Genomic DNA, 57,671 nt, shown 5'->3' with positions numbered 1-57,671 from the left:
GTTATACCCTAACTTATCGCCTACTTTAGGAAGTGTTTCAGAGATTGTTTCTAGATTATTGATCCATAATAGTCCTTTCCCGCATTGTATTAGGTATCCTTTTTCGGGACTTGTAAGTAACACACGTCCAACCACTCCTTGGATATTAATTGTATTTTCTATTTGAGATTTCCAAATAACAACTTTACTATCTTTAAAATAAGTATATGCTCCTGGATGCGGTGTTGAGCTAGCTTTGATTAGTCTATCCAGATAATCTGCAGAGTTGTTCCAATTAATCCAACCATCTTCCGGACCTCTTTTTCCGTACCAACTAGCTAGTGAATGATCTTGAGGCTCAGGATTCCAATTGCCCTTTTTTAGTTCAGGCAACCAAGCATCAAGTGCTTTGTGAATGTGTATCCCAATTTTTTCTTCTACCCTTCCTGCGTCATCATCTTCTTCTACTTCAAAGAGTGATTGAGAAAATATGGGTCCATCATCTGCGCCTTCGCCCATTAGAAAGAAACTTGCAGATCCCATTTTTTTCTCGAGTGTTATCCAAGCTATTGGAGCTCTTCCTCTACCTTCTGGTAATTTGGTAGGGTGAAACCCAATACAACCTAGCTTAGGCATTTGTAGCCAATCATCTTTAAGTAATTGGGAAAAGCCTACAGCAAAAATAATATCTGGTTTTTTTTCAAGTGCCCACTTGATATGAGTTTCTTCATTTATTCGCTTAAAACCCATATACTCTAAATTATGTTTTGAAGCGATTTCTTTTAGATTTGCCCAGCCAGAAACACGTGCTGTATTTTTAGGTTCATGACCCAATACGCCAGCTATTGAAAATCCATGCTCCACCAATTTTTCAATAGTGATCGCCGTAGTTTGTACCGCTCCAATTACAAGTATATTATACATTTGGTTTTTTTAAGAATTTTTCTTCTCCCATGAAAACAATAAGTACTGTTTTAAATAGGATTTGTATGTCTAATAGAAAGTTTAGGTTTTCTACATACTGCCGATCATATTTCCAACGTTCAGGCCACGTTAAATATATGTTTCCGTTGGTTTGTGCTAAGCCCGTTAATCCAGGTCGTACAAGAAGTCTTTTTTTTCCATCTTCATTAAATTCTTCTTGTAACGACGGCATGCATGGTCTCGGTCCAACAAATGACATATCTCCTTTTAAAATATTAAGGATTTGTGGCAATTCATCAATTTTTAATCGGCGTAATATGGCACCAACTTTTGTAACTTCAGCATTTCCTTTGAGAATTTCTTGTGTAGTTTCTCTCGGTTTGTCTGTCATTGTTCTAATTTTGAATACTTTGAAACATTTTCCTTGTTTTCCCAATCGTTCTTGAAAAAAGAAAAAACTTCCTTTTGAGTCTACTTTTACAGCAATGTAAATAATGATAAAGAGAGGAATTAGCATCAAACAAATAATAGCTGATACTAGAAAATCAAAAAATCTTTTTATAATCGTTTTGTACATATTTAAAGAATTGATTTGATTTTTTCTACGTAGGTTTTTGCTAATTTTTCTCTATCAAAATGCTCTTTAGCATACGAGTAACCACTAGCCCCCATTTTTTCAATTTCTGAAGCGCTTTTGCTCGCTAGCAACTTCACGCCTTCAACAATTGCATCTATATTTTCAGGTTCCACATAAACGCCGCATTGCGCCTCGTTAACTAACTCTCTTGAAACACCATCAATGGCTAACAATATAGGACGCTTGCATGACATATAATCAAACGTTTTGTTAGAGTAAATCGTTTTAAATGTATCTACTTTTTTCAATACAGATGCTCCAGCATCAGAAGCTAGAATATATTTGAATACTTCCTTTTTGGATACTGGATCTCTAAAAATTACATTTGTCAAATTTCTTTTTTGAGCTTCTTCTATAAGTGCCTCTTTACGCATTCCTGCACCAATGAGTTGAAAAACTACGTTGGTATCTGTGAGTTTTTCGGCAGCCTGTACTAATTGAATTAAATGATTGGCTACACCATGTGCACCAACATAAGTAATGACAAATTTATCTTGTAATCCAAGTTCTTTTTTAAAGCCAACTGCATCAAAGTTTGTTTGAATTTTTTCCGCCAAGGAGAAATCAGCAGCATTTGGAATAAAAATTACTTTTTCGGCAGGTACTTTTTTGTCGTTTATAAGTTTATCTCGAAATGCCGGGGTGAGTACATTGATTAGCTTTGCTCTTTTGTATATGAATTTTTCAAACCAATAAGCAAATTTGATCATAATTCCACTTTTCAAAACACCGGTGTCAATTGCTGATTCTGGCCATAAATCTCTGATTTCAAAAACAAATGGTAATCGTTTGAGTTTTGACAAAACATATGCTGTAATTCCAACAAATAATGGTGGAGAGGTTACTACAATAACATCATATTTTCCTTTCGTTTTGAACAATCCTGCGTAGATACTTGAAAAGACAAACGAAAAATATGCCCATAATCGCCCTAAAAAATTCACATTATAGCTCTCTGAAACGTGACATCGAACCACATCAACATTTTCATAGAATTGCTCATCTTTGTATGTAAACTTTCCTTTGTAGCGATCTGCTTTTTTTCCTGTTGCATAGTGCACCATTCCTGCAAGGACTGTTATTTCGTGACCTTGTTTTGCCCAAACTTGTGTCATTTCATTAAAGCGTGATCCGCCTCCATCTCCTTTTTCTAAGAAATATTGATGAATTAATAATATTCTCATCTATTGTTTGATACGTATTGTAGTGTTAAACACATTCTTTTCACTTGCAAATGTAAGTCTTATTGACTTTTCTTTTACACCATAATATCCAGAAAACCACTTTTCTTCAATGAGTGGCGTTATTGGTTGGTTGTTTTCATCCGTTGTTATAATCTCAACATCATGTTTATATTCTGGATGTACATGCCAATATTGATACATGGTGTAATTTCCCTTGTTTTGAATAATGTCGGTTATTTTCCAGTTATTTTCTCCTTGTTGCTTTTGTACTTTTCTTGTATGTTGTATGTTGTCTCCTAACTGTTTGAATGCATGTATAGTCCCTTCAAAGTTATAGGTGTGTGTTTCTTTTTGGAGAATTGCTTTTGCTTTTTTCACCCAATAGTACCATATAAACCGTCCTCCTTTTACCATTTGATCGGTCTTAGAAATACTAACTGTATTATGACCTTCACAACCATTAAAATAGCCTACTTCTTCTTTGGAAGTGTTGTATTTGTATGACCCGCTGTCTCTAAGATAATTGATTCCATTTGCCCAAATATCTAAGTGTAAATTGTCCGATTGAAAAGGCCTGTCTTTATAAGCTCCACATCGAATAAATGTTTTAACATTGTTATCCTGAAAGATATAATACCCACTTTTGTCGAACGAACTAATTTCTGGAATAGGCTTAGCCGTTTTCTGAATTGGTTGAATTCCGTACCAAAACGCACTTTTGGAATGATAATAAGTATATCCATAAAGTATGGCTCTCAAATCGTCCAATTGGGAGCGATATACTCTATAATCATCACTTGTCAACTTAAAAAATAATGCTCCATCATTAGAACCATAATTAGGCAATTGCCCTGAAATTGGATCCATACAAGCATCTAAAAAGTCAAGTGATTTTTGCGCGCGATTGTAAACGACTTCACTAAATTTTTCATTGTTGAGTTTTGCAAGTTGAATTCCCCATGTAAGCAATTGTACAGCGACTCTATGGTAGTTCATTGAAAATTGCAAAAATGTACCATCTTCATAGATTTGATATGCAATTTCTTGTTCAAACCATTTTTTTCCTTGGTTGCTCCATTTCTTTACATTTGGCATGAACGGGAAAAGTTTTGCCGAAAGGTATAACATCAAAGTTTCTGTAATGGCGTGATTGTTACGCACCGTTATTCTCGAAAAATGAATATTATGATATACATGATGCAATTGCCAGTAAATAGCATGCATTATTTTTTGAAATAAGCTGTCTGTCAAATTGGAAGAGTCTTTATAATAATACAGAGCAAATGTCCAATTCATAACGCGCAAACTGATTTCTTGGCTACATTTATAGTTTGGTCCTTGATTGATTGGATTGTTTTCTATAAAATCTTCAATTTCCTTAAAAACAAATTCCGATTGATCTTCTTCAAAATGAAAATCATATCGTATTATATCATATATAAATGAAAAACGCGCTTTTTCCCATACGTACTTAATGTCGCCCGCTTCTTTGGATAAGTCTTGAATTTCCGACCAATGTTTGTTGCTATTGTATCGGTATCCAGTTGAAGGATTAACTAGCCAGTTGTAGTCTTTCCCCAGCTTTATTTTGGTTTTATTAAAGAACGTAAAAATTCCTTTCTGAATATCTTCAAAGGTTTCTTTTAATGCTTCTTCTTTTTGCTTTGCTAAGTTTGGAATTTCTTTTCCATAAAAGAAAAACGGAGGTACGTTGTTTCTCCAACTTGCCAAAGTAATATACTCCGTTTTTTCAGGTTGTATAGGAAATGCCTTTTTTTGCCAACCAAGTTTTGTCTTGATGGTATAAAAGATGCGAAAAAAAAGATAGCGCATTCCCATATTGGAGATAAGGTTCGCTATCTTTTTTATTTTTTGAATCATGATGGTATTCTATTAGCTTGTAAAGCTTACTTTTATTCTACTTCAATCCATTTTCCTTCCTTCAAACTCTGAATGGCAGCAAAACTTGCTTTTGTTACATTGATTAATTCTTCATACGGAATTAAAGCAATATCTCCTTCTTTTATTTTGTTTACAATAGCTCCAAATTGTGCTTTATGACCTTTGTCTAGCTTTGTTTTTAGCTTTGAAAACCCTTTAACTCCATATCCTGTTGTTTTGATGAAGTTATTCATGATTAGTGTTTTTTCTTGCGAAAAGACTTCTAATCGTTCTTTTACATATGATTTAGAACCGTTTGCAAAATAGTTTACAACTCCTGTAGATCCATTTTCTAATTTTACTAGAATAGATGCATTGTCGGTATTTTCAGCAGGATTTTCTCCTAAAGCATTCATACAAACTGCTTTAATTTTACTTCCTGTTAAATATACGATAAGATCTAAGTAATGACATGCTTCTCCAATGATTCGTCCGCCGCCAACTTCCATGTCATGAACCCACACTTCTGGAGGAATAGCTCCAGCATTCATCGTTGCAATAATGTTCATTGGCGCATCACCTACCAACGATTTAATTTTTTGTGTATGTGGAGAAAAACGACGGTTAAAACCAATCATTAATGTTCCATTACTTTTTTGATAACTTGTTTCAATTGCTTTTAATTCTTCATGATTAAGTGCTAATGGCTTTTCTACAAATACATGTTTTCCTTTTTCTAAAGCCTTAATTACCATATTAGCATGTAAGTTATGACGAGTCGTAATCATGACTACATCCACTTCCTTATCGTCTAACACTAAATCATAGTCTGTTGTACTTTGTGCAATATTATGTTTTTTAGCCAATGCTGTTCCATTAACACCTCCCGAAGACACAATATGTTTAATTTGTGCATCAGAACCCTTAAGAGCAGGCAATAATGTCATTTTGGTAAAGTTTCCTGCTCCTACCAAACCAATAATACCTTTGCTAGGTTGTAGTTCTTTTTGATTGACTACAATTGTACTTTCAGGAATTGTTTCTTCACTATATTTTATAAGAGAAGCTATGGATTTTGAGTTTCCAATATCTCCATAAATTTTATCAAACTCTTCTAATGGAACTATTTCAGAAATCAAGCTCTTTACTTCTAATTTTCCGGAAGCAATGAGTTGTAAAACTGTTTCAAAATTTCGCTTCTCTGTCCAACGAACAAATGGTAAAGGATAATCAATTCCCTTAAATTCATAATCATCATCATAACGACCAGGACCGTACGAGCAAGACACTTGGAACGTAAGTTCTTTTTCATAAAATTCTGCTCTAGAAATGTCAAGTCCAATCACTCCTACAAGTGTTATTCGCCCTCGTTTTCTACTCATTTGTGCGGCTTGCGAGATGATTTGATTGTTTTTTGCAGAAGCTGTGATAACAACACCGTCTGCTCCTATTTGATTTGTGTTTTCTAGTACAAATTTTACAGGATCATTTCCTTTTAAAGGATTGAACGCTATAATCCCTTTTTGTTTAGCAATCTCAACTTTGTTATCGTCTAAGTCATATCCAATTACTTTACATCCATTTGCAACTAGCATTTCTGCAGTTAAGAGTCCTATAAGACCTAATCCAATTACAACAATTGTTTCCCCCATGGTTGGATTAACCAAACGTATTCCTTGTAATCCGATTGAGCCTATCACTGTAAAGGCAGCTTCATCATCGGAAATAGTATCTGGAATGTGTGCCACTAAATTTTGAGGCACAGAAACAAATTCTGCATGTTGTCCATTAGATGCTACTCTATCACCTACTTTAAAGTCGGTCACACCTTTACCAACAGCAATTACCTTTCCAACATTACAGTATCCTAATGGCAATGGTTGCTCTAGTTTATTAAAAACGGCTTCAAGAGTAGGCATTAGGCCTTCCGTTTTGATTTTATCAAGAACCATTTTTACTTTATCAGGTTGTTGTCTTGCTTTTTGGATTAATGATGCTTTACCAAATTCAACCAACATTCTTTCTGTTCCAAGAGAGACTAAACTTCTTGTTGTTTGTATGAGTACTTGTCCTGATTTTACTTTAGGAGCTGGCAAATCAGCTAATTCTGTAACTCCCGTTTTAAAAGACTGTAATATTTGTTTCACGAATGTATTGTATTTAGTTTTGTATTAGAACTTTTGAATTTGAATCGTATACTTATAAAAAAGTATATAATGAAAAATGGTATGAGGGATATAATGAATCTTGAGAAAAAGCCAAGAAATTCTGCATAATAAAATAATGTTGAGAACATAATGGCGATAAAAAAGGATGCCATTCTAACAATTATGTATCTTGATCTGTTTAACGACTGTAACATGAATCCTAATGAAACTGCGATGATAATTGGAAAAACAACCATTCCTACTATCCCATAGTTCATTTGTAGTTCTGTAAAAAACCCTGTGGTCAACGAAGAGTTTTTCTTTCCTCCTGCAACATAACTCCCAGGATCAATAAAGTTTTTTAATTTAGGTCCAGCACCTAAGGGTTTGTTAGCCCATAAACTTCGAGGAACAAAATTTGTAAATCCGGCAACATAGGTTTGTCCCCATAGATTTTCATAATCATTTTCCAAGAGCCACAATATATTTTCATGGTTTCCAAACGCTCCATTGAGCGATTTTACCGTTGAATATTTAAACTCTTTATGTCTTGAAGCATATATCGCATAACGTTCTTTACCAATGTTAAAGAATAATGTAAAAGCGAATATGAGCAACAAAAATATTGAGCCAATAATTTTCGCTTGTTTTTTATTTACTTTGGTATTTAACATTTTATTATTGATTAACCATGCGCCGCCAATAATCAATAACATTGTAAATATGGAGTTTCGATTACTATTTAGAATATAATATGTAGCACTTACACCTATCGAAACTATTGTAAAGAAAAGCGCTTTTCGTTTTAGTTTTTTTTGAGTTGCTAAGAAATAACAAAAGATAAAAATGAACACTGAAAGATACGACCAGTGTGCAAATAACATTTGGACTCCCTTCCCTTGTCCATAGCTTATTCGGTCGCGTAAGTATTCGGAAACTCCAACAGATAGAATTACAGATAAGTTTTTATATGAAAAATAGGCACCTACTAAAAACACCAAAATTGTCATATTGAGAATTCTGCTAAGCTCTTTGTTTCTTCCTTTTACATCTTTGAATACTTGATAGTAATCTAATTTGAATCGAGAAAAGAACAACATGTATACAAACTGTCCAATAACTACAAGTAGAATTGATAGTAAAATTGTAAAAGAATGATACTCCTCTTGATACCTATAATAATCTGCATTTAATTGCATTAAAGGCAGCAAAAGATGAATTACAGCAAAAAATAGTATTCCCAAAACCAACGGATTAGAGTATATCGCTCCAATACCCCTTTGGATAATAAAATAGGCTGTAAAACCTAATACTATAATTAATAATATGGCTAAAAGTACTATCACGTTGTTTTTTTACTCATTGAATCCAGGCACATCTACTTCTGGAAATTTAGATTTTAAATATTTTCTAGAGTCTCCAACTATTTTTCCTGGACTACCAATGTAAATACTAAAATCAGGAATAGTACCTCTTACAATAGTTCCTGCTCCAATAATACATCCTTTTCCTATTTTACAACCAGGCATTAATATCGTTCCAGTTCCAACAAATGAAAAGTCTCCAATTTCAACTCCTTTGATGATTCCTAAAGGTTTTTCTTGCGGAATATCAAATGCTTTTGCAATGGTATGAGGTGACCAGTCATGAGTTAAAACTCGAATATAACTAGACATTGTTACTTCTTTTCCGATAGAAATAAGACTATAATCTGTACCATCAAACCATATTTTTGAAGAAATGTAGTTTGGCTTATCATTAAACTTCATTCCCCACTTTTTGAAAAACTTATACTGAATATTTGTTGCTCTTCTCGGACTAAAATTAGAAACCATCTTTACTAAGATGAAGAAGTATATTTTTTCGAGTTTACCTGGTTTCTTCATGATCTATTTTTTTAAAAAGTTCTTTTAATTGATCTTCATAATACAGCATCACAGATGAATAGTTTTTCGAATTTTGTTTGATTCTTTTCAATTCTTCTGAGTTGTTCAATACTTTTTGCACTTGCGCTACCAAGGCGTTTACATCATTGTAGGGAACTATAATCCCCAAATCATTGTCTTTTATAAACTTAGCCGATTTGACTTCTTCATTAACAATGATTCCTATACCAGTTTTGATAGCATCTCCCCATTTGTTAGACTCAGCATACTGATTGATTTCTAATTTAGGATCATAATAGGTCAAAACCATGTCTGATATAAAGTAGTTTGCTAATGTTTCGGCATTGGATAATTTTCCTTTGTAAAGTACATTTTTATGCTTAGCCAATGTTTCAGCAGCTTCACAATCTAACTTTCCAATTAATACGATTTTAAAATCTTCCGTTTCCAAACGATTGGTAAGTGCTAAAGCTTCTTGCATTCCTCTTCCAGAGCCTAACCAACCATTTATATTGATAACAAAATTAGCAGGTTTTTCTAAATTCTCACTGATTTGTTTGGCTTTTTCTATTTGGCTCTCGCTTGGTGTATTTTTTAATATATAAAATTTCTTTGAAGGAAAATCATATCGTTCAGCACCAGGAACAACATGATATGTAACATTTCGAGACGTGAGTTTTTCAAAAAATTTGATGATTTTATCTATTATAGAAGGAAATTTAAAAATCATTGAAAACCTATCAGCATCATCAAAAACCAACTTGAATCCTTTAATTTTGGATGCTACCATCGCTGGAAAAGCACTTTCAAAACCCAAAGCCCATACAATGTCTTTTTTTCCAAATTTAAGACAGTAAAAAAATGTTTTTATCATCCACAAAAAGTAGAGCCATTTTACTTTTCCTGTTCCATAACCACCGCCTTCAAGGATTATTTTTTTGTCAATTTCAAAATCAAATCGTTTTTCTTCTCTTTCTCCAGAAATTCGTTCCCATCCTATATGGCTAATGTTTTTATACCCTAGGTCATCGTGTAAAAACAATGTTAGTTTGTACAAACGCGTACGTTCTGAGAGAGATGAAAGTGGTGCAACAATCTTAATATTCTTCATTATAAAAAAACTTAATGGCATATGTATGGGATATCATCAATCGAATTGTCCAATGCAATGCTGTTAAACAAGCAATACCAACCACGAGGACACTTGAATCCATGCCAGTAATTAATACTACTAATATTAAAATTATATACGCGATTAAAGCGCCCCAATTGAGTCCTGCTGTTTTGTATAAATGCTTATTACTTGCAAAAATCCCTAAATACAGCGAAGATGTTGTGTACACTGTTCGAATCATACAAGTAATAAGTACTGCGGAAACTAACCAAAGGTTAATTTCACTAAATGGTACATTTTTGAATCTATCTAATAAAAATATTCCTACCACAAAAGATATGATTGCCATTACTATGGCAAAAACAATTAGTTTAACTTGTAGTGAGTTGTAGTCTTTTCGCGTTACTTTTTCTTTGGCTCTTAGTTTTGGTCCGATGATGAACCCTATAAAACCATTAGCACTAAGGATAATTGGACTAAAAATAGCGAAGTATGTGAAAAGTTGTGATGAAATATAATCGTTCCCATATAGGTTAATTATAAATTGTTCGCCATACACTGCGCTTGTTAAAGTCATGTTGTGAAGAAAAAAAGCTATTCCTGTTTTCCTATAATCTTCGTATTTGAGAGCTTTTTCGCCTGTTTCTGGCGTACCATAAAGTTTTAAATACACTATGATTAATACAAAGCAGATAATTGCTAGGCTAATTCCTAAAAAGTTGAGCATTTCTTTTTGTGCAATTATAAAAAAGATAACCACTACTACTATTTTCCAACCATTGGTTGCCAACTGTGCTATCGTATATTTTTGGTTTGCTCTAAAAATTCCTGATAAAAAAACTGTGATTGAAAATAAGTTCAATACCATAAAAAATAGCCAAATATTTTCTATGGGATAAAACAACCAAACTAGCGTTGTTCCAATACTACTTATGATGAAAGATTGAAATAGAAACTTTTTTTTAATGTAAAAATGTAATTTAGGCTCACGAATCATTACTTGATCAAAACCTAGAATACAAAATCCACCTAGAATAAAAATACTGGATTTATAAAAAGCCCATTGACTTATAAATTCCTTACTATATTCTGCTGTTGAAATATAAATATCTAGAAAGAAAAAGCTAGCAAGTCCTAACCCATATAGGCTAAGTGATGGTAAAATTTTAAGAATTTTATTCATTGAGTTCCTCCACATTTCTCATGGCTATTTTCTTTGCTGGATTCCCAACATAAATACCATAAGGTTCTGTATCTTTTGTCACAATGGCTCCTGAGCCAATTATACTTCCTTCTCCCAAACGTTTTACAGATGGCATAATGAGTGCATCTGAACCTACCCAGACATAGTCTTCAATTACAACATCTGAATACGTTATTCCATTTTTTTGCCAGTCTTTAAATTTACCGTTGATATCATGATTGTGCGTAAAAATTTTTGCGCCAGAAGAGATTGCTACTGCATGCCCAATTTTAACACCACCTGAATAATCAATATATACTCCTTTTCCAAGGTTTATTTTTCCTGTCCCTTCAAATCGTGCATTGCTATTTGTATGTGCGGATGATATATCTACTCCGCTGTCTACATACAATTTAGGTGCTCCATAATACTTTCTATAAAGAAACCATCTTATCCCTCGTAAGCCTCGAACTTGAAAGATATCCATGTTCTTGATGAGAAGGATCATTATTTTAAGGATACTATTGTTCTTCACGACTTAAAATTTTCAACAAATGTAGTAATTTTAGGCTTCTTCCGTTGTTTTTACTAAGAAAAAACAATAAAAGAAGGTAAAAAAAGATATCCCAATATATCTATTTAATACTGTCTCCGAAAAAGAGAATATGATGATTAAAGCTATAAAAGTAAATTTTAAATACTTGTTTGTTGCTTTTTGTTTAATAACTGTTACTATGTATGTAATGATAACCGCAAGATATGCTAAAAAGCCAAAGATTCCGGCTTCACCAAATACTTGTAAATATTGATTATGAGAGTTGAAACCTACATTGTTTAGGATGTTATAACTCCAACCTACATTTTTGTGAATCCGAGCATTAAAAGCTACGTCAAAACCTTCTTTGCCATAGCCCCACAAAGGTTGTTCACTGATGAGCTGTACAGATGCTTTCCACATTTCCCATCGGTAGCGTAAAAAATCTTTGGGAATTGCATCAAAATCGTTCATATACGTCCATGTTTGAGAAATATATTTTGAAAAACGTGGAGATAGTAACGCAGCCAATACAAAAAATAGAGGAAACGCTAGTAATAAATAGGCTTTTCTCATCTTTAGAATAGCAAAAAATACTACTGCTCCCAGACCTAAAATCCCCATTAAACTGTTAGAGAGAAATATGTGAATTACAAAGAATAGCATCCAAAGTAATTTCTGCATCATTTTCCAATTTAGCACATGCCATACTGCTGCAATCGCTAAACTTAAGTATACACCATAATAGGATCGATCCATGAAATTTGAAAAATAGACAGAATAGAAGTGATTCATCCAATAATTATCCCCTTTGAAAATAATTTTTTTCTTATCAGGAATTTCATTAAAAGTAAATGTGCTCCAATCGAAATCAAATACAAAAGGTTCTAAAAGATTTAAGAAACAACCCAAAATTACTCCCAACACAAAAAACTTACAAATGGCATAAAAAGCTTTTTTGTCAATACGTAGTACAGAAAAAATTATAGGTAGAGCAACTAGCGAGAAGCGTTTTTCTATCGTTTTGATAGAAAATACCTCATCCATCAAAAAATGAGTGGCTATATAGATACTGAATAACACTATTAATACGCTTACTGGCTTAAACTTTTGGATATCAAAATTTTTTATATTGAAGAGACTTACTACAAAAAGTGTAACTAGCAATAGTGTAGAAATTTTTTCGCTCACATTCATTATAAAAACAAATGCCAAAGCAAGGGTAACAATCACCTGATTTAGTGACGTATTCTTAAATATATTTTCAGTAATTATTTTCATAAAACTATGCACTTTTTGTGACGGTTAAACTCTTGTTTAGATATATAAACACAAGTACAAAACAAAATGAATTGGTTATAGAAAAAAATAGATTCCCACTCAAAGAAGAGATTAACAAAACCGTTAGAAGAAATAATACGTAAAGTACTTTTTGCTTAGTTGAAAGAAACATTTTTTTTAAGGCTATGATATATACAAAGAATCCTATTAAACCAAAAAAGAGAAAAACATCTATAAATTCAAACTCTACTCTATGTTTTCTAAAATCCATTCCTCCAATCATGTATTGTACAACTGTCCAATTTTCTGAAATATACCCAATAGTATCTTCTAACAACAAATCTCTTTTGGAGGTAATGAAGGTAATTAATCCATGCTTTTCATATAGGTAAGTTCCAAAATTGAACGAGTTGATTGCAATTTGTATTAATTTATCTTTTAGTAGAATTGCCGTTGTAAGAAGAACAGCTACAAATGATATTTGATACGCCGTCTTTTTTAATATATACAGTAGATGAATAAAAATTAATATTCCTATATATAAATACCCTGACTTTGTTCCTAAAAAAGCTGTCGCTATCAGCATGAAAATGGTGGTCCAATACGTATCATTCTGGTATCTATACCGTACATAAGCGATGGAAGTTAATAAGATATAAAAATAACTACTAATACCTGGTTCAGCCATGATACCGTTGTATCCAAAACGATCTGTATGCGGATATGACTGGAAAAGATTAATATCGAAAGCGGCACCTATTAAAATTAATAGTAAATTAAGCTTTCCTATAAAGAACAAAATTTTGATAGGTTTTTCTAAGTCTTTTTTATCAAGATCTTTAATGGCAATAAAAAATAGAAATAGAAAAATTCCTTTAAAGAAGTAATACGATCTACTATACAGTATGTCAAACGAAATCTCTTGAAAGCTTTTGATAATAAGATCAATCCCAAAAAGAAGGATGAGAATATAAATGTATCTGGCAAACTTTTTTGTTTTTAGATACATCACAAAATAGATTAAGAGTAATGCAACTGCTAGAAATTTTAATACCGTACTTGGATATACTGGAATTCTAACCGAACAGATTTCTTTTAAAAATTTGGATAAAAAATTTAGCAGAAATAGCAATCCAGAAAATACGGCTAACCCCTTGGCTGATATTAGATTACTATAAAGTTTTTGCATCCTTTTTTAAACTGAGAAAATACTATTGTTTTACAACAAAGGTCTTTTTAGGAAATCCTAAAAAGACCTTTACAGTGTTATTGTTTGATTTTACAAAGAAATGTCTTTGATAATCAATTTTTGTCTTTTAGGATTTAAGATTCCATCCTTAGTATATAAATATACTTTTATTTCCTTTACATTTTTGAAATCAGCAGGGTAATCCTTAAACATTATTACAGGATATTTTCCTTCTCTCATAACTGTACATTTAGTACTCTTAACCATAAAGCCTTTTTTCTGATCGCTAGGACTTGCTAATGATTTAGGATTTTCTGGATATACCATCATAGCCAATGTATATTGAGATAATGCTTCTAAGTTGGTATTATCTGCTATATAAAATAAAAAGCTATGCGTTCCCGAAGTTTCTCCATTAACTACCGCAACTTCTTCAAATTGAATGTCATCAGAAAATTGATGCATTTCTTCATGAATGATTACTGGTTGTTGAGAAAGCTTAGGAAGTTCAGGTAAATTCATGATAGCCACTTCTTTCTCTGTTGGCTGTACCTCTTCTTGTTTTTTAGTTTCTTCTTGCTTTGTTTCTTCTTCTTTTTTCTTTTTCTCGTCCGATCCACATGCAATCAGAAAAAGACCTAAAGCTACGACTAATAGTTTTTTCATAATTATTTTCTTGTTTTTATTTATAAATTCCACAAAAATCTAACGTTTCTTTTGTTCTTTCCGTATTTTGAAATTCTCTGTGTGCCACTAAATATACAATAATATCTGCTTTTTCAATAGCGTCATCCATATCATGAATCTCATATTTATTGTGTGATTTAATGTTTGGCTCAACAGCTAAGACCTTGAATCCGTCATTCGATAAAGTATCGACTACTTGTAGTGCTGGTGATTCACGTAAATCATCAATATTTGGTTTGAATGCTAATCCCATACACGCAATTTTTGCATCTCTACCATTGTCTAATTTGAATTGTAGCGCAGTATTTTTAACTTTTTCAATTGCCCATTCTGTTTTGTAATTATTGATTTCTCTGGCAGAACGAATAATTTGTGCTTGCTCAGGGAATTCAGACACAATAAACCATGGATCAACGGCAATACAATGTCCGCCAACACCTGTTCCTGGTTGTAAGATGTTTACACGTGGATGTTTATTTGCCAAATTGATTAACTCCCAAACGTTGATACCTGCTTCGTCACAAATCATCGATAATTCATTGGCAAATGCAATTTGTACGTCTCTTGATGAGTTTTCTACCAGTTTACACATTTCAGCAGTCTTTGCGTTTGTTTTGTGTAACGTTCCTTTTACAAAATGTCTGTAAAATTCAACTGCTTTTTCTGTTGATTCTGGATTAATTCCTCCTATTGCACGATCGTTGTGTTCTAATTCATAAATTACATTTCCTGGCAACACACGTTCTGGGCAATAAGCCATGTATATTTTCCCCTTTAACTCTGGACGTTCAGCTTCAATAACTGCTTGCATTTTTTCCGTAGTTCCTACAGGGCTTGTAGATTCTACAATTACTAAAGCGCCTTCTTTTAATGTTGGCAACAATGCTCTAGTCGCAGCTTCTACATAGGAAATATCAGGTTCATGATCTCCTTTAAACGGTGTTGGAACCGCAATTAAATACACATCTGCCTCAACTGGAGATGTGCTAGCTGTTAAATATCCTTCTTTTACTACATGATGTACCAATCCGTCCAAATCTGGTTCTACAATATGGATTTCTCCTTTGTTAATTGTATCAACCACATGTTGATGAATATCGACACCTGTTACTTTAATTTCTTTACTTGCAATTAATGCTGCGGTAGGAAGTCCAATGTACCCTAAACCTACCATAACAACACTTGGTTTGTTACTTCCCATGATTCTTATTGTAATTTTGACATGTATTTTACGATCTTATCACACGCTGTTCCATCTCCATACGGATTGTGTAGTTTACTCATTTTGTGATAAGCAGATTCGTCTGTTAATAATTTTGTAGCTTCTTTGATAATTTTGTCTGTATCTGTTCCAACAAGGAGTACCGTTCCAGCGTCTACAGCTTCTGGTCTTTCTGTAGTGTCTCGCATTACTAAGACTGGTTTTCCTAGACTCGGAGCTTCTTCTTGCACACCACCACTATCAGTAATGATTAAACTCGATTTATCCATTAGCCATACAAATGCTGGATAAGATAACGGATCAATTAAGTTTACATTTTCAATATCGGCTAAAAGCTCATATACTGGTTTTTGTACGTTTGGATTCAAGTGAACAGGATAAATAATTTGTGTATCTGGATGGTCTAAAGCAATTTGCTTTAACGCAGAACAGATATTAATAAATCCTTGTCCGTGATTTTCTCTACGATGACCAGTAACAAGAATTAATCGTTTAGAATCATCAACAATCGTTTTTAGAGTGTCCACTTCTTCATCTTGAAAACCTTCAGATTTTACTTTGTCTGCACTAAAATGCAATGCATCAATTACCGTATTTCCTGTGATGAGAATGTTTTCATCTGCCACATTTTCGTTCAACAAATTTTGCTTGGACGTTTGTGTTGGTGCAAAATGATAATCACATATACTTCCTGTAACACATCTGTTGATTTCTTCTGGGAAAGGTGATCGTTTATTGAATGTTCTTAAACCAGCTTCAACATGACATACTTTCGCACCCGAATAGAATGCTGCAATGCTAGTTGCCATAGTGGTAGTTGTATCACCATGAACATATACATAATCTGGCTTAAATTCTTCCAGCACAGGTTTTAAGTTCGTGATAATATCTGCGGTAAGTGTATATAAATTCTGATTAGGCTTCATTAAGTCTAAATCATAATCTGGTGTAATTTCAAAAAATGATAATACTTGATCCAGCATTTCTCTGTGCTGTGCCGTGATACAAACTTTGGTGTTAAAAGTGTCTTGGTGTTTTAAAAACTCTTTTACCAATGGCGCCATTTTAATAGCTTCTGGTCGAGTACCAAATACAATAAGGTTTTTTTTCATCAGTTCGTTTTTGTTCTTTTTATTTTTTGATTTTTACGGCTATAATCTCTCTGTTACTATATTTTTTGGGAAGAAATTTTTCGCGTCAAAAATAATACATCCTGCTTTAAAAAAGGGAGTTACATCAATTTTATTAAAACTTTTATGGGCAACTGCCAAAATAATCGCTCGTGTGTCATCTGCTATAGATGAAACAAGATCGATGTGGTATTCTTTTTTCACTTCAGAGGCATCTACATTGTCATCAAACACATCAACTTCAATTCCATACTCTGTGAGTTCGTGAACAATATCTATAACTCGTGTGTTTCTGATATCTGGACAATTTTCTTTAAAGGCAATTCCTAAAATAGTCACTTTGGCGCCTTTAATAAGTTTTTCTTGTTTAATCATGAGCTTTACCACACGTTCTGCGATGTATTTGCCCATGTTGTCATTTATTTTTCTACCCGCTAAAATAACTTGTGGAATGTACCCTACACTTTTTGCTTTATGCGTTAAGTAATAAGGATCAACACCAATGCAGTGTCCGCCCACCAATCCTGGCGTAAATGGCAAAAAGTTCCATTTGGTTCCTGCTGCTTCCAACACTTCATGCGTATCAATGCCAAGTTTTCCAAAAATCAATGCCAGCTCGTTCACAAATGCAATATTGATATCTCGTTGTGAGTTTTCAATCACTTTAGCAGCTTCAGCAACCTTGATTGAGGATGCTTTGAAGGTTCCTACTTCAACAATACTCTTGTATAATTGGTCAACCTTTTCTGCAATTTCGGATGTACTTCCAGCTGTTACCTTAACAATATTATGAACTCTGTGTTTTTTATCACCCGGATTGATTCGTTCAGGAGAGTATCCACAGAAAAAATCTTTGTTAAAAATCAATTGACTTTGCGCTTCTAAAATTGGCACACATACTTCTTCTGTACACCCAGGAAATACTGTAGATTCATAAATAACAATATCTCCTTTGCTCAATACTGAACCTACAAGTGTAGAAGCGGCTTCTAGTGGCTTAAGATCAGGAAATTTATGTTCTGTGATTGGTGTTGGAACCGTTACGATATAGATAGTTGCTTTTGCAATATCCAAAGCTTGATATGTAAACTGCAAGGTTGTGGCTGCTTGTAATTCCGACTCGCTTACTTCAAGTGTATGATCGGTTCCTTTTTGTAATTCTTCAATACGTTCTTTATTGATATCAAATCCTATTACTTGATATCCTTTTTTGCTGAATTCTACTGCCAATGGCAATCCAACATAACCCAATCCTATTATACAAATCGTATTATTTTTCATGCACTTGCGCTTGCTTTTTGAAAAAATTATAAGTGATGACTAAGCCGTCACGTACATTATATTTTGGGTTGTATTGTAATACTTTTTTTGCCTTAGAAATGTCTGCCAAGGAATCTCGTACATCTCCTTTTCTACTTTCTCCATATGTTGCATTTGTAGAACTCTGTGTAATCTCTTTGATGTGTTTCCACAAATCATTAACACTAATACGATCTCCTACAGCTACATTAATCACTTCATGTTGCGTAATTTCTGCAAATAACGATTTCATGTTTGCTTGCACTACATTTTCAACAAAAGTAAAATCTCTTGTCTGATTTCCGTCGCCATTGATTGTTACGTTTGTGTTATGTATTCCTGCATTAAAAAATAGAGGAATCACTGCTGCATAAGCGCCTTTTACGTTTTGTTTAGGACCAAATACATTAAAATAACGCAATCCAATTGTATGGAAGTCAAAATGAGTTGAAAAATTGTCTGCATATAATTCATTCACATATTTTGTAATTGCGTATGGCGACAAAGGCTTTCCAATGGTTTCTTCTTGTTTAGGCAATACTTTACTATCGCCATATGTACTTGACGATGCTGCATATACCATACGTTTAACACCTTCATCTCGAGAAGCAACTAACATATTTAAAAATCCGGAAATATTAACTGCATTGGATGAAATTGGATCATTGAATGAACGTGGAACAGAGCCCAAAGCTGCTTGATGCAATACATAATCCATCCCTTGAACCGCTTTTTTACACATCTCTATATCACGAATATCTCCAAGTATAAATTCAAAATTAGGATGTGATTGAAATTCTTCAAGGTTGTGTTTGAAGCCAGTAGATAAATTGTCTAGCACACGTACTTTTTTTGCCTCGTGTTTAAGCAGGTATTCAACCAGATTTGATCCAATAAAGCCTGCGCCTCCTGTTATTAAAAAACTATAGTTTTTTAAATCCTCGTAATGATATGCTTCTTCGTACATAAGTGCTATTATTCGCTGCAAAACTAGCTATAAATTTTAATACTAGGAAATTATACAGTTTTATGGGGAAATATCCCTTTTTTTAAGGGTTTTATCCCTTTTTATTTTATCCTATTTTTCGAACAATAAACCACGGATTTAGTAGATTCTTTCGGTTGTATTTTAGTGGTTTTTGAGTTTCTAATGAATACACTTCCAGTCCAACAGCATTACAAATAGCCTGTCCTGCAGCCGTATCCCATTCCATTGTGGGAGCAAATCGCGGATAGTAGGATGCTTTTCCTTCAGCCATAAGACAAAATTTTAAAGAGCTTCCAGCTTTGATTAATGATACATTTTTCCCTTCACGTTCAAAATCACTAATCAAATTCATCACTTTTTCATTTGTGTAGGAATGGCTTGATGTAATCGTAATGGTGTCACTTTCGGAAGCTGCTGATATTTCTTCCGCATATTTCAGCATTTTTTGGTGTATTACATGTGTTTCCAGAGAAAGCTTGAATGCTTTTTGCTCACTAGTAATTGCGTAGTAGAGAGATTTTAATGCTGGTATGTAAATTACACCTAAAATAGGTTCTTCATTTTTTACTAAAGCAATATTTACCGTAAACTCTCCATTTCGTTTGATGAATTCTTTTGTGCCATCTAAAGGATCTACAATCCAACAGCATTCCCAATGCTTTCGAATGTCATAACTCGCATGTTCACCTTCTTCGCTTAGTACAGGAATTCCTGTCATTTTGAGTTGTTCTTCTATAAGATGATTTGCTTTTTTATCAGCAATAGTCACAGGAGAATCGTCTATTTTTTTTTCTACTTCAATCGTTTGATTCTCGTAAATATCCATAATAATTGCACCCGCTTGAACAGCCGTTTCAATTGCTTTATATAGATATTCTTGTATCAAAATTAGAGGTGATTGTTCATTAGACTTTTTAAGCTTTCTTGCCAAGAGATTGTAGGGATGATTTTTCGAACTTTTGCTTTGTCAAGCACACTATTTTTAGGCCGTGCTGCTTTGGTTTGGTAGCTTTCTACGCTTTTCAATGAAGGTTGTTGATCTTCTGGTAAGTTTAGATTCATAAGAATTTCTTTGGTAAAATCGTACCAAGTAGCTTCACCTTCATTGCTAAAGTGATATATCCCGTAGTGTGTATTGTTAGTTTCAATGATTTTTAAAATCAATGCTGCCAAATCGTTTGCATTGGTTGGAGTTCCCTTTTGTTCAGTAGTAATTGTTAAGTTTGCTTTTTCACTCGCTTTTTGCAAAATTGTTTTGTAGAAATTTTTTCCAAATTCTGCATACAACCAAGACGTACGGATAATAAAATAACGATTCATTACTTCTTGAATGTATTCTTCTCCTTTTAGCTTAGATGCTCCATATACACTTATCGCATTGGTACTGTCTGTTTCCGTATACGGAGAAGTTTTAGTTCCATCAAATACATAATCGGTAGAAATATGAATGAGTGTTGTTTGGTATTTGGCACATATTTCTGCCAGACTCTTGACTGCTTCCGCATTGATAAGAAATGCTTTTTCAATTTCACTTTCTGCCAGTTCAACATTTGTATAAGCCGCACAATTAACACAGTATTCAACAGAATATGTAGCAAAATAATCATTTACAGCTTTCACATCTGTAATATCTAATTCATTTGATGTTTTGAAATGGAAGCGAATGGTTGGATATTTCGATTGTATTTTTTGAATACATTGTCCTAATTGACCATTGGCACCAGTAACTAAAACCGTTTTCATAGCAATAATGATTTCAGGTTTGGAAGCAATTTATCTTTGTCAGATAAAATCATTTCTTCGTCATCTAACCTCCAATCAATTGCAATATCAGGGTCATTATAAATAATACCTGATTCAGCTTCTTTATTGTAAAAGTTATCGCATTTATACGCAAAAATCGTATTGTCTTGTAGTACCGCAAAACCATGCGCAAATCCTCTTGGAACAAAGAGTTGTTTGTTATTTTCTTCGTTAAGAATGATTGAGAAATGCTGTCCGAACGTTTTAGATTCTGGACGAATATCAACTGCAACATCCAATACTTCTCCTCGAATGACTCTGACTAGTTTTGCCTGTGCATATATACCTGTTTGAAAATGTAGTCCACGCAATACACCTTTTTGAGAAATCGATTGATTATCTTGTACAAAATGTACCTCTGCAGGAAATTTTTGTTCGTTGTAAGTTTCCATAAAACTTCCTCTAGAATCTCCAAATATTTGAGGTTCTATCACAAAACAGTCTGCTAATGGTGTTTGAGTGATTTTCAATACTTTATGATTATTGTATTTCTAATAAATGTTTTCCGTATCCACTTTTCAATAATGGTTCCGCCAATTCGTTTAATTGCTCTTTATTGATGAATCCCATTCGGTATGCAGCTTCTTCTATTGCTCCTATTTTGAGTCCTTGACGTTCTTCAATTACTTGTACAAATTGAGACGCTTGCATCAACGAATTGAATGTTCCTGTATCTAACCAAGCGGTACCTCTATCTAAAATACTCACACTTAGTTTTCCTTTTTGAAGATATACACGATTCACGTCTGTGATTTCGAGTTCGCCACGGCCACTAGGTTGTATGTTTTTAGCTATTTCAACCACTTCATTATCATAAAAATAAATTCCGGGAACGGCATAGTTCGATTTCGGTTTTGCTGGTTTTTCTTCTATAGAAATTGCATTGCCATCAGCATCAAATTCAACAACACCATAACGTTCTGGATCATGTACATGGTATGCATATATAATTCCGCCTTCAGGATTATTATTTGCTTGTAGAAGAGCGGCTAATCCTGATCCATAAAATATATTATCACCCAAAATTAGTGCGACTTTATCATTGCCAATGAATGTTTCGCCTATTATAAATGCTTCTGCCAATCCGTTGGGTGATTCTTGTACTTCATAGTGAAATTCACACCCAAACTTTTTTCCATCTCCTAATAGTTTTTGGAACAGTGGTAAGTCTTGCGGTGTTGAAATAATCAATATTTCTCGAATTCCAGCACTTATAAGAGTAGATACAGGATAGTATATCATTGGTTTATCATAAACAGGCATGAGTTGCTTACTTACGGCGAGCGTAAGTGGATGCAATCGTGTTCCTGATCCGCCAGCTAATACTATTCCTTTCATGATTTTATGTGTTTGTGTATTTTTCTAAATACCATTCAACGGTTTTTAAAATCCCTGATTCAAAATTTTCCTTTGCTTTCCAACCTAGTTCATTTTCAATTTTACTTGCGTCAATCGCATAACGAAAATCATGTCCTGGTCGGTCTTTTACAAAAGTTATTTGTGTTTTGTAAGAAGCTGTTTTAGGTGCTTTTTTATCAAGTATTTCACATATTGTGTTGGCAATATAAACATTGTTACGTTCATTACGTCCGCCAATATTATAGGTTTCGCCTGCTTTTCCGTTTTGTAAAACAAGGTCAATTCCTTTACAATGATCTAACACATAGAGCCAATCACGAACATTCATTCCATCTCCATAAATAGGTATATTTTCTCCAGAAATGGCTTTACGAATGATTGTAGGAATGAGTTTTTCATCATGTTGTTTAGGACCATAATTGTTAGAACAATTGGTGGTAACTACATTCATTCCGTAGGTATGAAAGTAACTGCGTACAATGAAATCTGACGATGCTTTTGAAGCACTGTATGGGCTGTTTGGCGCATAAGAGGTTTGTTCTGTAAACAATCCTGTTTCACCTAACGTTCCATATACCTCATCAGTAGATATGTGATGAAAACGACAGTTTTCAAAGCCCTCTTTGACTTGATTAGGACCATTCATCCATGATTTTTTAGCAACATCCAATAGATTAAATGTTCCAAAGATATTGGTTTGGATAAATGCATCTGGATTTTTGATAGAGTTGTCTACATGAGATTCTGCTGCAAAATGAACGACTGCTTTAAAATCATATTGTTCAAACAACTCTTCAATCAATTCCCTGTTACATATATCACCTTCTACAAACGTATAGTTTGCATGGTTTTGTACTTCAGAAAGGTTTTTTAAGTTTCCTGCATAGGTAAGCTTATCAACATTCACCACTTTCGTATCTTGGTGTTTTTCCAAGAAGTACGGAATATAGTTTGCTCCTATAAATCCAGCTCCACCCGTAATCAGTACCGTGTTTTTAGGCATTTAATCGTTTGTTTTCAGTATATCTATTTAAGTAACTATTTAATTCTCTTAATAGGATGAAAAGTAGCAACAACGATAAAGTAATCATAGGAATACGAAGTAAGTAACGATCATAGAATGAACGAACTCTTGCTCCAGGAGAAAAATCACTAAGAACGTTTACTGTTTCACTTTCCAATTCTTTCTTTCGACTGATTTCTAAGATTTTTTGAGAAATCGTTTCATTTAGCGTTAGCAATTCAATTTCTTTCGTTTTCTTATCACTATTTGGTGCTAACTGAATGTAGGTGTTAGAAGCTTTGGAAGTAGTTTCTTTTGGTTCTTTTAAAAGTAATTCTTTATACACTTCGCTTAAGGTATCTATTTGAACTAATTGCTTTTTGAGTGCTTCTTCTGTTCTTTCTAGATTCTTAATGTTTGCTTCTTTTTGTCTTTTGATATAGTTATTTTCAATATTTTTATTGATAATAGGATCTTGAAGCCTAGGGATAACCGATTTTTGAGCAGAATACACTGATATTTGGTGCACACTGAAATCTAAAGGACTGATATTTCTCTTGAACTTATCAAAATTAATTTCATCTTGAACAAACGTTGTGTCTGCCGTTTTCATAAAAGCATTATACGCTTCAAGCATTCCATTTTCAGTTACATCTGGTTCAATACCAAACCCACGTAAATTCAAAGCTTCTTTTTCAGATATATCGAAAATTTGTGCCAAAGCAGTGCTATCGCCTTCATCAATTAATCCTTGATAATATTTAATGTTAGAATATAATTGACGAGTACTACCATAATTTGTTTGAACATACATACTAGAACCATATACCGATTCTTGTCTTGAATCTATAAACCACCCTATTACTATACTTAAAAAACCTACAATGACAAATTTTACGATGTGAACTCTAATGATAATTAGCGCTCTGATGATCAGATCAAAAACAAATAAAAGTATGTTTCTTATGAATGAAAAAAGTCTGCTAAAAGCATTTCCTATCATTCTAAATAGCTCTCTTAAGTCTATTTCATTGCTAGGTTGCGGCTGTTCAGACGGCATGTTTTGATTATTTTCGCTCATGTCCTTTTAATTAGTTGTTAAATAATTGTTCTAATATTTTTCTTGTTATTAAATAGGTAGGTTTTACTCCTGTTGTTCCTAACCCACCAGAAGCAAGTGTACTTCCTGTTTCTAGAGGATTATCTGATGCATAGTACGCGTAGCGAACTTGCACATTTTCTGAAATGCTTCTTCGGATTTTAGACGCCGATTGGATTGCTTTTTGGTAGTGCGCTCCTTCCATTTCTAAGCCGATTACATTCCATGTAGAATTGTGGAAAAACTTCAAGATGTCTTTGTTTTGCAAAGAAGTTCCCAATACTGTAATCATAGAGCCCTCAAACACTTTGAGTCCATGACCTTCTAGATTTTCCTTTTTCAATTCGTTTTTAAAAGGATAGTTGTCTGCAGTTCCTTCAAAAATATGTGCAGAAGGAATCATAATATCACCTTTTCCTCCTTCTAAAATCCCTGCTTTTCCCATAATAGATAGGGATACTACATTCAAGTATTCTTTTTGTGTTTGATCATCACTTGTGTAAGGCTTTAAAAACTCATCAATAGTTTCAAAGGCTTGTTCTCCAAATGCATAATCCATTACAAATAATACAGGTTTTTCATCGTCTTTTTCTGCACAACACGTATAGGTTGTTTTACTAAAGTCAATTTTTGCTGTATCAAATATCTGTACGTTGATGTTGGTTCCTGATTCATCTTCAATATAAATCATTCCTCTTTTCAACGCTTCTTTTTCAACTTTATTTCGAAGAGCATTGTTCTCGGATGCACTCAAAGCTTCAAATATGTTGAATTCATCTTCTGCTTTGAGTTGTTTTTCCAATAATTTTGGTGCAAATATCGAGTTCATCACACTATGCATATTGGCACTAATAATGTGAATTGGACGATGCAACAACTTATTTTCTTTAAGCACTTTTTTGATATTATTGGCCCAAATTTCTCCATGAATATGGTGTCCTAAACGTTCGCGCAATACCGGGCTGAAAGTGATTGTTCTTTTTTGTCCGTGCGTAGCTTCATCAATTGCGAGTTTTCCTAACCAATAGATTATGTTTAAAAAACGTTCCGGATTTTCTTTGGTAGAAAACGTTTTATGTGCATCAAGAATTTCTTTGAAAGTTCTCCCTAAAATATTGGCTGTATGTGTAATAGCTACTTCACGATCTGCAAGCGTTAGTTTATTCTTTTTAGTAACTGCTGCTTCCAGTTTTTCCCAATCACGAGTAGTTTCACCTTCTTCTCCAATCAATACTCGATTACAAATTTTGTGAGATTCTATAAATAAAAACGTTAAATGCGTTAAAATATCATAGATTTCAGATCGTCCACGTGTAATCTCAATATTCATCTGCTCTTCGTCAATACGATAGCAGTTTCTTCTTCGTTTTGGTGGAATAATGACTTTAAAGTGCGAATTTTTATACCCTTCATCAGAGGTTAAATTGATATAACGACATTCTTCAATACCAATTGGCAAACGATCAATTACATATAATAAACCGTTGATTTCTGCTTTTTCTTCTGCTACCGATCCATAAATTTCTGGTCGTAACAGCAACAACGATTGGCGCAGTGTTTCTCCAGAAACACCCATGGGTTTGTAAAATCCGCGATTAAATAAGTGTCGCATAGTGATGTACAAACGTTCAATTGCTCCCGATGATTCTTGTGCTCTAGTTCTTTCGTGTATTTTGATGTTACTCATAGATGGTTTTTCCGCACAAAAATACAAGTTAATTTGATATTTCTATGCTTTTTTGTAATTCGTTAGCGTTTCCGCTATTTTTCGATCGTTTGATAATCTAGGAATTTTGTTTTGTCCGCCCAATTTTCCGATAGACCTCATATAGTTTTGAAAACCTTCTTTTTGGACTCTAGTAATCTTTAAAGGTTGTAGCACTTTCCCTTCGATTAAGTCAAAATAATAACTGTTTTGTCGTTGTAAAGATTGATCAATTGTAGCTGCAAATTCCTTCAAATCTGTGGGTTCCGTTTCAAATTCAATAAACCATTCGTGATACGGCAATCCTATTGACGGGTTAATTTGTGGTGCTACTGTAAATTCATTGATACTTGCTCCCGATACTTGCAACGCTTCGTTTAACGCTTGTTCAACTTCTTTGCCTATAACATGTTCGCCAAAGGCAGAAATAAAATGTTTTATTCTACCTGAAACTATCACACGATAGGGTTGCAATGAGGTAAACTCTACCGTATCTCCTATATTGTAGCCCCACAAACCGGCATTTGTAGAAATAATCATTACATAGTTAACCCCTAATTGTACATCTTTGATTGTAATTCGTTTTGGGTTTTCTTCAAAAAATTCGTCTGCTTTGATGAATTCATAAAAAATTCCTGAGTCCAATTGTAACAACATACCTTTGTCTTGTTGTTTATCTTGAAAGGCAAAGAATCCTTCACTTGCAGGGTATAGTTCGATGCTATCAACTTTACGTCCTATTAAATTTTCAAACTTGTTTCGATACGGTTCAAAATTTACTCCTCCATAAATAAACAACTTAAAATCAGGAAATACATCCCCCACTTTTTTTCCTGTTCTGGCAACAATTCGTTCAAAGTACATTTGCACCCAAGAAGGAATTCCACTAATGATTGCCATTTTTTCAGGCAACGTTTCGTCTACAATTGCTTCTACTTTTGTTTCCCAATCATCAATACAATTTGTTTCCCAGCTAGGCATTCTATTTTTCTGTAAATAGCCAGGTACATAGTGTGCTACAATACCTGAAAGGCGACCAAGTTTGACACCATTTTTTTCTTGTAGTTCAGGACTTCCTTGTAAAAAAATCATTTTTCCATCAACAAACTCTGTATTTCCTGTTTCTGCTATGTAAAGTAAAATTGCATTACGTGCAGCTTTTACATGCGTAGGCATAGATTGTTTTGTAATTGGAATATATTTAGCTCCTGATGTAGTGCCAGACGTTTTTGCAAAGTACATCGGTTTTCCTTTCCATAAAATGTCTTTCTCACCAGCAACTACTTTATCAATGTACGGTCGTAAACCTTCGTAGTCACGCACAGGCACACACTGTATAAAATCTGTATGCGATTGTATATGTTGAAAATCATGATCTTGCCCAAACTGTGTGTGTGTAGCTTCCTTTATCAAGTTTTTAAACACTTTTGTTTGCGTTTCAATAGGACTATTTGCCCATTTTGAAATTTTTCGTTGAATATACTGAGCAAAAGGTTTAGCTAAAAGTGCTTTGAATGATTTCATCTGTAGTTGTTTGTTTAATAAGCCATCAGATGTGATGTGAATTTTATTTTACAATTTAAAATCAATAAAATTTTCAGGGTCTACGGAGTAACCTTCACTCCAAAGCTCAAAATGCAAGTGTGGACCAGTAGTTAATTCGCCTGTATTGCCTACAATTGCAATCACTTCTCCTGCTGTAACCAATTCGCCCTGTTCTTTGGTGAGAGAAGAGTTGTGTTTATACACCGATACTAAATTGTTGGAATGTTCAATGATGATTACGTATCCTGTGGCAGCAGTCCATTCAGAAAAAATAACCATCCCGTCTGCAGTAGCTTTAACTGGCGTACCTTCCGATACAACAATATCAACAGCATAATGTTTTTCTTTAGGATTATATTTTTGCGTAATTTCTCCTTTTACGGGAGGAAACAATACAAAGTTAACATTGGAGGTGGCAGTTTCAAATAAGTTATATTTATCTTCCTGTGCCACTTCTTCGCGCAACAAAGAATCTTGCTTGCTAGGGGTAAGATCAATATCACCTAAATCAAGTTCAATAGATTTGAACAGGGAATCTTTATTGATATTTTCACTTTTTATTTCGCCTGTAAGTACATTGCGAATTGAGCTTAAGTATACCGAATCTCTTAACGTAATTTGCTGAAGAGAATCTATTTTTTCATTTAAACGGATTGCTTTTTCTTTTAGTGCAGTTGAAGAATATCCTGGAATATATTCTCTAAGTGATGTAAACGCTATAAGAAATGTCGTCAATACAATAAGTAAAATCACAGAAAACGTAACTAATACGAACACATTTAAGCGTGTCAATTTAAACGAAACACGTTCTTCGAAGGTGTCTTCATTCAGAATTACCAAGCGGTATTTGTGTAAAAGCTTTTTTTTGAGTTTTTTACGTTTTTCTTTTGCCATAATTCTAGTATCCTTTACAAACTTAAAAGAAAAATATTAGGAATAAATTGTCTCGAAGTGTTTTTTTTATGCTTCATTAGGACTAGGTATCTAATTATTTTTACCTTTGTAACTTAAATTATAATCATTATGATGTCTTTATATACATTTTTAGCAATTCCTGGCGGATATTCAATTATCCTAATTGTTGTGGTTGTGTTATTATTATTTGGAGGAAGAAAGATTCCTGAATTAATGCGCGGATTAGGTAGCGGAATTAAAGAATTTAAGGATGCTACAAAGGACGATGAAACAAAAAAGGTAGAGAAAGAATAACTTTTTACTTTTAGTATAAAATATAAATCCACATGAATTTTCGTGTGGATTTTTTTGTTAGTAATAATCTTAATCAATCATAGACAGCTGAATACGTTTTCGAGCTTCATCAACCTCAACAACTTTAACTATTACATGTTGATGCAGTTTAACAACCGTATTGACATCACTGATAAATTCGTTGGCAAGTTTTGAAATGTGTACCAAACCACTTTCTTTGATTCCAATATCAACAAAACAGCCAAAATTAGTAATGTTATTGACAATACCTGGTAACGACATACCTACTTTTACATCTGAAATACTTTTTACATTTGGATCAAATTCAAAACGTTTGGCAACTTTTCGTGGATCTACGCCTGGTTTTTCTAATTCCTTGATGATATCGTTTAATGTAGGCAAACCAATCGTTTCTGTACAATATTTTTCGAGTTGAATAGTGTTAAGAACCGTTTTATTTCCAATCAGTTCGTGTATAGATATTTTTGCATCTTTTGCCATCTGTTCAACTATGTGATAACTTTCAGGATGCACCGTAGAGTTATCTAATGGATGTTTGGCATCTGTAATTCGTAAGAAAGCTGCTGCTTGCTCAAAAGCTTTTGGTCCTAATCTTGGGACATTTTTTAAACTATTTCGAGAATCGATTTTTCCTTGTTCGGAACGATAGCTCACTATATTTTCAGCCAAATTAACTCCTATTCCTGAAACATAACTTAATAAAGCACTACTCGCTGTATTAACATTTACTCCCACAGCATTTACACAACTCATCACAACAGTATCCAATTCTTCCTTGAGTTTTGTTTGGTCTACATCATGTTGGTACTGTCCCACTCCAATTGCTTTAGGGTCAATTTTTACCAATTCAGCCAACGGATCTTTTAATCGGCGTCCAATTGAAACAGCACCACGAACTGTAACATCGTAATTTGGAAACTCTGCGCGTGCTATTTTGGAAGCAGAATATACTGAAGCTCCTGCCTCATTGACAATAAATACTTGTAAATCACGATCAAAAGGAATTTTCTTGATGAAAAACTCTGTTTCACGTGAAGCAGTTCCGTTTCCAATAGCAATGGCTTCAATGTTATATGCATTTACCAACGAGCGAATTTTTTTACTCGCTTGTGATGTTTCTCGCTGCGGCGGATGCGGATAGATGTTTTCATTATGCAATAAATCGCCTTTTTCATCTAAGCACACCACTTTACAACCTGATGAAAATCCTGGATCGAGAGCTAAGACTCGTTTTTGACCTAGTGGAGCACCCAGTAATAATTGCTTTAAGTTATCGGCAAATACAGCTATTGCGGTATCGTCTGCTTTGCTTTTGGCTTCATTCATCACTTCAGTTACAATAGCTGGTGATAATAATCGCTTGTATGCATCTTCTATAGCTAAAAATACTTGATTGGTACACGATTCAATATTTGTTTTAATCACTAACCTATCAATAATCTCTAGAGCTTCCTCTTTATCTACTTCCACTTTTATTTTGATAACTCCTTCTTTTTCGGCTCGCAACATTGCAAGTAATCGATGAGAAGGTGTTCTGTGAAGAGATTCACTCCAGTCAAAATATTGTTTGTATTTCTGAGCATTTTCAGCATCTTTTTGAGCTTTAACAACTTTGGTTGAAATGATTGCTTTTCGTTGATATAAGCGACGTATTTTATTTCGCACATATTCATTTTCATTAACCCATTCAGCAATAATGTAGCGTGCTCCTTCTAAGGCTTGTTCAGTAGAAGTAACATTTCCTCCAACAAAACGTTGTGCTGCATAATTTACATCTTGATGTTCTTGCTTCATGATGATTTTTGCCAACGGTTCTAATCCATTTTCTTTGGCAACAGACGCTTTTGTTTTTCGTTTTTTCTTAAAAGGCAGGTAAAGGTCTTCCAGAATCGTAAGATCTTTTGCCTGTTCTATTTTATTTTGCAATGAAGGTGTCAAAGCATCTTGTTCTTGAATTGCTTTTAAAATGCTTTCTTTTCTTTTTTCTAACGTTTCATATGCTATTTTTAGCTTACTGATTTCGCCAATTTGTACTTCGTCCAAATTCCCTGTCATTTCCTTTCTGTATCTCGCTATGAAAGGAATTGTACAATCTTGATTTAGCAATTCAATGGTTTTCAAAATGCTTTTTTCTGGTAACGAAATGTTCGATTGTATGTAGTGAAGTTCAGTCATAAAACGTATGCTTTGTATTATATGATAGCTCCTTTTAAAAGAAGCGCAATTTACTGTTTTTTCTCTCGAAAGTTATTTTTTGTAAACGAGAAAGTTTCTATTGTATTTTACCTGTACAATGCTTGATTGGTACAAACAAAATGCTAGTATACTACTTGAAAGACACTAAGATTGTAGCAATTTTGAATGTACTCGAGTGTATTCTCACGGAAGTGAAAACAAAAAAAGCACATAAGTCGTCAACTTATGCGCTTTCATATATTGTGTGTTAGGATTATTTATTGATTTTGAGCGTTTTGAGAATAGCTTCAATTTCGAACATAAAATCACGCTTATTTTCTGAAGGAGCAAATGTAAATCCTTCTATAACCATGAGGCGATTGTTTTCTGAGTCTTCTACCGCATAGTTGATAAATGGACCTGCCATTTGAAAGTTATACACTTCCCACATTCCTTTGGTCTCAAAGGCTGGTTTGTTGTTAATTGTAGTATTGTATAAATATGGAGCATACGCTTTTTCAGTAATCATGTACATGGTTTTAGGGTCTTTCCCTGGAACATACGCTTTTCCGATAGAATCGCGCATCTTAATGATTGCATCAATCGTTGTGTCATTTTTTGGAATACTTCCTAAAGGCATTGTATATGCTATAATATTCATAGTTCCATTAGCCACTTTACGCTCATACCAAACAAAATTGTCTTCTTTTTTTACCATTTTGTATACAGAAGGAATATCTAGGCTAATTCCGAATGTTTCTTCTAAGGTTTGGTCTTTGCTCAATGAGCCTCTAATAAATTGTTGTTTGGAAATTAATTCGTTATTCTTGAAAATATGAATGGTTTCCTGAGCTTTTTCCGAAAGTGTTGATATAATTTCTTCTTCTGATCCTCCGATAGAAATGATTTTTTGCGGTTTTGCAAACTTATCTGTATCAATTTCATATCGTTTTGAAGCTGTTTTTTTTACAAACATAATACTTCTAAACTCTGTTAATGGATCTTTGAATACTTCAGGATTAATTTGCTTAAGTGAAAAAAGAGGTTCTTCCATTGGTAAACCATCCGTTGGAGCGCCATATATATTTCGAATCGAGTCTCCGACTTTTCCTTGCCATAAATCTTGATCAATTACAACAGCAATCATGTTTACAGTTCCTGAAGATAAGGGTAAATATTTTTCTTCTTTTCCATTTTCCTTGTCGTCACAAGCTGAAAATAATACAAAAACAAGGAGTATTAATGCGTATAGTTTTTTCACGTCCAATGTGTTTTAATGATGTTCTATTTCTTTGAAACTTGAAGTTTCATTCCGGGTTTAAGTTTAGTACCGCTAATATCATTCCATTTTTTAATATTACTTACAGAAACTCCTGGAAATTTTTGTGCAATGCTCCATAAAGAGTCTCCAGACTTGACAATATACGTTTTTACATTGTTGTTATTTTTTTCCTTTTGAGAAGGTTTTTGAGTTGCAAAACCAGGTTTTCTAGGATATACGGTAAGTCTTTGTCCAATGCGTAAACGGTTTGAACGCAATCCATTCCAACGCTTTAAATCACTTACACGAACACCAAATCGTCGAGCTATTTTACCTAAATAATCTCCTTTTTTAACACGATAACGCGTACGCTTATCCATTTCAAAAAGCTGTGGCAACGGTTTTTCTCGTTTCGCAAGTTCTTCCTTTGCTAAATTATAAATGGCTTGCTCATTATTAACAAATTTACCAATATCCTGAACAGGCAGGCGTAAGGTATATGATTTTCCTTTGATATGCGGAATAATATCAAGCTTGTAGGAAGGATTGAAAAACTGTAAATCCTCTACTTTGACATTTAACACTTCCGAGATTTGATCAAAAGTTAGTAATTGTTTTACGTGAATAGTATCTGTCGCAAAGTGCGGAACTTCTATTTTATCTACCTGAAAACCGTGTTCATCTGCATATTCAAAAATATACATAGTCGCTAAGAAAGCTGGCAAATATCCTGCTGTTTCTCTTGGCAAATTAGGACGAATATTCCAATAATTTACGTAACCTCCTGAACGTCGAATTGCTTTTGAAACGTTTCCTGGTCCTGAATTATAGGCAGCTAACGCCAAATCCCAATCGCCAAATATTTTGTATAAACTAGCTAAATATTTACATGCAGCTTCTGTTGATTTTACTGGATCACTTCGGTCATCTACATACGAATTTACATTGAGGTCGTATTGCTTTCCAGTTTGATACATAAACTGCCATAATCCTGTAGCTCCAACACGAGAACGTGCTCTTGGGTTTAACGCAGATTCTACTATCGCTAAATATTTTACTTCCAAAGGAATGTCATGTTTGTCAAGCTCTTGTTCAAACATTGGAAAGTAGTATTGACTCATTTTCATGAGTCGTTCCATCGACTTTTTTCGCCTTTTTAAAAATCTACGAATAACACTTTCCAACGCAGGATTATATTCTATGTTGAAAGGTGTTTTTGCATTCAATCGTTCTAGACGAGCTTTGAGCGTATCTGTTGGTAGTTCTTGGAAAACAATAGGGTCATAATTGAGTTCTGTGATTTCATTATGAATGGTATCAAATAATTCTGCTCCTCCTAATTCTTGTAACCAAAGGCTATCAATTTTGGCAGCCATTTCATGGTCTAGCAGCTGGTAGTTTTCGTTGACCTTATTAAGCGTTTTTCTACTAGCAAAAGTAGTTTCGACACTGTCTAATTCTGGAAGAATGTCTTCAGTGGTACGTTTAATTTCGTTTTTCTTGTCAAAAAAAATGGTATCAATCATCACTGTTTTTTTTCCATCAAGGATGATTGTGTCTTTTACAATTTTGAAAGAAGGCGTAGTAGAGGTCTGTTTTTTATCGCTTTTTTGAGCATTCGCTGCAAGGGAAAAACATAGAAGTGATATGCTTAAGAAATATTTCATTTATCAAGTATCATTTAAATCGTTAACATGTGTTTCTATTAATTGTAACGCAATTGCTGCTAAATTCGTGTTTTTTATTCGAAATTTGAAATTTGAAATTCATAAAAAAAGTCTAATTACTAGAATTAGACTTTGTATAGTGTATGTTTTTATACTTTCGATTAAGCTAAAATTGCAGCAATACCTGGCAATGTTTTTCCTTCTAAGCTTTCTAACATTGCGCCGCCACCTGTACTCACATAGCTTACTTTGTCTTCAAAACCAAATTGTTTTACTGCTGCTACAGAATCGCCGCCACCTACTAAAGAAAAAGCACCTTGCTTTGTTGCTTCTGCAATAGCATCGCCTAAAGCAATTGTTCCTTTTGCAAAGTTTGGCATTTCAAAAACACCTAGTGGTCCATTCCATAATATCGTTTTAGAAAGCCCTATAACTTCTGCAAATTTTTCTTGTGTTTTAGGTCCTACATCTAGTCCCATCCATCCATCTGGAATTTGAGCGACTTCAACAACTTGTGTGTTTGCCTGATTTTCAAAAGCATCTGCTACTACCGCATCTACTGGCAAATGAATGATTACATTTTTGGCTTTTGCCTGTTCCATGATTTCTCTTGCTAAGTCTAATTTATCATCCTCAACAAGTGAGTTTCCAATATTTCCTCCTTGCGCTTTGATGAAGGTAAACGTCATTCCTCCTCCAATAATTAGGTGATCTATTTTATCTAAAATATTATCAATTATGGTAATTTTGGAAGATACTTTTGCTCCTCCAAGAATCGCTGTAACAGGAGATTCTCCTGTGTCCATTACTTTATTGATACTTTCAATTTCGGTTGCTAATAACAATCCAAAACATTTGTTATCAGGAAAGTTTTCAGCAATTATAGCCGTAGAAGCGTGAGCTCTGTGTGCTGTACCAAACGCATCATTCACATAAATGTCTCCTAACTTAGCCAGTTGAGCGGCAAAATGAGTATCGCCTGCGGTTTCTTCATCATGAAAACGTAAGTTTTCGAGTAATAAAACCTCTCCATCTTCTAATTGTGCTACTGCTTTTTCAGCTGCTTCTCCTACACAGTTCTCTACAAATTTAACCTCAACGCCTATAATTTGAGAAACCGTACTTACAATATGCTTTAAGGAGTATTCTTCTTGTGCTCCTTTTGGTCGCCCCAAATGCGACATTAAAACACAGCTTCCTCCATCTTCTAAAACTTTGATAATGGTAGGTTTTGCTGCACGAATGCGCGTTTCATCTGTCACTACAAATTCGTTATTGAGTGGCACGTTAAAATCTACTCGAATAAGTGCTTTTTTTCCTTTGAAGTTGAAGTCGTTTAGCGTTTTCACTGATTTTATTTTTTAAGTTACGTGTTGTTTAAAAGTATTGAATTTGTTAGCAATATAAGTTCTTTTCTATTTTTGAAAGAACCTTTTTTGAAGTTTTTTTTATGCAAACGTTTTAGTAGTATAGAAATCGCCTAGCAAATAATTTTTTATCTGTTTTTAGGTTATCTTTTCTGCAAAAATAAGGTTCGTTTCAATTTTTATCAATTATTCGATGCTTACAACTATATTTGCGGTATGCTTTTCCAAGATATTTTAGGACTTACACATATTAAAAAACATCTCACGTTAAGTGCTGATAATGGGCGTATTCCACATGCACAGCTTTTTGTAGGCCCTGAAGGTTGTGGAACTCTTCCTATGGCAATTGCCTATGCGCAATATGTATTGTGTAAAAATGTGGATGGAAAGAATACTGGAGGCAATGAAGCCTGCAACCTAAAGTTTAAAAATCTTTCACATCCTGATTTACACTTTGCATTTCCTGTTGCAGGAACTTCCAAAGTGAAAAGTCACCCTGTATCAAAACATTTTTTAGAAGAGTGGCGTCAGTTTATACACGAACAACCCTACGGCAATTTATTTGATTGGTATAAAATGCTTGGAGTTGATAATAAACAAGGACAAATTGGTGTAGATGAAGCTTTAGATATTGTGAAATCACTTTCTCTTAAATCGTATGAAGGTGGTTATAAAGTTATGATTATTTGGATGGCTGAACGCATGAATACTGCTGCTGCAAATAAGTTGTTGAAACTTATTGAAGAGCCACCAAACAAAACCTTGTTTATTTTAATTGCAGAAGATGAAGAACAAATCATCAATACAATTTTATCTCGTTGTCAAATTTTACATTTTCCACCTTTAGGCGAACAAGCAATTAAAGAAGCATTAATGAAGAAGCTTGCTATTCCTGAAGCCGAAGCTACTAAAATTGCACATCAAGCCAATGGAAATTACAATAAAGCGGTAGATCTTGTTTATCAAGATTCAGAAGATTTGATGTTTGAGACTTGGTTTGTAGCTTGGGTTCGTTCTGCTTTTAAAGCCAAAGGAAATAAAACTGCTATTCGCGATTTAATTGCCTGGAGTGAAGAAGTTGCTAAGACCGGACGAGAAACTCAGAAAAAGTTTTTGAGCTTTTGTTTGGATCTTTTTAGACAGGCATTGTTACAAAATTATACTGCTACTGATTTGGTGTTTTTCGAATCGCATACCAAAGATTTCTTTTTAGAGAAATTTGCGCCTTTTGTACACGGAAATAATATTTTGGATATATCTGATGAATTACAAGATGCTATTTATCATATAGAGCGTAATGGAAATGCAAAGATTATTTTAACAGATTTATCAATTAAATTGACACGCTTATTACATAGAAAAGATTTAAGTTAACACCTGTATTTCAAAAGAAAAACATGTGCTTCACTTTTATGAATTGTAAGTGTTAGTTTTTAATTATACGTATTCTTTTCACGACATTTACTAGATAACTTAAATAATTAAAATTTAGCATTTATGAAAAAACAGAATTTGAAGAAATTAGACCTTAAAAAAGCTTCTGTTTCTAATTTATCTGGTGGAAAAACTAGTGTTGATGATTCCATTACCACCCTTCGATTTATTTGTACAAACCATCCAACGCAAGTTACCAAATCACCGTACTGTCAATCAGAAGAATTAAATCATACCTGTGCATGTGTAACAAACAACAATGAATATTCATGTCAATGTACAATTGCATAATTTTCTATATAAAATAAGCGAGTTGATACTCGCTTATTTTTATTCTACTGATATTAAAAATCTACTCTAAATACTAGATTGGGTGTAATACCAAGAGAGAGTTTATCAACTGTTTCCAAACGGAACTGTATGTTATTGTCTTGGTTTAAGAATGGTCTAATTTCGTAATAACGTTCAAGTAAATTTTGTCGATCATAAATATTCAATAAAGAAAAACCTATTTTTCCTTTCCAGTTGTTCTTTTTATCAAAATTGAACGTATATGTTCCTGAAAAATCCAAGCGATGGTAATCAGAAATTCGTGTGCTATTAGTCTCTCCTATAAAAATAAACAAATCACCATTTGCCTGTGTTTCTGAAGTAACTGGCGTGTAAGGCGTTCCTGTTCGATAATTCCAACCTAAAGAAAATTCAAAATTTTTAATAGTGTAAGAATGTGCCCAACGCAAATAATGACGAATATCGTAGTTACCAGGAAATGTTAATCCGTTATTGATAATAGAAAACTCAAATTTATTATCTGTATACGAGTATCCTAACCATGTTTTATAATTCTTAATTTTCTTTTCAACCAGAACATCTATCCCATATATTTTACTATTTCCTTCAGAAAAAGTTTCCAATACACTCGTATTACCAAAACTCCTATTGAAAGAGGTCAATCCTGTGATATTCTTGTAATAAGCATCTAGGTTAACCCGCCACCCTTTTTTATTAAAAACAACACCCGAAGATATTTGTCTACTTTTTAGTACAGGAAATTCATCTCCATTTGCTATAGCCCATACTTGATTTTCAAGTCCAAAGTTTGCAGTATTAAATTCTAAAATTTGACTCACTGCTTGATGTTTAAGTTCTCCCGAAAAGTTAATACTAAACTGTTCATTTAACTTTTTTTCTACATACAAACGTGGCTCAAATAATATTTTTTTGATTGTGCTAAAATAATTAACTCGTATTCCTGCATTTACAATTAATTCTTTTTGATTGTTATACCTATACGTAGAATATAATGCGTGCGAATTGTTGATACTTTCTTCAGAAGCTTCATATGTTCTAACACCTTCTTCTGTGCCTCTAAAACCAAAAAAACCAAAAGATACATCATTTGACGAAAATTGATAACCTGATTGCAAACGCCTTTTTTCATCAATTTCCCAATCTGTATTGTAGGTAAACCCAATGTCTTTTATTTTGTTTCTTTTTTGATTTTGTTCTGTAACTTCTACAATATCACCTCTGTAAGTTCCTAGGTAATCAAAATCAAATCGTGAATAATAGGCATCTAATGTGTGTGTGAAATTAGGGTTCCACTGTCGCTTCCAAAAACCGCTAAATCCGTTGTTACGAATATCCAATCGATCACGAGAATTTTCTTCAAATAAAGGAATTTCAGACATGAAATCAAGTTCGTTTTTAGTTCGTAGAGTACTTAGCATAATTTCATCCTTGTCTGACAATTTCCCCATTAACTTGATGGTATAGTCTGTGAAATAGAATTTGTTTTCTGTTTCAGAAAAAACATTGTCTACAACCTCAGTACTTTTGGTGATTTTGGTGTTTTGAAAAACACGTTTTGAGAAGTTGTTGTAGGTAAAAGTTTCTATAGCATCTGTAAAAGCACGTCTTGCAGACACACTAATACCAAAATTTTTAGCAATTGGCATTTTTAAATACGCATCTGCATGTGTCATATTAAACCCAAAACCTCCTGCTAATTTTTCTGGGACTTTGGTGTCTGTTTGAATGTCAATTACACCCGAAATGCGGTCTCCATAACGTGTTTCTGTTCCACTTTTATATACTGAAACTTCTTCAATAACATAAGGGTTGAAAGCTGAAATTAGTCCAAAAAAATGTCCAGAATGATACATTTTGATTCCATCCCACAAAATTAAGTTTTGATCAGGTGTTCCTCCTCTTATAAATAATCCTGAAGCTGTTTCGTTTGGGCTTTGAATGCCTGGCAACAATTGAATACTTTGTAATACATCTGGCTCTGTAAGTCCAGGTAATATTCCTAGCTCTGAAGGTGAAATAGATAAAGCTCCGTCTGTTTTTTTATCAATTCCTGTTGTAAGATAATTGCTTATGAGAACGGTTCCTAAATCATATTGATCTGCTTCAAGTAAAATGATTTCGCAAGGTTTATGGGCTAGTTGTTGAGCCAAAAGCCGTTTAGTTTTGTATCCTAAATATCGTATTTCAATAGTATCCGTAGGGAAAGCCAAAAATAATTCGAACTGACCATTTACATTGGTCACTGTTCCCTTGTATTGCGATATGTTAACAGCCGATGCTTCTTCTATTGGTAATTGGCTTTGTTTGTCTCGTAATACTGCACAAATCCTTATTTTTCCTTCTTGTTGTTGATTTCGAATGATATAGTAGCGATCATTTACTTTTTCAAATACAATAGGTACTTGATCTTGCAATCGTTGAAAGACTGTATTTAAGGGGGGATTTTCGAGAGAAAGAGTAATAAATTTGTTCTCAGCTAATGATGCTTTGTATGAAAATTTAACATCATACGCTTTTTCAATTGTTGTAAGTACTTCTTGAAGTGGCTTATTTTCAAACGAGAGTGTTACATTGTTTTGGGATAACAATGCATGCGTGATGAATAGTAAAACAACACTTATAGCACTTCTCATATACGTAAACGGTCAAATTCAATATAAGCGAACCTTTCCTTTTCCATTTGAAAAGGTGATTTATTTCGCTTTTTTAAGGACAATTACTTTTTCGTCCTTAAAAGTATATGAAATTTCCATAGGAACAAAGACTGTTCGTAAAGCAAGTTTTAAATTTTTATGTGAGAAGCTCCCTGTAAAACGCTGAGTAGTATCAATATTATCTGTTATGAAGCGTATTTCGTATTGATTTTGTAATGAAGTTATTACACTATACAAAGGGATTTCTTTAAAATTACTTTCTCCATCTCTCCAAGTAGAATCTTTGATATTGAAGGTCCATGTATGAGTTTCTCCATTAATAAAAGTAAATGCATTTCCTTGAGTCAAAATAGTAGAAACATGATCTTTGGATGTAACTTTTACTTTTCCTTCATGACATTTTACTTCAAAAATAGCATCTGTTGCAAACACATTGAATTCTGTTCCAAGTACTTCTACACTACCAGAATTGGTAATTACAGTAAATTTTTCGCCCTTTTTTACTTTAAAATAAGCTTCACCTTCCAAATAAATTTTTCGTTCATTTTCCCATGAATCCTCATTATAAACTACAGAAGATTTTGCGTTTAGAATGGCTTCCGAACCATCAGGTAGTGTAACTATTTGTTGATTTCCGTAACCAGTTTTAATTGTGGTTTCAGCAGTAAAATACAAATATGAAAATCCGATAAAAAAGACAACCACTGCAGCAGCAGCATACCAAACAGTTGTAGAAAGTTTTCTAGTTTTTGATACTCGTTTTTGTTGCTTTTTTTGAATAGATTGAAACACCTCTTCTTTGTAGAATGAAGGTGGTTGAAGCAAATCGGCATTTTCTATGATTTGTACATAGTCTTGATATTCAGCAGAAGCTTCAAACCGTGTTTTTTCGGCTTCTGTGAGTTCATTAGCAAGCCACCTTGCTAAAAATGTATCATCATATTTTTCTTCCATCATTTTCTATTGATTCGGTTATTAAACAGTTTTTAAGTAAAATACCCTACTTTTTTTTAAATATTTCCTATTTCTTTTCTAAGTGTTATTAAAGCTTTATGCATTCGTTTTTCTACTGCTTTAACAGATAATCCGATTATTTCGGCTATTTCAGCATACGTTTTTTTATCAATACGATTCAACAAAAACACTTCTCTTTGTCCATCGGGCAACTTGGCTATGGTTTTTTGTAACTTTTCTTGAAACTCTTTTTGTCTTAAAATAAACTCTGGAGTTTCATTGGTGATTTTGGGAGCAATTTGTTGTTTGTATTTAAGTTTTACTTTTTCATGAGCTACCTCATTTAAGAACATATTATTAGCTACAGTAAACAAATAGGACTTTGCTTTATCATATATAATACTAGCACAATTTTTCCAAAGCTTTATAAAAGCATCCTGCACAATATCTTCCGCTTGCTGTTCACTTCCGCATTTGTAATATATAAAATTACGGAGAGTTTCTGCATGCGTATTAAAAATACGTTCATAGTTTTCTGATTCACAAACCGATTTTTCTTTGGAAATCATGAATAGTCAATTCTTTTTTAGGATTCTCAAAGCTACGTAAATTTATTTTTAATTTTTTTTTAAATAATTGGTAGGGTATTTTACAAGTTACCTGTTTTATCATCAAAATACGGCGAGAAATACTAATAATCGCTCAGAAATTTAACATTTCAAAACACGTTCATATAAAGATTACATTCAATTAAGTCGGTTTTTTATTAGTTGAAAATAAGTGGCAGCAAAGCTATTGAAATCGAGGCTAAAAGTCTTTGTTGCCCTTTTTTTGACTAAAAAATAAAAATAGGATGGGAAAAAATTGCTTTAAAAGAAATAGTGCTATCTCGATAGCCAATTTATAGAATTCGGGAAAAAGAAAATACATCTCAAAACCTATTTACTAGTTTTTCTTCCCTCGGTAATTTCTAAATATTACCGGGGTTTTTTTATGCCTTTTTTTTAACCTCATTTTTTTTCAAATTTTTTTGTTTTTGATTTTTCTTAATCTTTAGGAACTCTTTTTTTAATACTTCCCTTTTTATTGATTATTACATAGTTAGGCAAATTAACCCTTTTTATAATCAAGTATTTCTACGCTTCTATATTTTCTAAGCTAATGTGACATTTGTAATATCATAAGAAAAAACATTTTTAAATGTAAGTAGCTACTTTCCTTATTGATGACTAACCCATAAAGGTGTGATCCGAAAAACCTCTAATAGAGTAGGAATTAATTTAAACCAACCAAAACCATGCAAGCAATACCCGTACCTGTAAAGAATGTAAGCATTTATGCTTATTTTGACCCTACTGAGCCAATCGAAGAAATAGTAATCGAAGGAGCTTCAGGAACCTACGCTGTAGGAACTTTAACTACTAATGTATTTTATAATTTAGATCTTAATGATGATGGAAAACGAGTGAATCCATTAAATGTACATTCCAAATATTATGCAGTTGGAGAAACTGAAGATGGTAAAAAATTTACAACGCCATGGATGTTTTGTTTAGACAACTCCTCTAGCCCTAAATTTGGCAGAACTATTAGCTTATTTGATGCCAATGATAATCCAGAATATACTCCAGCAGCTCCTGCTGTAGTGGATGCTTCTGAATATATCAGACTTGCTCCACTGTATGACATTACTGTGAGTCATTTATTTGAACCTCCAGCTATTGGACAAGAGGTTTTGATTCAGAATGGAAAAGGATATATTATTGGAACTCGTATAGGAACTCCGCATTTAATGGGTGTTGAAGTTGATAGCGGCGATCGTACAAGTCGTTTTTTTGCTGGATTGAAAAACATCATTATTACTGGAAAAACAGAGAAAGGAACATTGATTTCAAGGCAGAATTTAACAGTAGTATCAGCTGGCAATCCTGCACTATTTTTAGAAGAATTTTTCGGCTAATTTTTACAACTATTAGCATTTCAAAAAAGAAAACCTCTGAACGTATTTACTCAGAGGTTTTTTATTGAACGCTTTTTTTAGATTTTATTGAAAAGTGTATGTTACCTGGTTAAATTCAGTTACTCTGAAGTATCCAAAAGCATAATTAGCTTCGTTGGTTACATTGATACAGTTTCCCTTAATTTCTGCTGGTATTGCTGAAAATGGATCTCCTCCAGTGTCATATTGTTCTACTAATAACGTGATATAATTGTAGTAACGTTCAGAGATTCCATATAGTTTTATGTTTACAATATCTCCAGGATTATATTCTTCTGTTTCATCATCGTTATCTCTCGCTTTTTCAAAAAATTCTTCTTGCGTGTTTCCATCAGAGAATTCATCTGATTCTGCTTCTAATTCAGCAAATAAATCACCTTCTTCTTTAATGCGAAACATATAGAAGTTTTCTTCACCTGCTGGATCATCAAAAAATATAGTAACATCCAATACTTCATCGTCAAAACCACCTTCTAGAGATTGTTGTACGTTTGTAATAGGAGCTACGGACATTAATCGCTCCGTAGCTGTATATGTTTCTCCATTGTAAATAACTTCTAGCGTGTAAGAATCATTAATCACAGGCACAAAATTATCAATGGTATAATTTCCATCATTTTGATCGATAAAATTATATTCTACATTTGAGTTATTGTTTGTCACTTTTACAGAAGCACCAATAACGCTTGTATTTAAAGTTGTATCAAAATAAGGTGTTGAAGTGCTTAATTTTATAGTTTGATTGTTTCCTGAAGTTCCTTTTTCCCAATCAAGTGAAGCTTCAATTACTAAACGTGGTGCCGCTTCAGGGACATCCACATCTATTTTGTCATCACATGAAATAAAAGCAATCAATACAGTGAAAAGAACAGTAAGTTTTATGGTTTTTATCATGATCTTAAAATTTAAAATTATACGTTATTGATGGAATTACACTTCCAAAGATGGAAAGTCTACGTGCTTCATTTACTCCCGTGTCAAAATCTTGAGAGAAAAAGATTGAAGCTGCATTTCTTCTTGCATAAGCATTGTATAAGCCAAATACCCATTCGCTTTGCCAACGTCTATTTTTGTTTTTATTAGGTGTTAATGTTGCTGATAAATCTAGCCTGTGATACGCAGGTAAACGATTGGCATTACGTTGATCAAAACTAGCTATCGATAGTCCTTCATATTCATATTGTCCATTTGGATAGGTAACCGGACGTCCCGTTTGATAGACAAAGTTGGCACTAAACTTCCATTTTTCATTAAAATCATAGCTTCCAGTAATTGAAAAATCGTGTGTTCTATCGTAAGGTGTATTATACCAATTTCCTTTATTAATACCTGGTCCGCCAGCATTTCCTCCAAGTGCTCTTTGTTCTGACTTCGATAGTGTGTATGAAAACCATCCTTGAAATTTACCTTTACTTTTTCGTAATAAGACTTCTAAACCATACGCTCTGGCTTCTCCATTTAAAATTTCTGTTTCTATATTGTTAGTTCCTATCAAATTAGAGCCATCGATATAATCAATTCTGTTATCTACATTTTTATAATATGTTTCGAGTTCTAAGGAATAGGTTTTATCATTAAAGTTTCGATAATATCCAATCGCATATTGATTGGATTTTTGTGGTTGAATGTAACGGCCACTTGGAGCCCATACATCTACAGGTGTAACAGAAACAGTATTGGAAAGTAAGTGAACATATTGTACAGAACGTGTATAGCTCGCTTTTACCGAAGATTCGTCATTTAATTGATATGACAATCCAAGTCTTGGTTCAACGTTGGTAAAGGTCTTAATACTTTCGCTTTTTTTGTATGCTGTAGTACCAATTTCTTCTCCTTCTTCATAAATTCCTATGTCTTCATTATACACTACAGGCAAGTCGTTGGCATAATCAGATAATGTTTGTCCTCCTAAACGGCTAAATGTACTTAATCGTAAACCGTATTGTGCGGTTAATTTGTCTGTTAATTGATGTTCTGCACTGATATATGCTGCTGCTTCTAAAGCTCGTTTTTGATCAAGTTTTCTATAATTGATAGGCGAACTTGCGTCTGTTGGTCTTACTTCTCCAGGGTTAAAATCATATGTAATGGCACTTACTCCAAAATCTAGCTTTAAATTATCGCTTGCATAATATCCTAAATCATATTTTAAATTGAAGTTTTTGATGTCTGCTATCCAATCTAGTTTAATAAAATCTAAAATGATTCTATAGTCATACTTACTGTAGATTAACGATAAGTTTGAAAATAGTTTTTCATTAAAGACATGATTCCAACGCAAGTTTGCAGACGCGTTTCCATACCTGTTTTTTACAAATTTTGAAATGTCAAAAATGTCTCGACCAAAGTAACCTGAAAGATAGATTCGGTTATTTTCATCAATCTCATAATTTGTTTTTAAATTCAAATCGTAAAAAGAAATTTTATCATCTTTTAACTCATCAATGATTGGCATAAATAGGTGTGCATACGATGTTCTTCCTGCAACTAAGAATGATCCTTTTTTGTTAAACATAGGACCTTCAACAGCCAAACGACTTGAAATTAACCCTACGCCACCATTGATTTCTAAATTTTTGCTGTTTCCATCTTTTTGGCGTACATCTAACACAGAAGAAATTCGACCTCCAAATTTTGCTGGAATGTCTCCTTTATAAAGCTTGATATCTTTAATTGCATCAGCGTTAAATACAGAGAAAAAACCGAAAAAGTGCGACGTATTATAAATAATAGCCTCATCAAGTAATACTAAATTTTGATCGGCTGCGCCACCACGAACATTAAACCCAGCAGTTCCTTCTCCGGAGCTTGTGACACCTGGCAGTAATTGAATAGATTTGATAACATCAACTTCGCCTAATACAACTGGCATTTGTTTGATTGTAGCCGCATTGAGTTTGGAAACACTCATTTGTGGTTTTCTGATATTGAGTCGTTCAGATTCTTCTGCTTCAAGAACTACAGTTTCTAGTGTTGTAGAAGCTTCGTTGATCTCAAAATTGATTGTTTGATCTGCATCTAACACAATTTCTTGCGTTATTGTTTCATAACCAAGGAAAGATATGACTAGCGTATAAGTTCCTTTTTCTGCAGTTAGTGAATAAAAGCCGTATTCATTTGTTACAGCTCCATTCGTAGTTCCTTTGAGATACACTGTTGCCCCAAAAAGTGTTTCTCCATTTTTTTTGTCTTTTAGTGTTCCGTTGACACTATACTTTTCTTGTGCGAATAGTAAAGAGGTCATAAACAAACAAAGACAAACAAGACTTTTTTTCATAGATTTATAATATTTGATTGAATCGTTCAGCAAAGTAACGATTGAAACCACAAAAAGTTACTTCAAAAGTCTAGTTTTTACAGAAAAATAACTTAGCCGTATCGTAGTTAATTATTTTTAGCGATTTTTAATAGAAAATAAATTTTCTTCAGCGTGTAATTTGATTGTCTTTAAAACAAAGGTTTGCATAGTTTTAAAATAAAAAAAGACCTTCTTTCGAAAGTCTTTTGGATAAATTTTGTGGGTAATGAAATTACTTCTTTTTAGAAGCATATTCTTTATTCAACGCTTCCAAAACTTCTTTGGTAAGATCGTGTTGTTCTTTCCCGTAGTATAAGTTTCCAGTAATTTCATTTTTTCCGATAATGAAATCATAACCGTTCTTTTTTCCATATTCTTCAACAAATTTTTTGATTGTATTTACAATCGTATCATTTTGTGCTCTACTATCTTCAGAAATACGGTTTTGCTCAATTTTAATTTGTTGATCTAAACGTTCCCCTAATTGTTGAATTTGCAGTGATAATTCTTCTCGTTGTTTAGCAGAAACTTTTGGAGCTTTTTCTTGTGCTTGCTTTAATTCGAGGTTAAACATTTTTTGCAAGCTATCTTTTCTTTTATTGAAACCATCAATGCGAGTTGTAAAAACAGCTTCTAAATCTTTCTTTTCTTGATAATCATTAATTAATGTTGAATTATCAATAAAACCAATTTTTGCAGGTTGCTGACATGAGTATAGTGCAACTGCTACCATTCCTAAAATGATGAATTTTTTCATTCGTATTCTTTTTTTGTTAGTGTCTATTTTTTTGAAAAGTTTAGAATCGGCATCTTCTCTCTTCAACTTTTTCGTTGGCGCAAAAATAGAAATAAACTTTACATAACAAATTGTCAATTTTAATTGATTTTGAGCTGAAATTAAATTATAAGAAAAAACTATACTTAAAAAACAAGTAATTGTAAAAAACTATAAAAAGCGTCTTTTTTTAAGATAGTTATTAGCTCTTTTAAAATAATTGTGATACAAATTGATGTTGCATTAGGTAAAATACGCTTAAAAAGGCTTAAAATGCGTTTTTAATCATTTTTAATCACATAAATGAGTGAAGAATACTCAGAAGTTGACTTCGCTTTAAAATTTGAGATAAATCCTCTATACATTGCATTGATGGGATTCATTTTGCCTGTTTTATGTTTTTCAGAAAGTAAACTAACATAGTAAGCATCAAATTTCATTGGTAGGATTTTTACTACTTTCATCTTTTCTTTATGAAATAGCTTAGCAATGGAAGTTTGTGAAAAGTGCCATAAATGTCTAGGCACATCATATGCAGCCCAATACTCTTTATAATAAGCTGCATCATAACTTCTAAAATTTGGCACAGCAATAAATAGAGTTCCGTTAGATTTGAGCAATCTTTTTAAAGTAGATATTTGTTCTTCCAAATTTGGTACATGTTCAAGTACGTGCCACATCGTGATTACATCAAAAGTAGTCGGAGCTACCTCAGAAAGCCATTCATTATTCTGAATAACCGTTTGAGTTTTTTTATTCGCTATTGCACGAGCGTTCTCATCAGGCTCTACACCAAAGATTTCCCAACCTTTTTTTTGGGCTTCAGTTAAAAAATCTCCTGTTCCACAACCAATGTCTAGGAGTTTACCAGAATCAGTTTTGTTATACTTTTTTAGTAACTGAACTTTTTTGGATAACATGTAGGATCGAACACGATGATACACCTTTTCAAATAAGTTTCGTTTTGTATCGGTATGGGATATGTAATCTTCACTTTCGTAATAAGAAGCTAGTTTTTCTAAACTCGGTTGCGGTTCCGTTTTATACATTTTTAAAACGTCATCAAACACTAATTGAAATTTTTCTTTAGAAACTGAATGATCTATAATAGTTAGATTGTTCATGTGTATACTTCTTTTTTTATGATTAAAAAAATGTTCCACGTGGAACATTTCTCTTTATCTCTTAATTACAATAAAAATTAATCTATGGTTATTATTCATTAAAATGAAAAACTCATATCATATTGATCTATATAATTATCAAAATTCATTTTTTTAAAAAACTGGTGAATATTTTCATTTTTCGAATCAATATTAATAATATTATAATTTCCTTTTGGTAAGCCAGAAAATAATAAAGTTCCAAATTTTTCCCAATTGTTATTTTTTACTCCGAGTCTGTGAATTCTTTTTGAATGTATATGGTAGATCAAATAGGCATATGCTTCTTTATTATCATAAACGGTTACACAATGTAAATTATTTTGGTATTGTATTAAACAGTGATCTTGGTTTTCAATCGAAGGGATATAGTTTTGCAATTGCGCAAACTCTTGAAAAGAAAATGTTGCTGATTCTTTCACTTTGAATTCAGAAACAATTTGTACTCCTTCCCAATTGAATTTATATAAATGATATTTTCGATTAATTGTAAATCCTACTTTTTCATACGCCGAAATAGCTCTATCATTTTTAGTAATGCATTCCAATGTACTTTTTGTAATTCCTTTTTCACGTAAAACAGCAATCGCTTTTTTATAAAGTTCTGTCAATAATCCTTTTCGACGATACGAAGGGATAATTCCTGTTGAAGCATTGTAGGCAACTTTTACATCACCATATTTATTGATTGCATGAATAATGAATCCTACTAATTTATTTTGATCAAATACACCAAATGATAAACTATAATCTACACCAGAAGCTGTCCAACGCTCTTTTACATAATCCAGCGTAAAATTGATTGGTACAAAATAATCAGAAAACGCCAAATTTAAAGTGTCTAAGATTTCTTCAATTGGCGTTTTCTCTAATGTTTTAATTTCCATTTTTGCAGATGTTCCACGTGGAACATTTTATTTTAACGATTTAAATACACCAACATTACACTAATATCACTTGGAGAAACTCCACTAATTCGAGAAGCTTGTGATAGGTTAACAGGACGTATTTTTGAAAGTTTTTGGCGTGCTTCTAAAGACAAATTAGTTAAATCATCATATTTAAAATCAACAGGGATTTTAACACGTTCAAGATTATTTAATTTATCTGCGTTACTCTTTTCTTTATTAATATAACCTGCATATTTTACTTGAATTTCTGTTTGCTCAAGTACTTCTTTATCCAAATCGTATACTTCAATATAGTTAGCTACAGATTCCACATGACGCATATCCTCCATAGAAATATTTGGTCGTGCAAAGATTTTGAACATTTTATCCTGCTGCTTAACTTTAGCCGATTTTTTCTGTTCCAAAATAGGATTGATTTCTTCTGGCTTCACACTCGTTTCTCTGAAAAACTGAATAAAAGCATCCGAATCCGTTTTCTTTTTTTCCATTGCACGGAGGCGCTGTTCACTTGCAAGTCCTAATTTATAGCCAATAGGTGTCAATCTAAAATCAGCATTATCTTGTCGTAACAATGTTCTATATTCTGCACGTGAGGTAAACATACGATAAGGTTCTTCCGTTCCTTTAGTAATCAAATCATCAATCAACACACCTATGTATGCTTCATTTCGTTTTAATATAAATTCTTCACGTTCTTGTACTTTAAGAGCTGCATTGATTCCTGCCATTAATCCTTGCGAAGCAGCTTCTTCATATCCTGTAGTTCCATTAATTTGACCTGCAAAATATAGACCTTCTACAATTTTAGTTTCGAGCGTATGTTTTAGTTGTGTAGGTGGAAAGTAATCATATTCGATTGCATATCCTGGTCTGAAAAACTTCACATTTTCAAAACCAGCTACCGAACGTAAAGCTTTAAATTGAACATCTTCTGGCAATGAAGTTGAAAATCCATTTACATATACCTCAACCGTATTCCATCCTTCAGGTTCTACAAATAATTGATGACGATCTTTATCAGCAAAACGATTAATTTTATCTTCTATAGAAGGACAGTATCTTGGTCCTATTGATTGTATTCTACCATTAAACATTGGAGATCTATCAAATCCTTCCCGTAACAAATTGTGAACTTCAGGCGAAGTATATGTCATATGACAAGCTCTTTGTTCTTTTAAAGGCTTAGTGGTTTTGAGGTATGAGAATTTGTCTGGTTGTTCATCACCTGGTTGGATACTCATTTTTGAATAATCTAGCGATCTACCATCTACACGAGGAGGTGTTCCTGTTTTCATTCTACCAGATTCAAAACCTAGTTTAACCAAATCTTCAGTGATACCTGTTGCAGCTTTTTCTCCTGCTCTACCTCCACCAAAATTTTTATCACCAATATGTATCAATCCGTTTAGGAAAGTTCCATTTGTTAGTACAACCGTTTTTGAACGAATTTCCAATCCTAAAGATGTTTTTACTCCACAAACTCTTTCTCCTTCAATAATTAGTCCTTTTACCATTTCTTGGTAAAAATCTAAGTTCTGAGTTTGTTCTAGCATCAAACGCCATTCTTCTGCAAAACGCATTCGATCACTTTGCGCTCTTGGAGACCACATTGCTGGTCCTTTAGATTTGTTCAACATTTTAAATTGAATAGCTGAATTGTCCGTTACAATTCCACTATAGCCGCCAAGTGCATCAATTTCGCGCACAATTTGTCCTTTTGCGATTCCGCCCATAGCAGGATTACATGACATTTGTGCTATATTTTGCAAATTCATCGTAACAAGCAATGTTTTGCTTCCCATATTGGCAGCGGCAGCGGCAGCTTCAGAACCTGCGTGTCCTGCACCAACAACTATTACATCATATTCCGTAGTAAACATGTCTTACCGATTGTTATTTTTTTAATAGAGAAAGTTAGTGTTCCACGTGGAACATTTTTAGTTTTTCATCTTCTTTAGCAGTCATTACTTTTTGTTCAGATGCTGATTTGTCTTTATAACCACAGTAATGTAATACCCCGTGAATCATTACACGATGCAACTCTTCTTCAAAAGATACATTATACTCATTAGCATTATCAGCAACTCTTTCAATAGATATAAATATATCTCCATGTAGTTCTTTTCCTACTGTGTTGTCAAAACTGATAATATCCGTTAATGTATCGTGGTTTAAAAATTCAACGTTGAGTTTGTGTAGGTATTCATCATCACAGAAAATATAATTGATATCACCTTCCTTTTTTCCTTCAGATGTAATTACTCGTTGAATCCACTCTTCAATTTTTTCTTCATTTGGAAGCTCAAAATTGGTTTCGTAATGAAAACTAATCATCTCTTTTTTTGAAATACTCTTGTACTTTCTTTTTGTAATTATTCCGCAAAGGTAATACTTGTCTGTTTAATATTTCAATTTGATTGAAATACTGTCGAATATCAGGCATTTTTTCGTTTGAAGAATTTATATATTCTTTGCGATTGGTAGTAGATTCACGTTTGTTTTCTTTTTTTTGTTCAAATGCAGCTTTATCAAGTTTTTGTAACTGATATTTTAATTCAATCATTTTTTTCATTGTTTCATCATTGAAACCACGTTCTAATAATTCAGTTTCTACTTGTTCCATTTGTTTTAAAATCTCTTTAGCTTCCGGACTAATTGATTTTTCATCAAATTTATCTTTAAGCTGTTGTTCAAATTGACTTCGCAAAGCTTGTTGTTGCTTAAAAATATCATACAACTTACCAGACATGTCTTCGTCACCATTTCCACCGCCGCCGCCATTTTGACCGTTATCTCCATCTTTACCTTCTTTGCCACCTTTGCCTTTTTCACCTTCTTCTTTGCCGCCTTCTTTCCCATCTTTCCCATCTTTACCCTGTCCTTCTTGCATGCCTTTCTGCATTTGCTTATTCAATTCTTCTTGCGATTGAATGATATCCGGCAATTGAAAACCTTGCCCCTGTCCTTGGTTTTGTCCACTTTGTCCAACTCCAGAAGAACCTTGTCCTTGTCCAGAACCCATACTTTGATTCATGTTATCTAGAGCAGAACTTAAAAAATCAGCAAGTTTATTGGTTGAAGTCAACGCATATTGCTGTGCAGCTACTCCACGATATACATTGTTTTCAGCCAATAACTCTAACGATTTGTCAATATTGAAATATATTTCAGTTATTTCTTTATTAATCTCTTCTGAAATTTTAGGCTGACGCAAGGATAAAGCAAACAAACTATCGTCTACATGCTCAAACATGTTTCGTAATTCTTGCTGTCTCTTAAGTTTATTTGCGTAACCAGCATTTGTGTTGTCAATTTCTTCCAAACTTTTCATTAAACTTTCCTCATCAAATGAGAAAGACACTAAATTGTCTAAGATTTGTCGTAACATTTCCGCATCTTCTTGTATGCTTTGTTGACCACTCATTTGCATAGCAGTTGCCATACTTTTACTCATTCGTTGCATTTTTTTAGCTGCATTTTTTTGCTTTTGCTGTGCACTTTGCTGCTGCTGACTTTTTTGCGGTTGATTTTGAGATTCCTCACTTTTTTGAAGATCGTCTGTAGCTCCTTGTTGCTCTTGTTTGATATCTTCTTCGTCTTCTTTTTTTCGTTCTAAGTCTAATGGTTTTTTTAGCTCATTATTTTCTTTATCCAAATCATCCATTTGCTTTTGGAGTTCTTCAAATTTTTTGTTGAGTGCTTCTTGCTTTTCTTTGGTGTTCTCATCACCATTTTTTTGGGACAACTCTTCTTGCTCTTTAGCAAGCTCTGCTAATTCACGCTGAATTTTTTCTGCTTTTTTTGTTACATAATACCGCTTCGTTAACTCTAGAATTTGCTCAAGGTTCTTTTTACTATTTTGTTGTTGTTTTCCAAGTTGCTCAAGCTTTTCCTGTAATTCTTCTTCACTGATTTTTTCGGCGAGTTTTTTTAACTCTTCCATCAGTTTTTCATTTTTTTCCAATTCTTTTTGCTGGCGTTCCAACCGTTCTTTTAACAACTCTTTGTCTTCATCGTCTTTTGTTTCTTCTTCTTGAAATTCCTCTAAATTTTGTTGCAATTGTTTGGAGAACTTTTCCATCATTTGATCGTTTTGTTCTTGACGTTGCAAAAACTTTTCAAGTTTTTTACGATCATTGAACGTGAGTTCGCTTTTCTCTTTTTGCTCTTGAGAGATTTTTTTGAGTTCTTCTTGTTGCTTTTGGAGTTTTTCTAAAGATTTATCTAAATCTTTGATAGTTTCACTTTGTTGTTCTAATTGTTCTGTTTGTAGTTCCGTATTTGTTAATTCTCTGTAGTTAAATATTTCACTTTTAACTTTTTTGCCTCCGTGAATCGCATCATTATCTGTAAGTTCAAAAAAGAATTCATAATTGACACCTTTGGCCAATTGTAAACTTCCAGGAAATGTGTACTGAAATTCATCAATATTTGAAGAAGTAATCGGAATCGTTTCTCGGTATTCTTCTTTAGTATTTTCGGAATTGTAATATACTAACTTTAAATGTTTTAACCCGTAATCATCTGAAACTTGTCCTAAAAAATACATTGTACGCTGATCAATGGTATCTCGCTTTGATTGCAATTCTAACTTAGGATATTCATCACGAATAACATTGATACTAAATCCAAGATTTTCATAATTCTCTAATTCACTATTGCTCGTACTAATTTGATAATCAAGATCTTGATATAATTTACGTTCAAGTAAAAAATCATCTTCATTTTTTTGGAAAGAAAGCGTACTATCTCGCTCTATTAATTCTAATTTACTGGTTTGCGTTGCTTTTGCTTCCCAAATAACTTTGGTTCCTTCTGGAATTGTAGCATTTCCAGTACTTTTTAATACCTCATCTGTACGTTTGGTATATGCAGGATAATCCAATTTCATTTGAAAATGTATCAAACTTGGTACTTTCAACACATTCAATGTATACGGTTGAGAGGTAACTTCATTAGCTGATAGTGTGAATGTTATAGATTCTTTTGGCTGAGAAAAGGTATATTCAAAGTTACCGACACCTTTGTTTTGAAGAAAATAAGTTTCATCCCCTAGGGTAATCTGCACTTCTTCTGGAATAATATCACCCAGTGTTTGAACGTTAAGCTTATATTCTTTATTTTCAATAGCTTGTAATTCATCATTAACTACTAAAAATTGAAACGGAGCTGGTGGCTCGTAGGCCGTTTTATAATTAACTACACGTTCGTAACTTTCACTAAATACGGAACTATTTCCGGAAATCCATACAAATAAAACAATCGCCAAAGGCAATATTGCATATTTAGCATACTTACTATTTTTCTTAAAATTAATCGCTAATTGAAACGGAATTGGTTGTAATTCTTTTGATTTTTGATCAATACTAGCTAATAACAATTCGGATGCATGCGATGTTTCAGATAATTGCAGTACATTAAGAAGTTTATCGCTCACTTCAGGAAAGTGATTTCCAATAATTGCAGAGGCTTCTTTGTAACTAATTCCCTTTTGCAATTTGAATAATTTGGTCAATGGCCACACAATAAATTTTGCAAAAAGAGTTAGTTCTACCAGAATAAAAATCCAAAATAAAATAGTCCTTGCAACCGTATTGAGCCACAGAAAATGCTCTACTAAAAGTGTAATTATGAAATATAAAAGTCCAATACTAAAAAAAAGGATTGCTCCCTTGATTAGTTCGTTGGTATAATATTTGGCAACAAATTGCCCCAACTTTTTTTGTATGTGTTCGTATGCTTTCATGATATAACTGCTAAAAATAACATATTTAGGTAATTATTAGTATATGTGAGTTGTTAAAGATTATGTAAGATTTAGTTGAAAGTTGCTACTAAGTCGTCATAAACGAATCAATTATGAAAAATATATATACAATTATTGCCATTTTATCTACAAGTTTTCTATTTGCTCAAAGTCCATGGACACAAGAAAAAGGAAAATTTTATACCCAATTATCATTTAGTACAATTCCAAACTATGCGAATGTTTTTGGGAATCCAGAATTCGAAACAGATCGAGAAATTACCGATAATACTCTACAATTTTATGGCGAATATGGAATTTCTTCTAAAACAACATTGTTAGTGAATTTACCTTTAAAACTTATTAAAACAGGAAATGCTATTGGCGAAACTACTTTTATTGCTGAAAATTCAAAAACTGCGCTTGGGAATATTTCATTGGGATTAAAACATCAATTTTACAATAAGAAATGGTTGCTAACTGGTCAATTAAATGTAGAAGCTAACACTAGTACTTTTGAAGCAGCTTCAGGAATTCGTACAGGCTACGACTCATGGACTTTTACACCGACTTTAAATTTCGGAAAAAGCTTCAATTCATTTTATATTCAAGCATTTACAGGAGTTGATTTAAAAACGAACGATTATAGCAATAACTTCAAAATTGGTGGAGAAATTGGTACTAAGATTCATACTAAAATTTGGCTAATCGGTTTTTTAGATATTGTGAATTCGTTCAATGATGGCCATATTGATTTGCCTTTAAGTAATTATGGAACAGCCTTGTATGTAAATAATCAAGAATATACTGCGTTTGGTATTAAATCGATTGTTGAAATCAGTGCAGATTTTGGTGGAATGGTAAATTTTGGTGGTGCATTTTCAGGAAATAATGTTGCTAAGCAAGCTGCACTAACTATAGGGATATACAAGTATTTTTAACTTGAAAATTACGTCTTATCAGTGTAAAGAGATGCTCTTGTCTTCATTCTAAAAAAACAGTATTTTTAATTGCCTTAAAATCAAGAACCTGAATTATGATGAAAGACTTAAAATACCTAGCCGCATTTTCAACGCCAGTAGTGGCTATTATTGCGATATATCTTAGAGGTTATTATACGTTTTTAACACCTGTTTATGCATTTATAATAATTCCTATTTTAGAGTTAATTTTCTCAGAAAATACTACAAATCTATCACCTGAAGAAGCCGAGGAAAAAGCTACTTATAAAATATTTGATTGGTTGTTATATCTAAATATTCCGATTGTTTTTGGGTTATTACTAACAACACTTAACAACGTTTCTACTGGCATGTATGAAACATATGAATTGATTGGATTGGTCTTTTCTACAGGAATTGTACTGGGTTCTAATGGTATCAATGTGGCTCATGAACTTGGTCATCGACAAACACAATATGAACAGTTAATGGCAAAACTGCTCTTACTGCCTTCACTTTATATGCACTTTTTTGTAGAACATAATTTTGGACATCATTTGCATGCAGCTACCAAAGAAGATCCTGCCACAGCAAGATACAATCAAATCGTGTATTCGTTTTGGTGCACTTCTACTAGTAGACAGTACATTAATGCGTGGAAGATTCAAGAAAATTTAAGAAAGAGAACAAAATTTTCCTTTTTTTCATTCAAAAATAATATGTTTTGGTTTTCCATTATACAAATTAGCTACTTAGCAAGTATTTTCTATTTTTTAGGGTCACTTGCTTTAATAATTGCAATTTCCAGCGCTATTGTTAGCTTTTTGTTGCTTGAAACTATCAATTATATTGAACATTACGGATTACTTCGTAAAAAATTGCCTTCTGGACGTTACGAACGTGTTCGTGAAATCCATTCATGGAATTCTAATCATACCATCGGACGCATCATACTATATGAGCTTACACGACATAGCGATCATCATTACAAAGCATCTAAAAAATATCAATTATTAGATTGTCATGAACAAAGTCCGCAAATGCCGTATGGCTATCCCACTTCTATGGTACTAACTTTAATTCCTCCTTTATGGTTTAGAGTGATGAATAAACGTATCCCAAGCGAAATGATTTCTTAAGTGTTTTTCCTGTATCATTTACGGTTTTTCAGTAAAATCCTAAGGTAAAACACCGAATCATTCTTGGTGCTTTGCTTCTACTCTATGTTTTGATACTAACGCATCTTTGCTTTGAAACAAAACAATAGAAACTTTAAAGATTTTACATTATGAAAAACATGATTACTTTGTGTTTGCTCTTTGTATATGGAGTAAGCTTTGGACAGTTCTGTGAAGATTTCAATGATCAGGACATATCAAACTGGAACGGCGTTGCTGCAGGCGCCAATACTGCAGATCCTTTTGGACCTAGTGGAGATGCTAACGATTACTTTTTACATTCATACGATGCTTCGGGAGCATCATACATTTACAACAATGTTGATTATGCTGGCAATTGGCAAGAGTATGATGGACAATGTTTATGCTGGGATTTTCAGGTAATTGAAGATGGAGGTTTTGGCGACCCTGTGTCACCAAGATTAATTATTTATACAGGTTCACCTACAAGCCCTACAGCTACTGCAACTTTTGTTGCCAATGTACAAACTGTTGAAGGTGGCGGTTGGGTACATGTATGTGCTCCAATTGATATTTGCCAAGGACCCGATTTGCCTTCTAATGCAAATGGACAATGGGTAATGGCAACAGGTTCTGATTGTAATGATTGGAACAATTTAATAAGCAACATTAGTGGAATTCGCTTCTTTTTAGACCTCACATCAAGTCCTACTGAAGAATATGGATATGACAATATTTGTATTCAAGATTGTGACATTGATACAGGATCTAATGATGATGGAGCTTTTTGTTGTGAAGGTGAAAACTTAATCGAAAATGGAAATTTTGAAAATGGAGCAAACGGTTTTGGTAGTGATTATGTAGA

The 57,671-nt window shown here is 33.3% G+C and carries 48 protein-coding genes (2 of these 48 cut by a window edge); 7 read left to right on the top strand and 41 right to left on the bottom strand.

What is annotated here, in order from left to right; all coding sequences use genetic code 11:
* From AA088_RS03220 to AA088_RS03095, 26 genes are all read right to left on the bottom strand, one after another.
* Window positions 1-903: the 5' portion of a methionyl-tRNA formyltransferase gene (locus AA088_RS03220; protein ID WP_052752766.1), read on the bottom strand. The gene continues 51 nt to the left of window position 1, outside the view; the window shows 903 of its 954 coding nt (coding positions 1-903); its start codon is at window positions 901-903; its stop codon lies beyond the left edge, outside the window.
* Window positions 896-1,480, bottom strand: a complete 585-nt coding sequence (locus tag AA088_RS03215) for a sugar transferase (RefSeq protein WP_046743496.1) — start codon at window positions 1,478-1,480, stop codon at window positions 896-898. Before AA088_RS03215 ends, AA088_RS03220 begins: the two co-directional genes overlap by 8 nt.
* Window positions 1,481-1,482: 2 nt before the next feature.
* The gene (locus AA088_RS03210; protein ID WP_046743495.1) at window positions 1,483-2,724 is read right to left on the bottom strand and encodes a glycosyltransferase family 4 protein; all 1,242 of its coding nucleotides are present in this window, start codon (window positions 2,722-2,724) and stop codon (window positions 1,483-1,485) included.
* A complete protein-coding gene (locus AA088_RS03205; RefSeq protein WP_046743494.1) occupies window positions 2,725-4,605 on the bottom strand; it encodes an alginate lyase family protein in 1,881 nt (626 codons plus the stop codon). It lies immediately after the preceding gene.
* A 32-nt stretch (window positions 4,606-4,637) separates the two neighbouring features.
* The gene (locus tag AA088_RS03200) at window positions 4,638-6,752 is read right to left on the bottom strand and encodes a bi-domain-containing oxidoreductase (RefSeq protein ID WP_046743493.1); all 2,115 of its coding nucleotides are present in this window, start codon (window positions 6,750-6,752) and stop codon (window positions 4,638-4,640) included.
* A complete protein-coding gene (locus tag AA088_RS03195; RefSeq protein WP_082106531.1) occupies window positions 6,749-8,098 on the bottom strand; it encodes an O-antigen polymerase in 1,350 nt (449 codons plus the stop codon). Before AA088_RS03195 ends, AA088_RS03200 begins: the two co-directional genes overlap by 4 nt.
* 9 nt (window positions 8,099-8,107) lie before the next feature.
* Window positions 8,108-8,638: an acyltransferase gene (locus AA088_RS17530; RefSeq protein WP_052752765.1), complete on the bottom strand. Its 531-nt coding sequence runs from the start codon at window positions 8,636-8,638 to the stop codon at window positions 8,108-8,110.
* Entirely contained in the window at window positions 8,622-9,749 is a 1,128-nt protein-coding gene (locus tag AA088_RS03185; protein ID WP_046743491.1) for a glycosyltransferase family protein, read from the bottom strand. Before AA088_RS03185 ends, AA088_RS17530 begins: the two co-directional genes overlap by 17 nt.
* On the bottom strand, window positions 9,736-10,935 hold the full coding sequence (locus AA088_RS03180) for a hypothetical protein (protein ID WP_046743490.1): 1,200 nt from the start codon (window positions 10,933-10,935) through the stop codon (window positions 9,736-9,738). Before AA088_RS03180 ends, AA088_RS03185 begins: the two co-directional genes overlap by 14 nt.
* Window positions 10,928-11,443: an acyltransferase gene (locus AA088_RS03175; protein ID WP_052752764.1), complete on the bottom strand. Its 516-nt coding sequence runs from the start codon at window positions 11,441-11,443 to the stop codon at window positions 10,928-10,930. Before AA088_RS03175 ends, AA088_RS03180 begins: the two co-directional genes overlap by 8 nt.
* A 57-nt stretch (window positions 11,444-11,500) precedes the next feature.
* The gene (locus tag AA088_RS03170) at window positions 11,501-12,751 is read right to left on the bottom strand and encodes an O-antigen ligase family protein (protein ID WP_082106529.1); all 1,251 of its coding nucleotides are present in this window, start codon (window positions 12,749-12,751) and stop codon (window positions 11,501-11,503) included.
* 4 nt (window positions 12,752-12,755) lie between these two features.
* Window positions 12,756-13,940 (bottom strand): hypothetical protein, encoded by a 1,185-nt coding sequence (locus AA088_RS03165; RefSeq protein WP_046743488.1) that lies wholly within the window; start codon window positions 13,938-13,940, stop codon window positions 12,756-12,758.
* Between the two features lie 90 nt (window positions 13,941-14,030).
* The gene (locus tag AA088_RS03160; protein ID WP_046743487.1) at window positions 14,031-14,606 is read right to left on the bottom strand and encodes a hypothetical protein; all 576 of its coding nucleotides are present in this window, start codon (window positions 14,604-14,606) and stop codon (window positions 14,031-14,033) included.
* 16 nt (window positions 14,607-14,622) lie between these two features.
* A complete protein-coding gene (gene wecC, locus AA088_RS03155) occupies window positions 14,623-15,828 on the bottom strand; it encodes a UDP-N-acetyl-D-mannosamine dehydrogenase (RefSeq protein ID WP_046743486.1) in 1,206 nt (401 codons plus the stop codon).
* 5 nt (window positions 15,829-15,833) lie between these two features.
* Entirely contained in the window at window positions 15,834-16,961 is a 1,128-nt protein-coding gene (gene wecB / locus AA088_RS03150; RefSeq protein WP_046743485.1) for a non-hydrolyzing UDP-N-acetylglucosamine 2-epimerase, read from the bottom strand.
* Window positions 16,962-17,000: 39 nt separating this feature from the next.
* Window positions 17,001-18,260 (bottom strand): nucleotide sugar dehydrogenase, encoded by a 1,260-nt coding sequence (locus AA088_RS03145; RefSeq protein WP_046743484.1) that lies wholly within the window; start codon window positions 18,258-18,260, stop codon window positions 17,001-17,003.
* Window positions 18,250-19,245, bottom strand: a complete 996-nt coding sequence (locus AA088_RS03140; RefSeq protein WP_046743483.1) for an SDR family oxidoreductase — start codon at window positions 19,243-19,245, stop codon at window positions 18,250-18,252. Before AA088_RS03140 ends, AA088_RS03145 begins: the two co-directional genes overlap by 11 nt.
* A 106-nt stretch (window positions 19,246-19,351) precedes the next feature.
* Entirely contained in the window at window positions 19,352-20,197 is an 846-nt protein-coding gene (gene cysQ, locus AA088_RS03135) for a 3'(2'),5'-bisphosphate nucleotidase CysQ (RefSeq protein ID WP_316931670.1), read from the bottom strand.
* The gene (gene rfbD, locus AA088_RS03130) at window positions 20,155-21,009 is read right to left on the bottom strand and encodes a dTDP-4-dehydrorhamnose reductase (RefSeq protein WP_046743481.1); all 855 of its coding nucleotides are present in this window, start codon (window positions 21,007-21,009) and stop codon (window positions 20,155-20,157) included. Before rfbD ends, cysQ begins: the two co-directional genes overlap by 43 nt.
* Window positions 21,006-21,539 (bottom strand): dTDP-4-dehydrorhamnose 3,5-epimerase, encoded by a 534-nt coding sequence (gene rfbC, locus AA088_RS03125; protein ID WP_046743480.1) that lies wholly within the window; start codon window positions 21,537-21,539, stop codon window positions 21,006-21,008. Before rfbC ends, rfbD begins: the two co-directional genes overlap by 4 nt.
* 10 nt (window positions 21,540-21,549) lie before the next feature.
* Window positions 21,550-22,407 carry a glucose-1-phosphate thymidylyltransferase RfbA gene (gene rfbA / locus AA088_RS03120; RefSeq protein ID WP_046743479.1) on the bottom strand — a complete coding sequence of 286 codons (858 nt, stop codon included), beginning with the start codon at window positions 22,405-22,407 and terminating at the stop codon, window positions 21,550-21,552.
* 4 nt (window positions 22,408-22,411) lie between these two features.
* Window positions 22,412-23,431, bottom strand: a complete 1,020-nt coding sequence (rfbB, locus tag AA088_RS03115; RefSeq protein WP_046743478.1) for a dTDP-glucose 4,6-dehydratase — start codon at window positions 23,429-23,431, stop codon at window positions 22,412-22,414.
* Window positions 23,424-24,512: a hypothetical protein gene (locus AA088_RS03110; RefSeq protein ID WP_046743477.1), complete on the bottom strand. Its 1,089-nt coding sequence runs from the start codon at window positions 24,510-24,512 to the stop codon at window positions 23,424-23,426. Before AA088_RS03110 ends, rfbB begins: the two co-directional genes overlap by 8 nt.
* A gap of 10 nt (window positions 24,513-24,522) precedes the next feature.
* Window positions 24,523-26,217, bottom strand: coding sequence for a DUF6909 family protein (locus AA088_RS03105; protein ID WP_046743476.1), 1,695 nt, complete (start codon window positions 26,215-26,217; stop codon window positions 24,523-24,525).
* A gap of 42 nt (window positions 26,218-26,259) precedes the next feature.
* A complete protein-coding gene (locus AA088_RS03100) occupies window positions 26,260-27,759 on the bottom strand; it encodes a GH3 auxin-responsive promoter family protein (RefSeq protein ID WP_046743475.1) in 1,500 nt (499 codons plus the stop codon).
* A gap of 48 nt (window positions 27,760-27,807) precedes the next feature.
* Window positions 27,808-28,674 carry a M23 family metallopeptidase gene (locus tag AA088_RS03095; RefSeq protein ID WP_046743474.1) on the bottom strand — a complete coding sequence of 289 codons (867 nt, stop codon included), beginning with the start codon at window positions 28,672-28,674 and terminating at the stop codon, window positions 27,808-27,810.
* A gap of 129 nt (window positions 28,675-28,803) precedes the next feature.
* Between AA088_RS03095 and AA088_RS03090 the strand changes: the two genes are divergently transcribed.
* A complete protein-coding gene (locus AA088_RS03090; protein ID WP_046743473.1) occupies window positions 28,804-28,989 on the top strand; it encodes a twin-arginine translocase TatA/TatE family subunit in 186 nt (61 codons plus the stop codon).
* Between the two features lie 69 nt (window positions 28,990-29,058).
* Here AA088_RS03090 and AA088_RS03085 read toward each other — a convergent pair whose 3' ends face one another.
* The 4 genes from AA088_RS03085 to AA088_RS03070 form a co-directional block, all read right to left on the bottom strand.
* A complete protein-coding gene (locus AA088_RS03085; RefSeq protein ID WP_046743472.1) occupies window positions 29,059-31,185 on the bottom strand; it encodes a Tex family protein in 2,127 nt (708 codons plus the stop codon).
* Between the two features lie 274 nt (window positions 31,186-31,459).
* Window positions 31,460-32,446 carry a DUF4837 family protein gene (locus tag AA088_RS03080; protein ID WP_046743539.1) on the bottom strand — a complete coding sequence of 329 codons (987 nt, stop codon included), beginning with the start codon at window positions 32,444-32,446 and terminating at the stop codon, window positions 31,460-31,462.
* A gap of 23 nt (window positions 32,447-32,469) precedes the next feature.
* Window positions 32,470-34,113, bottom strand: a complete 1,644-nt coding sequence (locus AA088_RS03075; protein WP_046743471.1) for a LysM peptidoglycan-binding domain-containing protein — start codon at window positions 34,111-34,113, stop codon at window positions 32,470-32,472.
* A 161-nt stretch (window positions 34,114-34,274) separates the two neighbouring features.
* On the bottom strand, window positions 34,275-35,462 hold the full coding sequence (locus tag AA088_RS03070; RefSeq protein WP_046743470.1) for a phosphoglycerate kinase: 1,188 nt from the start codon (window positions 35,460-35,462) through the stop codon (window positions 34,275-34,277).
* A gap of 234 nt (window positions 35,463-35,696) precedes the next feature.
* On the opposite strand from AA088_RS03070, the gene AA088_RS03065 reads away from it, so the two are divergent.
* Together AA088_RS03065 and AA088_RS03060 are read left to right on the top strand one after the other, a co-directional pair.
* Window positions 35,697-36,854 (top strand): DNA polymerase III subunit, encoded by a 1,158-nt coding sequence (locus tag AA088_RS03065; RefSeq protein ID WP_046743469.1) that lies wholly within the window; start codon window positions 35,697-35,699, stop codon window positions 36,852-36,854.
* A 123-nt stretch (window positions 36,855-36,977) separates the two neighbouring features.
* Window positions 36,978-37,205 (top strand): hypothetical protein, encoded by a 228-nt coding sequence (locus tag AA088_RS03060; protein WP_046743468.1) that lies wholly within the window; start codon window positions 36,978-36,980, stop codon window positions 37,203-37,205.
* Between the two features lie 53 nt (window positions 37,206-37,258).
* On the opposite strand, the gene AA088_RS03055 is transcribed toward AA088_RS03060, so the two are convergent.
* From AA088_RS03055 to AA088_RS03045, 3 genes are read right to left on the bottom strand one after another with little or no spacing between them, the layout of a single operon-like run.
* On the bottom strand, window positions 37,259-39,859 hold the full coding sequence (locus AA088_RS03055) for a TonB-dependent receptor plug domain-containing protein (protein WP_046743467.1): 2,601 nt from the start codon (window positions 39,857-39,859) through the stop codon (window positions 37,259-37,261).
* 60 nt (window positions 39,860-39,919) lie between these two features.
* Window positions 39,920-40,837, bottom strand: coding sequence for a FecR family protein (locus AA088_RS03050; RefSeq protein WP_052752763.1), 918 nt, complete (start codon window positions 40,835-40,837; stop codon window positions 39,920-39,922).
* A 53-nt stretch (window positions 40,838-40,890) separates the two neighbouring features.
* Window positions 40,891-41,403 carry an RNA polymerase sigma factor gene (locus tag AA088_RS03045; RefSeq protein WP_046743466.1) on the bottom strand — a complete coding sequence of 171 codons (513 nt, stop codon included), beginning with the start codon at window positions 41,401-41,403 and terminating at the stop codon, window positions 40,891-40,893.
* Window positions 41,404-42,131: 728 nt separating this feature from the next.
* Between AA088_RS03045 and AA088_RS03040 the strand changes: the two genes are divergently transcribed.
* A complete protein-coding gene (locus AA088_RS03040; RefSeq protein WP_046743465.1) occupies window positions 42,132-42,794 on the top strand; it encodes a hypothetical protein in 663 nt (220 codons plus the stop codon).
* 84 nt (window positions 42,795-42,878) lie between these two features.
* Here the strand turns inward: AA088_RS03040 and AA088_RS03035 are convergent, their stop codons facing one another.
* From AA088_RS03035 to AA088_RS03000, 8 genes are all read right to left on the bottom strand, one after another.
* Complete coding sequence (locus AA088_RS03035) at window positions 42,879-43,727, bottom strand: DUF4249 domain-containing protein (RefSeq protein ID WP_046743464.1); 849 nt, start codon at window positions 43,725-43,727, stop codon at window positions 42,879-42,881.
* A 4-nt stretch (window positions 43,728-43,731) separates the two neighbouring features.
* Window positions 43,732-46,110: a TonB-dependent receptor gene (locus tag AA088_RS03030; protein ID WP_046743463.1), complete on the bottom strand. Its 2,379-nt coding sequence runs from the start codon at window positions 46,108-46,110 to the stop codon at window positions 43,732-43,734.
* A 253-nt stretch (window positions 46,111-46,363) separates the two neighbouring features.
* Window positions 46,364-46,888, bottom strand: a complete 525-nt coding sequence (locus tag AA088_RS03025; protein ID WP_046743537.1) for an OmpH family outer membrane protein — start codon at window positions 46,886-46,888, stop codon at window positions 46,364-46,366.
* Between the two features lie 299 nt (window positions 46,889-47,187).
* Window positions 47,188-48,030: a class I SAM-dependent methyltransferase gene (locus AA088_RS03020; protein ID WP_046743462.1), complete on the bottom strand. Its 843-nt coding sequence runs from the start codon at window positions 48,028-48,030 to the stop codon at window positions 47,188-47,190.
* 98 nt (window positions 48,031-48,128) lie between these two features.
* Window positions 48,129-48,956, bottom strand: a complete 828-nt coding sequence (locus AA088_RS17525; RefSeq protein ID WP_052752762.1) for a GNAT family N-acetyltransferase — start codon at window positions 48,954-48,956, stop codon at window positions 48,129-48,131.
* A gap of 32 nt (window positions 48,957-48,988) precedes the next feature.
* Window positions 48,989-50,860, bottom strand: a complete 1,872-nt coding sequence (gene mnmG, locus AA088_RS03010; protein ID WP_046743461.1) for a tRNA uridine-5-carboxymethylaminomethyl(34) synthesis enzyme MnmG — start codon at window positions 50,858-50,860, stop codon at window positions 48,989-48,991.
* Window positions 50,861-50,894: 34 nt separating this feature from the next.
* Complete coding sequence (ybeY, locus tag AA088_RS03005) at window positions 50,895-51,314, bottom strand: rRNA maturation RNase YbeY (RefSeq protein ID WP_046743460.1); 420 nt, start codon at window positions 51,312-51,314, stop codon at window positions 50,895-50,897.
* Window positions 51,307-54,726 carry a DUF4175 family protein gene (locus AA088_RS03000; protein ID WP_046743459.1) on the bottom strand — a complete coding sequence of 1,140 codons (3,420 nt, stop codon included), beginning with the start codon at window positions 54,724-54,726 and terminating at the stop codon, window positions 51,307-51,309. Before AA088_RS03000 ends, ybeY begins: the two co-directional genes overlap by 8 nt.
* Window positions 54,727-54,839: 113 nt before the next feature.
* On the opposite strand from AA088_RS03000, the gene AA088_RS02995 reads away from it, so the two are divergent.
* The 3 genes from AA088_RS02995 to AA088_RS02985 all read left to right on the top strand — a co-directional run.
* The gene (locus AA088_RS02995) at window positions 54,840-55,667 is read left to right on the top strand and encodes a hypothetical protein (RefSeq protein WP_046743458.1); all 828 of its coding nucleotides are present in this window, start codon (window positions 54,840-54,842) and stop codon (window positions 55,665-55,667) included.
* Window positions 55,668-55,765: 98 nt separating this feature from the next.
* A complete protein-coding gene (locus AA088_RS02990) occupies window positions 55,766-56,806 on the top strand; it encodes an alkane 1-monooxygenase (protein ID WP_046743535.1) in 1,041 nt (346 codons plus the stop codon).
* Between the two features lie 149 nt (window positions 56,807-56,955).
* Window positions 56,956-57,671, top strand: the start of a protein-coding gene (locus tag AA088_RS02985; RefSeq protein ID WP_046743457.1) for a T9SS type A sorting domain-containing protein. 1,222 nt of this gene lie beyond the right edge of the window; 716 of the gene's 1,938 nt are visible here — the first part of the coding sequence; the start codon lies at window positions 56,956-56,958; its stop codon lies off the right edge, out of view.

This window comes from Kordia zhangzhouensis (assembly GCF_001005305.1).
GTDB lineage: Bacteria > Bacteroidota > Bacteroidia > Flavobacteriales > Flavobacteriaceae > Kordia > Kordia zhangzhouensis.
This window is presented reverse-complemented; position numbering and strand designations above follow the sequence as displayed.

Bases quoted from the DNA above. Each gene is read 5' to 3' on its own strand.
- AA088_RS03090 (WP_046743473.1), top strand. From the start codon at position 28,804: ATGATGTCTTTATATACATTTTTAGCAATTCCTGGCGGATATTCAATT.
- AA088_RS03045 (WP_046743466.1), bottom strand. From the start codon at position 41,403: ATGATTTCCAAAGAAAAATCGGTTTGTGAATCAGAAAACTATGAACGT.
- AA088_RS03110 (WP_046743477.1), bottom strand. From the start codon at position 24,512: ATGAGCGAAAATAATCAAAACATGCCGTCTGAACAGCCGCAACCTAGC.
- AA088_RS03075 (WP_046743471.1), bottom strand. From the start codon at position 34,113: ATGAAATATTTCTTAAGCATATCACTTCTATGTTTTTCCCTTGCAGCG.
- AA088_RS03160 (WP_046743487.1), bottom strand. From the start codon at position 14,606: ATGAAAAAACTATTAGTCGTAGCTTTAGGTCTTTTTCTGATTGCATGT.
- AA088_RS03000 (WP_046743459.1), bottom strand. From the start codon at position 54,726: ATGAAAGCATACGAACACATACAAAAAAAGTTGGGGCAATTTGTTGCC.
- AA088_RS03165 (WP_046743488.1), bottom strand. From the start codon at position 13,940: ATGCAAAAACTTTATAGTAATCTAATATCAGCCAAGGGGTTAGCCGTA.
- AA088_RS03170 (WP_082106529.1), bottom strand. From the start codon at position 12,751: ATGAAAATAATTACTGAAAATATATTTAAGAATACGTCACTAAATCAG.
- AA088_RS03055 (WP_046743467.1), bottom strand. From the start codon at position 39,859: ATGAGAAGTGCTATAAGTGTTGTTTTACTATTCATCACGCATGCATTG.
- rfbA (WP_046743479.1), bottom strand. From the start codon at position 22,407: ATGAAAGGAATAGTATTAGCTGGCGGATCAGGAACACGATTGCATCCA.
- AA088_RS03040 (WP_046743465.1), top strand. From the start codon at position 42,132: ATGCAAGCAATACCCGTACCTGTAAAGAATGTAAGCATTTATGCTTAT.
- AA088_RS03205 (WP_046743494.1), bottom strand. From the start codon at position 4,605: ATGATTCAAAAAATAAAAAAGATAGCGAACCTTATCTCCAATATGGGA.
- AA088_RS03030 (WP_046743463.1), bottom strand. From the start codon at position 46,110: ATGAAAAAAAGTCTTGTTTGTCTTTGTTTGTTTATGACCTCTTTACTA.
- AA088_RS03025 (WP_046743537.1), bottom strand. From the start codon at position 46,888: ATGAAAAAATTCATCATTTTAGGAATGGTAGCAGTTGCACTATACTCA.
- AA088_RS03175 (WP_052752764.1), bottom strand. From the start codon at position 11,443: ATGATCCTTCTCATCAAGAACATGGATATCTTTCAAGTTCGAGGCTTA.
- rfbD (WP_046743481.1), bottom strand. From the start codon at position 21,009: ATGAAAACGGTTTTAGTTACTGGTGCCAATGGTCAATTAGGACAATGT.
- AA088_RS03185 (WP_046743491.1), bottom strand. From the start codon at position 9,749: ATGAAGAATATTAAGATTGTTGCACCACTTTCATCTCTCTCAGAACGT.
- wecB (WP_046743485.1), bottom strand. From the start codon at position 16,961: ATGAAAAAAAACCTTATTGTATTTGGTACTCGACCAGAAGCTATTAAA.
- AA088_RS03065 (WP_046743469.1), top strand. From the start codon at position 35,697: ATGCTTTTCCAAGATATTTTAGGACTTACACATATTAAAAAACATCTC.
- mnmG (WP_046743461.1), bottom strand. From the start codon at position 50,860: ATGTTTACTACGGAATATGATGTAATAGTTGTTGGTGCAGGACACGCA.
- AA088_RS03050 (WP_052752763.1), bottom strand. From the start codon at position 40,837: ATGATGGAAGAAAAATATGATGATACATTTTTAGCAAGGTGGCTTGCT.
- AA088_RS17530 (WP_052752765.1), bottom strand. From the start codon at position 8,638: ATGAAGAAACCAGGTAAACTCGAAAAAATATACTTCTTCATCTTAGTA.
- AA088_RS03035 (WP_046743464.1), bottom strand. From the start codon at position 43,727: ATGATAAAAACCATAAAACTTACTGTTCTTTTCACTGTATTGATTGCT.
- AA088_RS03100 (WP_046743475.1), bottom strand. From the start codon at position 27,759: ATGAAATCATTCAAAGCACTTTTAGCTAAACCTTTTGCTCAGTATATT.
- rfbB (WP_046743478.1), bottom strand. From the start codon at position 23,431: ATGCCTAAAAACACGGTACTGATTACGGGTGGAGCTGGATTTATAGGA.
- AA088_RS03095 (WP_046743474.1), bottom strand. From the start codon at position 28,674: ATGGCAAAAGAAAAACGTAAAAAACTCAAAAAAAAGCTTTTACACAAA.
- ybeY (WP_046743460.1), bottom strand. From the start codon at position 51,314: ATGATTAGTTTTCATTACGAAACCAATTTTGAGCTTCCAAATGAAGAA.
- AA088_RS02990 (WP_046743535.1), top strand. From the start codon at position 55,766: ATGAAAGACTTAAAATACCTAGCCGCATTTTCAACGCCAGTAGTGGCT.
- AA088_RS17525 (WP_052752762.1), bottom strand. From the start codon at position 48,956: ATGGAAATTAAAACATTAGAGAAAACGCCAATTGAAGAAATCTTAGAC.
- AA088_RS03020 (WP_046743462.1), bottom strand. From the start codon at position 48,030: ATGAACAATCTAACTATTATAGATCATTCAGTTTCTAAAGAAAAATTT.
- AA088_RS03060 (WP_046743468.1), top strand. From the start codon at position 36,978: ATGAAAAAACAGAATTTGAAGAAATTAGACCTTAAAAAAGCTTCTGTT.
- AA088_RS03085 (WP_046743472.1), bottom strand. From the start codon at position 31,185: ATGACTGAACTTCACTACATACAATCGAACATTTCGTTACCAGAAAAA.
- wecC (WP_046743486.1), bottom strand. From the start codon at position 15,828: ATGGGAAGTAACAAACCAAGTGTTGTTATGGTAGGTTTAGGGTACATT.
- AA088_RS03105 (WP_046743476.1), bottom strand. From the start codon at position 26,217: ATGAGTAACATCAAAATACACGAAAGAACTAGAGCACAAGAATCATCG.
- AA088_RS02995 (WP_046743458.1), top strand. From the start codon at position 54,840: ATGAAAAATATATATACAATTATTGCCATTTTATCTACAAGTTTTCTA.
- AA088_RS03180 (WP_046743490.1), bottom strand. From the start codon at position 10,935: ATGAATAAAATTCTTAAAATTTTACCATCACTTAGCCTATATGGGTTA.
- AA088_RS03145 (WP_046743484.1), bottom strand. From the start codon at position 18,260: ATGAAAAATAATACGATTTGTATAATAGGATTGGGTTATGTTGGATTG.
- AA088_RS03215 (WP_046743496.1), bottom strand. From the start codon at position 1,480: ATGTACAAAACGATTATAAAAAGATTTTTTGATTTTCTAGTATCAGCT.
- AA088_RS03210 (WP_046743495.1), bottom strand. From the start codon at position 2,724: ATGAGAATATTATTAATTCATCAATATTTCTTAGAAAAAGGAGATGGA.
- AA088_RS03140 (WP_046743483.1), bottom strand. From the start codon at position 19,245: ATGTACGAAGAAGCATATCATTACGAGGATTTAAAAAACTATAGTTTT.